General features: G+C 55.3%; 50 protein-coding genes and 1 pseudogene. 27 read left to right on the forward strand and 24 right to left on the reverse strand.

Features of this window, described 5'->3' with window-relative positions; all coding sequences use genetic code 11:
• Positions 1 to 23: 23 nt before the first annotated feature.
• From araD to AFL22_RS17385, 3 genes are all read left to right on the forward strand, one after another.
• On the forward strand, positions 24 to 722 hold the full coding sequence (gene araD / locus AFL22_RS17375) for an L-ribulose-5-phosphate 4-epimerase (RefSeq protein WP_052271809.1): 699 nt from the start codon (positions 24 to 26) through the stop codon (positions 720 to 722).
• 218 nt (positions 723 to 940) lie between these two features.
• Positions 941 to 1,924 (forward strand): 2-keto-3-deoxygluconate transporter, encoded by a 984-nt coding sequence (gene kdgT / locus AFL22_RS17380; protein WP_010244511.1) that lies wholly within the window; start codon positions 941 to 943, stop codon positions 1,922 to 1,924.
• 144 nt (positions 1,925 to 2,068) lie between these two features.
• Complete coding sequence (locus AFL22_RS17385; RefSeq protein WP_003853843.1) at positions 2,069 to 2,935, forward strand: crotonase/enoyl-CoA hydratase family protein; 867 nt, start codon at positions 2,069 to 2,071, stop codon at positions 2,933 to 2,935.
• 12 nt (positions 2,936 to 2,947) lie between these two features.
• Here AFL22_RS17385 and pdeR read toward each other — a convergent pair whose 3' ends face one another.
• From pdeR to AFL22_RS17410, 5 genes are all read right to left on the reverse strand, one after another.
• On the reverse strand, positions 2,948 to 4,933 hold the full coding sequence (gene pdeR / locus AFL22_RS17390; protein ID WP_010244518.1) for a cyclic di-GMP phosphodiesterase: 1,986 nt from the start codon (positions 4,931 to 4,933) through the stop codon (positions 2,948 to 2,950).
• A gap of 159 nt (positions 4,934 to 5,092) precedes the next feature.
• Positions 5,093 to 5,383 carry a CstA-like transporter-associated (seleno)protein gene (locus AFL22_RS17395; RefSeq protein ID WP_010670244.1) on the reverse strand — a complete coding sequence of 97 codons (291 nt, stop codon included), beginning with the start codon at positions 5,381 to 5,383 and terminating at the stop codon, positions 5,093 to 5,095.
• A complete protein-coding gene (locus tag AFL22_RS17400) occupies positions 5,376 to 7,445 on the reverse strand; it encodes a carbon starvation CstA family protein (RefSeq protein ID WP_010244523.1) in 2,070 nt (689 codons plus the stop codon). The genes AFL22_RS17395 and AFL22_RS17400 overlap by 8 nt, the downstream gene beginning before the upstream one ends.
• A 201-nt stretch (positions 7,446 to 7,646) precedes the next feature.
• The gene (locus AFL22_RS17405) at positions 7,647 to 9,581 is read right to left on the reverse strand and encodes an exoribonuclease II (RefSeq protein ID WP_052271810.1); all 1,935 of its coding nucleotides are present in this window, start codon (positions 9,579 to 9,581) and stop codon (positions 7,647 to 7,649) included.
• Positions 9,582 to 9,693: 112 nt separating this feature from the next.
• On the reverse strand, positions 9,694 to 11,997 hold the full coding sequence (locus AFL22_RS17410) for an FdhF/YdeP family oxidoreductase (protein WP_033757827.1): 2,304 nt from the start codon (positions 11,995 to 11,997) through the stop codon (positions 9,694 to 9,696).
• Positions 11,998 to 12,258: 261 nt separating this feature from the next.
• Here AFL22_RS17410 and AFL22_RS17415 point away from each other — a divergent pair, with 261 nt between their 5' ends.
• The 4 genes from AFL22_RS17415 (at position 12,259) to AFL22_RS17430 (ending at position 17,547) form a co-directional block, all read left to right on the forward strand.
• Positions 12,259 to 13,845 carry a PTS transporter subunit EIIC gene (locus AFL22_RS17415; protein ID WP_052271811.1) on the forward strand — a complete coding sequence of 529 codons (1,587 nt, stop codon included), beginning with the start codon at positions 12,259 to 12,261 and terminating at the stop codon, positions 13,843 to 13,845.
• 186 nt (positions 13,846 to 14,031) lie between these two features.
• Positions 14,032 to 15,576 (forward strand): methyl-accepting chemotaxis protein, encoded by a 1,545-nt coding sequence (locus AFL22_RS17420; protein WP_033757823.1) that lies wholly within the window; start codon positions 14,032 to 14,034, stop codon positions 15,574 to 15,576.
• A 151-nt stretch (positions 15,577 to 15,727) separates the two neighbouring features.
• On the forward strand, positions 15,728 to 16,459 hold the full coding sequence (locus AFL22_RS17425) for a YoaK family protein (protein WP_052271812.1): 732 nt from the start codon (positions 15,728 to 15,730) through the stop codon (positions 16,457 to 16,459).
• 191 nt (positions 16,460 to 16,650) lie between these two features.
• The gene (locus AFL22_RS17430) at positions 16,651 to 17,547 is read left to right on the forward strand and encodes a LysR family transcriptional regulator (RefSeq protein WP_031591567.1); all 897 of its coding nucleotides are present in this window, start codon (positions 16,651 to 16,653) and stop codon (positions 17,545 to 17,547) included.
• 4 nt (positions 17,548 to 17,551) lie between these two features.
• On the opposite strand, the gene AFL22_RS17435 is transcribed toward AFL22_RS17430, so the two are convergent.
• The 5 genes from AFL22_RS17435 to sapC form a co-directional block, all read right to left on the reverse strand.
• Positions 17,552 to 18,664, reverse strand: a complete 1,113-nt coding sequence (locus tag AFL22_RS17435) for an oxidoreductase (protein ID WP_052271813.1) — start codon at positions 18,662 to 18,664, stop codon at positions 17,552 to 17,554.
• Positions 18,665 to 18,881: 217 nt separating this feature from the next.
• Positions 18,882 to 19,670, reverse strand: coding sequence for an enoyl-ACP reductase FabI (gene fabI / locus AFL22_RS17440; protein ID WP_010244547.1), 789 nt, complete (start codon positions 19,668 to 19,670; stop codon positions 18,882 to 18,884).
• A 141-nt stretch (positions 19,671 to 19,811) separates the two neighbouring features.
• Positions 19,812 to 20,615: a putrescine export ABC transporter ATP-binding protein SapF gene (gene sapF, locus AFL22_RS17445; protein ID WP_010244550.1), complete on the reverse strand. Its 804-nt coding sequence runs from the start codon at positions 20,613 to 20,615 to the stop codon at positions 19,812 to 19,814.
• 1 nt (position 20,616) lies between these two features.
• A complete protein-coding gene (gene sapD / locus AFL22_RS17450; protein ID WP_010244553.1) occupies positions 20,617 to 21,612 on the reverse strand; it encodes a putrescine export ABC transporter ATP-binding protein SapD in 996 nt (331 codons plus the stop codon).
• Positions 21,613 to 22,503, reverse strand: coding sequence for a putrescine export ABC transporter permease SapC (sapC, locus tag AFL22_RS17455; RefSeq protein ID WP_010670235.1), 891 nt, complete (start codon positions 22,501 to 22,503; stop codon positions 21,613 to 21,615).
• A gap of 174 nt (positions 22,504 to 22,677) precedes the next feature.
• Between sapC and AFL22_RS24545 the strand changes: the two are divergent.
• Positions 22,678 to 22,940: pseudogene (locus AFL22_RS24545) on the forward strand (Arm DNA-binding domain-containing protein); the annotation flags it as partial.
• A gap of 86 nt (positions 22,941 to 23,026) precedes the next feature.
• On the opposite strand, the gene AFL22_RS17465 reads toward AFL22_RS24545, so the two are convergent.
• A complete protein-coding gene (locus AFL22_RS17465) occupies positions 23,027 to 23,230 on the reverse strand; it encodes a hypothetical protein (protein WP_010244562.1) in 204 nt (67 codons plus the stop codon).
• 156 nt (positions 23,231 to 23,386) lie between these two features.
• On the opposite strand from AFL22_RS17465, the gene AFL22_RS24660 reads away from it, so the two are divergent.
• Both AFL22_RS24660 and AFL22_RS17470 read left to right on the forward strand, forming a co-directional pair.
• Positions 23,387 to 23,509, forward strand: a complete 123-nt coding sequence (locus tag AFL22_RS24660) for a hypothetical protein (protein WP_263293121.1) — start codon at positions 23,387 to 23,389, stop codon at positions 23,507 to 23,509.
• Positions 23,510 to 23,813: 304 nt separating this feature from the next.
• Positions 23,814 to 24,155, forward strand: a complete 342-nt coding sequence (locus tag AFL22_RS17470) for a helix-turn-helix domain-containing protein (RefSeq protein ID WP_241773194.1) — start codon at positions 23,814 to 23,816, stop codon at positions 24,153 to 24,155.
• 275 nt (positions 24,156 to 24,430) lie between these two features.
• Here the strand turns inward: AFL22_RS17470 and AFL22_RS17475 are convergent, their stop codons facing one another.
• The 4 genes from AFL22_RS17475 to sapA form a co-directional block, all read right to left on the reverse strand.
• Entirely contained in the window at positions 24,431 to 25,321 is an 891-nt protein-coding gene (locus AFL22_RS17475; RefSeq protein WP_052271815.1) for a hypothetical protein, read from the reverse strand.
• Between the two features lie 295 nt (positions 25,322 to 25,616).
• The gene (locus AFL22_RS17480; RefSeq protein WP_052271816.1) at positions 25,617 to 25,823 is read right to left on the reverse strand and encodes a hypothetical protein; all 207 of its coding nucleotides are present in this window, start codon (positions 25,821 to 25,823) and stop codon (positions 25,617 to 25,619) included.
• A 151-nt stretch (positions 25,824 to 25,974) separates the two neighbouring features.
• Entirely contained in the window at positions 25,975 to 26,940 is a 966-nt protein-coding gene (gene sapB, locus AFL22_RS17485; protein WP_010244573.1) for a putrescine export ABC transporter permease SapB, read from the reverse strand.
• On the reverse strand, positions 26,941 to 28,563 hold the full coding sequence (gene sapA, locus AFL22_RS17490; RefSeq protein WP_052271817.1) for an ABC transporter substrate-binding protein SapA: 1,623 nt from the start codon (positions 28,561 to 28,563) through the stop codon (positions 26,941 to 26,943).
• 171 nt (positions 28,564 to 28,734) lie between these two features.
• Here sapA and AFL22_RS23555 point away from each other — a divergent pair, with 171 nt between their 5' ends.
• Together AFL22_RS23555 and AFL22_RS17495 are read left to right on the forward strand one after the other, a co-directional pair.
• Entirely contained in the window at positions 28,735 to 28,926 is a 192-nt protein-coding gene (locus AFL22_RS23555; protein WP_072123941.1) for a hypothetical protein, read from the forward strand.
• Between the two features lie 145 nt (positions 28,927 to 29,071).
• The gene (locus AFL22_RS17495) at positions 29,072 to 30,307 is read left to right on the forward strand and encodes an MFS transporter (RefSeq protein ID WP_052271818.1); all 1,236 of its coding nucleotides are present in this window, start codon (positions 29,072 to 29,074) and stop codon (positions 30,305 to 30,307) included.
• A 91-nt stretch (positions 30,308 to 30,398) separates the two neighbouring features.
• On the opposite strand, the gene pspF is transcribed toward AFL22_RS17495, so the two are convergent.
• Positions 30,399 to 31,400: a phage shock protein operon transcriptional activator gene (pspF, locus tag AFL22_RS17500; RefSeq protein WP_031591551.1), complete on the reverse strand. Its 1,002-nt coding sequence runs from the start codon at positions 31,398 to 31,400 to the stop codon at positions 30,399 to 30,401.
• A gap of 164 nt (positions 31,401 to 31,564) precedes the next feature.
• Between pspF and pspA the strand changes: the two genes are divergently transcribed.
• From pspA to tyrR, 7 genes are all read left to right on the forward strand, one after another.
• A complete protein-coding gene (pspA, locus tag AFL22_RS17505; protein ID WP_052271819.1) occupies positions 31,565 to 32,230 on the forward strand; it encodes a phage shock protein PspA in 666 nt (221 codons plus the stop codon).
• Positions 32,231 to 32,265: 35 nt separating this feature from the next.
• Positions 32,266 to 32,493 carry an envelope stress response membrane protein PspB gene (pspB, locus tag AFL22_RS17510; RefSeq protein WP_010670226.1) on the forward strand — a complete coding sequence of 76 codons (228 nt, stop codon included), beginning with the start codon at positions 32,266 to 32,268 and terminating at the stop codon, positions 32,491 to 32,493.
• Positions 32,490 to 32,840, forward strand: coding sequence for an envelope stress response membrane protein PspC (gene pspC / locus AFL22_RS17515; protein WP_010244595.1), 351 nt, complete (start codon positions 32,490 to 32,492; stop codon positions 32,838 to 32,840). Before pspB ends, pspC begins: the two co-directional genes overlap by 4 nt.
• A 61-nt stretch (positions 32,841 to 32,901) precedes the next feature.
• A complete protein-coding gene (gene pspD, locus AFL22_RS17520) occupies positions 32,902 to 33,150 on the forward strand; it encodes a phage shock protein PspD (RefSeq protein WP_010670225.1) in 249 nt (82 codons plus the stop codon).
• Positions 33,131 to 34,528, forward strand: a complete 1,398-nt coding sequence (locus tag AFL22_RS17525) for a YcjX family protein (RefSeq protein ID WP_010244602.1) — start codon at positions 33,131 to 33,133, stop codon at positions 34,526 to 34,528. Before pspD ends, AFL22_RS17525 begins: the two co-directional genes overlap by 20 nt.
• The gene (locus AFL22_RS17530) at positions 34,525 to 35,586 is read left to right on the forward strand and encodes a YcjF family protein (protein WP_052271820.1); all 1,062 of its coding nucleotides are present in this window, start codon (positions 34,525 to 34,527) and stop codon (positions 35,584 to 35,586) included. The genes AFL22_RS17525 and AFL22_RS17530 overlap by 4 nt, the downstream gene beginning before the upstream one ends.
• A gap of 336 nt (positions 35,587 to 35,922) precedes the next feature.
• Complete coding sequence (gene tyrR, locus AFL22_RS17540; RefSeq protein WP_052271822.1) at positions 35,923 to 37,488, forward strand: transcriptional regulator TyrR; 1,566 nt, start codon at positions 35,923 to 35,925, stop codon at positions 37,486 to 37,488.
• 50 nt (positions 37,489 to 37,538) lie between these two features.
• Here tyrR and tpx read toward each other — a convergent pair whose 3' ends face one another.
• Positions 37,539 to 38,042 carry a thiol peroxidase gene (gene tpx, locus AFL22_RS17545; RefSeq protein ID WP_052271823.1) on the reverse strand — a complete coding sequence of 168 codons (504 nt, stop codon included), beginning with the start codon at positions 38,040 to 38,042 and terminating at the stop codon, positions 37,539 to 37,541.
• 146 nt (positions 38,043 to 38,188) lie between these two features.
• On the opposite strand from tpx, the gene ycjG reads away from it, so the two are divergent.
• Positions 38,189 to 39,172, forward strand: a complete 984-nt coding sequence (gene ycjG / locus AFL22_RS17550) for an L-Ala-D/L-Glu epimerase (RefSeq protein ID WP_052271824.1) — start codon at positions 38,189 to 38,191, stop codon at positions 39,170 to 39,172.
• Here ycjG and mpaA read toward each other — a convergent pair.
• Positions 39,147 to 39,854 (reverse strand): murein tripeptide amidase MpaA, encoded by a 708-nt coding sequence (mpaA, locus tag AFL22_RS17555; RefSeq protein ID WP_033757784.1) that lies wholly within the window; start codon positions 39,852 to 39,854, stop codon positions 39,147 to 39,149. The two genes, ycjG and mpaA, sit on opposite strands and share 26 nt — an antisense overlap.
• A 152-nt stretch (positions 39,855 to 40,006) precedes the next feature.
• Between mpaA and AFL22_RS17560 the strand changes: the two genes are divergently transcribed.
• Both AFL22_RS17560 and zntB read left to right on the forward strand, forming a co-directional pair.
• The gene (locus AFL22_RS17560) at positions 40,007 to 41,626 is read left to right on the forward strand and encodes a peptide ABC transporter substrate-binding protein (protein ID WP_010670219.1); all 1,620 of its coding nucleotides are present in this window, start codon (positions 40,007 to 40,009) and stop codon (positions 41,624 to 41,626) included.
• Positions 41,627 to 41,743: 117 nt separating this feature from the next.
• Complete coding sequence (zntB, locus tag AFL22_RS17565) at positions 41,744 to 42,727, forward strand: zinc transporter ZntB (RefSeq protein ID WP_010244630.1); 984 nt, start codon at positions 41,744 to 41,746, stop codon at positions 42,725 to 42,727.
• Positions 42,728 to 43,213: 486 nt separating this feature from the next.
• Here zntB and ttcA read toward each other — a convergent pair whose 3' ends face one another.
• The 3 genes from ttcA to AFL22_RS17580 form a co-directional block, all read right to left on the reverse strand.
• On the reverse strand, positions 43,214 to 44,149 hold the full coding sequence (ttcA, locus tag AFL22_RS17570; RefSeq protein ID WP_052271825.1) for a tRNA 2-thiocytidine(32) synthetase TtcA: 936 nt from the start codon (positions 44,147 to 44,149) through the stop codon (positions 43,214 to 43,216).
• A gap of 1,155 nt (positions 44,150 to 45,304) precedes the next feature.
• Entirely contained in the window at positions 45,305 to 45,565 is a 261-nt protein-coding gene (locus AFL22_RS17575) for a hypothetical protein (protein WP_033771847.1), read from the reverse strand.
• Positions 45,566 to 45,778: 213 nt separating this feature from the next.
• The gene (locus AFL22_RS17580) at positions 45,779 to 46,435 is read right to left on the reverse strand and encodes an MgtC/SapB family protein (RefSeq protein WP_010244641.1); all 657 of its coding nucleotides are present in this window, start codon (positions 46,433 to 46,435) and stop codon (positions 45,779 to 45,781) included.
• A gap of 184 nt (positions 46,436 to 46,619) precedes the next feature.
• Here AFL22_RS17580 and AFL22_RS17585 point away from each other — a divergent pair, with 184 nt between their 5' ends.
• Positions 46,620 to 46,895 carry a DUF333 domain-containing protein gene (locus tag AFL22_RS17585; protein ID WP_003853763.1) on the forward strand — a complete coding sequence of 92 codons (276 nt, stop codon included), beginning with the start codon at positions 46,620 to 46,622 and terminating at the stop codon, positions 46,893 to 46,895.
• Positions 46,896 to 46,926: 31 nt separating this feature from the next.
• On the opposite strand, the gene AFL22_RS17590 is transcribed toward AFL22_RS17585, so the two are convergent.
• On the reverse strand, positions 46,927 to 47,919 hold the full coding sequence (locus AFL22_RS17590) for a 2-hydroxyacid dehydrogenase (protein WP_010244644.1): 993 nt from the start codon (positions 47,917 to 47,919) through the stop codon (positions 46,927 to 46,929).
• Positions 47,920 to 48,065: 146 nt separating this feature from the next.
• On the opposite strand from AFL22_RS17590, the gene AFL22_RS17595 reads away from it, so the two are divergent.
• Genes AFL22_RS17595 through AFL22_RS17605 form a run of 3 tightly spaced genes read left to right on the forward strand, consistent with a single transcriptional unit; the run spans position 48,066 to position 51,231 of the window.
• Positions 48,066 to 50,696, forward strand: coding sequence for a YdbH family protein (locus AFL22_RS17595; RefSeq protein WP_052271826.1), 2,631 nt, complete (start codon positions 48,066 to 48,068; stop codon positions 50,694 to 50,696).
• Entirely contained in the window at positions 50,693 to 50,881 is a 189-nt protein-coding gene (locus AFL22_RS17600) for a YnbE family lipoprotein (RefSeq protein WP_009090058.1), read from the forward strand. Before AFL22_RS17595 ends, AFL22_RS17600 begins: the two co-directional genes overlap by 4 nt.
• 11 nt (positions 50,882 to 50,892) lie before the next feature.
• On the forward strand, positions 50,893 to 51,231 hold the full coding sequence (locus AFL22_RS17605) for a YdbL family protein (protein WP_010244649.1): 339 nt from the start codon (positions 50,893 to 50,895) through the stop codon (positions 51,229 to 51,231).
• Between the two features lie 64 nt (positions 51,232 to 51,295).
• Here AFL22_RS17605 and azoR read toward each other — a convergent pair whose 3' ends face one another.
• Positions 51,296 to 51,895 (reverse strand): FMN-dependent NADH-azoreductase, encoded by a 600-nt coding sequence (gene azoR, locus AFL22_RS17610; RefSeq protein WP_010244651.1) that lies wholly within the window; start codon positions 51,893 to 51,895, stop codon positions 51,296 to 51,298.
• A gap of 257 nt (positions 51,896 to 52,152) precedes the next feature.
• Between azoR and hrpA the strand changes: the two genes are divergently transcribed.
• Positions 52,153 to 56,055: an ATP-dependent RNA helicase HrpA gene (gene hrpA / locus AFL22_RS17615; RefSeq protein ID WP_052271827.1), complete on the forward strand. Its 3,903-nt coding sequence runs from the start codon at positions 52,153 to 52,155 to the stop codon at positions 56,053 to 56,055.
• 58 nt (positions 56,056 to 56,113) lie between these two features.
• Here the strand turns inward: hrpA and AFL22_RS17620 are convergent, their stop codons facing one another.
• On the reverse strand, positions 56,114 to 56,923 hold the full coding sequence (locus AFL22_RS17620) for a serine protease (RefSeq protein ID WP_010670211.1): 810 nt from the start codon (positions 56,921 to 56,923) through the stop codon (positions 56,114 to 56,116).
• Positions 56,924 to 57,294 lie beyond the last annotated feature (371 nt).

Below are 57,294 nucleotides of genomic sequence, written 5' to 3' on the forward strand. Positions count from 1 at the left end.
CGATTGTCAGCAGGAGAAAATAGATGCTGGAACACCTGAAACAACAGGTTCTGGAAGCGAATCTGGATCTACCAAAATACAACCTGGTGACCTTCACCTGGGGCAATGTCAGCGCTGTTGATCGCGAACAGGGTTTGCTGGTGATTAAACCTTCCGGCGTGCGCTATGAAGTGATGAAGCGCGACGATATGGTCGTGGTCGATCTGGCGAGTGGCGACGTGGTGGAAGGGGATAAACGCCCCTCCTCGGACACGGCGACGCACCGCGCGCTTTACCTCGCCTGGCCGGAGGTGGGTGGCATTGTCCATACCCATTCGCGGCATGCAACCATCTGGGCCCAGGCAGGACGACCGATTCCTGCCTGGGGAACCACCCACGCCGATGACTTCTATGGTGAGATCCCCTGTACCCGGTCGATGCGCAATGAAGAGATTCATCACGACTACGAGTGGAACACCGGTGAGGTGATTATCGAGACTTTTGCGCAACGTGGGTTGTCTCCTTCGGCAATCCCGGCGGTACTGGTCAACTCTCATGGCCCGTTTGCCTGGGGGAAAGACGCTCATGCTGCGGTACACAGCGCGGTTGTGCTGGAGGAGGTGGCGTATATGGGCCTGTTCAGCCAGCAGCTGACCGCTAATCTGCCGCCGATTAACCAGACGCTGCTTGACCTGCACTACCTGCGAAAGCATGGCGAGAACGCCTGGTACGGGCAAAAATAGCGAGCGGGACGCCACGGCGTCCCGTTTTTTTTAGTCTCATCTGAGACTGGTATGGCGATCTCCATCATAGTTATCAAAACAACAGGTCATTAAAAATAAAACAGCGTTTCATTTTATCGAGGCGATCACTGTTTTGATTACCTCAAGTCACTACTTTGCTTGCATCGCCTTCGGGCACTTCCTGCTCCACCCTCTGGCATAGCAAAGGTGACATCCATATGCATATCAAACGTGCAATAGACAAAATTCCGGGCGGTATGATGCTCATTCCGCTCTTTATCGGCGCACTCTGTCATACGTTTTCTCCAGGCGCCGGGAAATATTTCGGTTCTTTCACCAACGGCCTGATGACCGGCACGGTACCCATTCTGGCCGTCTGGTTTTTCTGTATGGGCGCGTCGATTAAACTCAGCGCCACCGGGACGGTACTGCGTAAATCGGGCACGCTGGTGCTTACCAAGATTGCCGTCGCCTGGGTTGTAGCTGCCATCGCCTCTCGGGTGATGCCGGAGAATGGCGTAGAAGTAGGGATGTTTGCCGGGTTATCGACGCTGGCGTTGGTGGCTGCCATGGATATGACCAATGGCGGCCTTTATGCCTCGATCATGCAGCAATATGGTTCCAAAGAGGAGGCCGGTGCGTTTGTGCTGATGTCTCTGGAGTCCGGGCCATTAATGACCATGGTTATCCTGGGCACCGCCGGCATCGCCTCATTCGAGCCGCACGTGTTTGTGGGGGCGGTCCTGCCGTTTATTGTGGGGTTTGCATTAGGGAATCTTGATCCGGAGCTGCGCGACTTCTTCGGAAAAGCGGTCCATACGCTGATTCCTTTCTTCGCCTTTGCTCTGGGTAACACCATTAACCTGGGTGTCATTGCGGAAACCGGACTGCTGGGCATCATGCTGGGCGTGTCGGTGATCATCATTACCGGTATCCCACTCATTCTGACTGATCGGCTGATTGGGGGCGGGGATGGCACGGCTGGCATAGCTGCATCCAGTACGGCAGGCGCAGCGGTGGCGACACCGGTGCTGATTGCCGAGATGCTGCCGCAGTTTAAACCGATTGCCCCTGCTGCCACGGCGCTGGTGGCAACGTCCGTGATTGTGACCTCCGTGCTGGTGCCGATCATCACGGCCATCTATTCAAAACGTGTTAAGCGTCTTCATGTTGCCGTGGAGCAGCGTGCCGCTATTAAGTAACCCGCCTAATCAATCCCCGACGCGCGAGTCGGGGATCTCTCTGGATTTTGTGTTGTAAATCAATCTCTCATTTGGTCTGGCCTCACTCTGCATTACGCTGATGTGGCGTATTTAACGCATCAAATATAAACAGAGGATGAGACAATGACAGTTATTAACCAAGCAACGTGCAGATTATTTACCGAAGTCGGCAACACCACGCAGTTAGTCGCCTATTACGAAGAAGGGCGTCGTACTATGTGGATGATGTTGCGTGCACAGCCCCGTCCGAGCTTCAACCATGAACTGATTGAGGAGATCATGAATCTGAGCTACGCCGCTCAGCGTTCCGGTCTGCCGATCGACTTCTGGGTTACCGGCTCTCTGGTGCCACAGATGTTCAACGCCGGTGGCGATCTGCGCTTCTTTGTCGAGTGCATTCGCAATAACCGCCGTGAGGCGCTGCGGGCCTATGCCCGTGCCTGCGTTGACTGCATCCATTCGGCAGCACGGGGATTTGATACCGGCGCGGTGACGCTGGCGATGATTGAGGGCAGTGCGTTAGGCGGCGGATTCGAAGCGGCGCTGGCGCATCACTTCATTCTGGCGCAGAACAACGCGCGGATGGGCTTTCCGGAAATTGCTTTTAACCTCTTTCCCGGCATGGGCGGCTACTCACTGGTCGCGCGTCGTTCCGGCATGAAACTGGCAGAGGAGTTGATTTGTGAAGGGGAGTCCCACAGCGCAGAGTGGTATGAAACGCGCGGACTGGTGGATAAAGTCTTCCAGCCTGGCGACAGTTACCGCGCCACCCGCACCTTTATCGATACGTTACGTCCTAAACTCAATGGCGTGCGGGCTATGCTGAAAGCGCGTCAGCGCGTGCTGCAATTGTCACGCGCTGAGCTGATGGATATTACCGAAGATTGGGTCGATTACGCCTTTACCATCGAACCTAAAGACATTGCTTACATGGAACGCCTGGTTCAGTTACAAAACCGCCACAGCGCATCACTGCGTAAAGCGGGTTAATCTGAATTAGCGTTAAACGCGGGCAGGATGCTTAGCCAGCCAATGCCCAAACTGTTCCGCGGGCATTGGTTTTGCGTAGTAGTAGCCCTGACGCCCATCGACACCACTGTTAAGGACAAACTTCTCTTCATCCGGGGTCTCAATACCCTCTGCAATCACCTGCAAATCGAGCGCCTTGGCGACGGCGACAATAGCTCGTACCAGCGATTGTGAGACGGGCTGTTTATTAATATCGCGGATAAAGCTTTGGTCGAGCTTGATGGCATTGATCGGCACTCGTGCGAGCTGAGAAAGCGATGAGTAACCCGTGCCGAAGTCATCCAGATGAACCTGTGCGCCCAGCTCCTGAAACTGCTTCATCAGCCGCAGGGCTTCAGCTTCATTCTCAATCAGGCAGCTTTCTGTGAGCTCAATATCGATAGGACAGTCGGTGATATTCGCCTCATGCAGCGCCTGTTTCAGGTCAGTATAGATGCTTTGATCAATCAGCTGACGTGCCGACACGTTGACGGCGACGCGCAGAAAAATGCCCTGCTGGCGCCAGACGATAATCTGTTTCAGCACATTGAGCATGACCCAGCGTCCCAGCGGCACAATCAGTCCCGACTCTTCGGCATAGGGAATGAAATCAGCAGGGGAGACCAGGCCGCGCTCGGGTGAGTTCCAGCGTACCAGCGCTTCGGCGCTGCGGACTTCACCATCACTGTCGATTTTCGGCTGGTAATGCACCAGCAGGTGATCCAGCTCCAGCGCTTTACGCAGATTGGTGTCCAGCCACAGGTACTCAAAGACCCGCTGGTTCATCTCTGCCGCGAAGACACAGAACTTGCCACGACCGTTCTCTTTGGCGTGATACATCGCGGTGTCAGCATTGCGAATAAGGCTCTCGCGATCTTCACCATGCAGCGGCGCGAAAGCGATCCCGATAGAGCAGCCGCTGTACACTTCGATTAGTCCGATACGGAAAGGCTGACGCAGGCGCTCAAGAATGCGGGAGGACATCGCCTCCAGCGCAGCCTGGCTGGTGTGCTCAGCCAGCACCACAAACTCATCGCCACCCAGCCGGCCCAGAGTCTGGTCTTTACCCAGACAGCTAAGAATCGCCAGTGAAACCGCCTGCAGTAACTGATCGCCGAACATATGACCGTAGGCGTCGTTCACTTTTTTGAAATTATCGAGATCGAGGTAGACCACGCCGGTCTCATCGCGCTCAGATCGCTCCAGCGCCAGGCTAATCTGTTGATGAATTGCGTTGCGATTAGGCAAACCGGTCACCGTATCGGTGTTTGCCAGCACCCGGAGGCGTTCCTGGGCGCGTCGCTCCTCGGTTATGTCGGTGCCAGAACAGATGAGGAAAATTTCATTTTTGCCACTGCCGCTGTGAACAAACTTATTACGAAACAGAAACAGTCGCTGACCTTTTTTGGTTTTAACCCAGCGCTCCACCTCATAGGAGTTGCCGTCACGGAAGAAGCCCGCGATGTTGCGTCGTGACTGAGAGGCCTCCTGTTTGGTCATAAAGAGCTGAAAGACGTTACGGCCAATAACCTCATGCTCATTCAGACCGGTATATTCTTCACTAAGACGGTTAAAACGCTGAATATTGCCGCGCTGATCGAGGATCACAATCACCGAGTTGGCTTCAGAAACCACCTGTTCGGCGAATGAAAGACCCAGGGTTAAGTCGCGGGCGACCGCTGAGGTATCGCCCCAGGCAGAAGCGGTTCCTGCCCAGGTCGCCTGGTTCACTTTGCGTCCGACAAAATGCATCGGAACATCAATGCCCTGCAGCGTCATGGTCAGATTGATGCTTGAAGTGATGACCGGCATCGCGCGTATCATGGCTGCCTGGCCGGGGGTTAACGGCAGGGCGATATTAGTTTGTGACGACTCATCTTCGGCAAAATGCAACGCATCGCTGTCCGCGGTCAGACGCCAATGAGGGCTGGTTGTACCGAAAAGGGTGTACAACAACGTTTGCCCTTGTTCATCGGTCATGGAAACTTCCTCCGGGAAGTGCTCTGCAGGCGTTATCTCATTATTTTAGCAACAGTATTCATCATCTGACGCCAGTACAAGATGCAAACCGAATATATTTTCCCATCCAGATAAGAATGGCACAAAAAAGCCCCGACAGTGCGGGGCTGTTTAGTGCGGTCAGCAGGGACATTTACCCAGTTTGCCTGCCTGGCTGGGGAAGCGGGCATCCAGACAGTAACGGTGGAAATCGCGCTCATTCATCGGCGGCTGATCGGGATGATGGAGTCGCATATGCTGCAGATATTTTTGATAATCCTGCACCCCGACCATTAAGCGAAAACACTGTTGCAGGCCGCGCCAGAATCCCCGCCAGCTGAATGTCTGTGGCTGTGGGGCGGCGGCAGGCTGGCAGCGGATAATCTGCCACTCTCCCTGCGGACGCCGGGACTGATGAATAGCATCAGACATGACGCACCTCCTTGTTGCGCAGCGTCACAACGGACTCATGCGTAGTAGGAAGATCGCTGCGCAGCGCCCGGCGAATGACAAAGAACGCAGAGATGAGCATCGTGACCGCCACCAGCATAAAGAAGGCGCACAGGGCCGCGTTAATCTGATTGCTGAAGACGATGGTCTGCATATCCGCCACGCTTTTTGCCGGGGCGATGATCACGCCTTCATCCAGCCCTTTGCGGAACTTATTCGCCTGCGCCAGGAAGCCAATCGACGGTTTTTCATGGAAGATTTTCTGCCAGCCTGCAGTCATCGAGGTGATAAACAGCCAGACAGTTGGCAGGATAGTCACCCAGGCGTAACGCTGCTTTTTCATTTTAAACAGCACCACGGTGCCGAGGATCAGCGCCATGGACGCCAGCATCTGATTGCCGATACCAAACAGCGGCCACAGAGTGTTAATGCCGCCGAGCGGATCGACCACGCCCTGATAGACAAAGAAGCCCCAGCCCGCGACCGCCACGGTCGTGCCGGCCATATTGCCCAGCCAGGAGCGGTTATTCGCCATAGAAGGCACCACGGTGCCTGCCAGATCCTGCACCATAAAGCGGCAGGCGCGGGTACCGGCATCGACCGCCGTCAGAATGAACAGCGCTTCAAACAGAATGGCGAAGTGATACCAGAACGCCATCATCGCCCGGCTGTTAAAGATCTCGGTAATGATGTGGGCCATTCCCACCGCGAAGGTTGGCGCGCCGCCTGCGCGGGACAGGATCGAGCCTTCACCCACGTCACGGGCGATGCCGCTCAGCATTTCCGGCGTGACGACAAAGCCCCAGCCGTTGATCACCTGAGAGGCGCTTTCAACGGTGGTACCAATCAGCGCAGCCGGGGAGTTCATGGCAAAGTAGACGCCCGGATCGAGCACCGAGGCACAAATCAGCGCCATGATCGCCACAAAGGATTCCATCAGCATCGCGCCATAGCCAATAAAGCGGATATGACTTTCCCGCTCCACCAGTTTTGGCGTGGTGCCGCTGGAGACCAGCGCATGGAAGCCGGAGATGGCGCCGCAGGCAATAGTAATAAACAGGAACGGGAACATCGCGCCGGAGAAGACCGGGCCGGTGCCGTCGATAAATTTGGTGACCGCCGGCATTTTCATCTCTGGCATGGCAAAGACAATCCCCACCGCCAGCCCGACAATCACGCCGATTTTAAGAAAGGTCGAAAGGTAGTCACGCGGAGCCAGCAGCAGCCAGACCGGCAGCACGGAGGCAATAAAGCCGTAGATCACCAGCACCCAGGTCAGTGAGGTGCCTTTCAGGGTAAAGAAGGGCCCCCAGTAAGGATGCTGGGCTACGTCACCGCCATAGATAATCGCCGCCATCATCAGCACAAAGCCAATTAACGACACTTCGGCGATTTTACCGGGCCGGATAAAGCGCATGTAGACGCCCATAAACAGCGCAATCGGAATGGTGGCCGCGATGGTAAATAGTCCCCACGGGCTGTTCGCCAGCGCCTTGACCACCACCAGCGCCAGCGCCGACAGGATAATGATCATGACGCCCAGCGCGCCGAGCATGGTCACCACACCGGCAAACGCACCCAGCTCCTGCCGCGCCATCTCGCCCAGTGAACGGCCATCACGACGGGTTGAGATAAACAGGATCAGGAAATCCTGTACCGCACCCGCCAGCATCACCCCGACCAGGATCCAGATGGTGCCCGGCAGAAAGCCCATCTGCGCCGCCAGAATCGGACCCACCAGCGGGCCGGCACCGGCAATAGCCGCAAAGTGGTGACCAAACAGCACCCATTTATTGGTCGGGACATAATCGAGCCCGTCGCTCAGCCGCTCGGCAGGCGTCATCCGGCGGTCGTCCAGTTCGAAAATATTGCGGGCGATAAACAGGCTGTAGAAGCGATAAGCGATGCTGTAACAGGCGACAGCGGCTATCACCAGCCAGACTGCGTTGACGTGTTCGCCGCGGCTGAGGGCCAGCATGGCGAAAGCGCCCGCGCCGATTAACGCCACCACTAACCAGATCGCACTGGTTTTGACGTTTTTCATGACTAACTCCTTGTGAGGACCGAGAGGAAAGCGATCGAAAACAACGAGTCAAACTTAATGTAATGGAATGTAAGTGAAAGTTAATCAGTGGAGAAGTGTGAAGCGGGGTACAAATTTAACTTTTTTGCAATGCGGGCGGGGTGGAAACAGACGGGATAACCGGAGTTATCCCGCCCGATTGACTGCTCAGAACATCACTACTCAGACGGCGGGACGCGCCACGACGCTGCGGGTTTCCATGCGGACTTCGGCGATGGTGACATCAATCACATCGGTCACACGGTAAACCACTTCGCCTTTAATCTGAACGCTGCCATTTTCCTGGCTGCAGACCAGCTCATCACGCACCGCGTGAATGAACGGCGCCGGGATAAAGGCGACCGCGCCAAACTCCAGCAGGCGAACACGCATGCCACCACGTGACACATCGATAATCTCGGCGCTGAAGCGACGGTCGGTTGCTGCAAACGGTGCCAGATAACGGGCGTAGAGCCAGTCGCCAACATCACGTTCCGCCATGCGGTTCAGGCGGCGGCGCTCACTCATCGTCACCGTCAGCGCATCATCCGGACGAGCGATCTGCTCACCGCGAATAATCGCTTTCAGCAGACGATGGTTGACCATGTCGCCGAACTTACGAATCGGTGAGGTCCATGTGGCGTAAGCCTCAAGTCCCAGGCCAAAGTGCGGGCCAGGCTCGGTGCTGATCTCAGCGAAGGTCTGGAAGCGACGGATCCGGCTGTCGAGGAACTGGGTCGGCTGGGCATCAAGCTCACGACGCAGCACGCGGAAACCTTCCAGCGTAGTGATCGCCTGCGCATCCACGGTAATACCATGGTTGGCCAGCACGGCCGCGGCCTGTTCAGCATTGGTGGCATCGAAACCGGCATGGACGTTGTAGATACCAAAACCGAGACGGTCACGCAGCACTTTCGCCGCGCAGACGTTGGCCAGAATCATAGACTCTTCAACAATGCGGTTAGCGATGCGGCGCGGTTCAGCCACGATCTCCAGCACTTCACCTTTTTCACCCAGCAGGAAGCGGTAATCCGGGCGATCTTTAAACACCAGCGCGTGGGTCTGACGCCATTCGCTGCGCGCCAGGCAGAGGCGATGCAGCAGGCGAATCTGTTCAGCAATCTCCTCACTTTCCGGCTGCCATGAGCCGCTGTTTTCCAGCCAGTCAGAGACGTCGTCATACGCCAGCTTGGCTTTGGATTCGATCCAGGCGGCAAAGAACTCAACGTCATCACCTAAGCTGCCATCGGCTGCCACGGTTACGCGGCAGGCCAGGGCCGGACGGCGCACATTCGGACGCAGCGAGCAGACATCATCAGAGAGTTCGCGCGGCAGCATCGGGATGTTAAAGCCCGGCAGGTAGTTGGTAAACGCACGCTGCGCCGCCAGCTTATCGAGCTGACTGCCTTCCGGCACATAGGCAGTAGGGTCGGCGATAGCGATGGTCAGACGCAGGGCGCCATCGTCCAGTGCTTCCGCAAAGAGCGCATCATCCATATCCTGGGTGCTGGCGCTGTCGATGGTAACGAAATCCAGCGCGGTCAGATCTTCACGCGTCAGATTTTCATCCATCATCTCGCCAAAACTGACATCGGGCGCTTCACGCTCAAGGTTATGACGCGACAGCGTCACCCACCACGGCGCCAGATGGTCATCAGCTTTGACAATAAAATCGGTAAGTTCGGCATAAAAGCCGCGATCGCCTTTCAGCGGATGGCGACGCATCTCCGCCACGGCCCAGTCACCATTTTCAAACTCATGGCTGACATCGCGCGCAGGGCGACACTGGATCGCATCCTTCAGCAGGGGATGATCCGGCACAATCGACAGGCGATCGTCTTTCTTCTGTACCCGGCCAACAAAGCGGCTCAGGAACGGCTCAACCAGGGTTTCCGGCTCAGCGCTTTCGCGATCTTTATCGCTGTGGATCACGGCGGTGATGCGATCGCCGTGCATCACTTTCTTCATCTGCGGTGGCGGAATGAAGTAACTTTTTTGCGCATCGACTTCCAGAAAGCCGAAGCCTTTTTCAGTGCCTTTTACGACGCCTTCAGCACGAGGCGTTTGCGAATGGAGCTTCTCTTTCAGCTGCGCGAGCAGCGGGTTATCCTGGAACATAATTTTTACGTTTCGTTGGCTGATTGCGGCTGACAGTTTTACGCGAATCGACGTCGCGCGGCAAGGCAAAAAGCCGGACGAGCCGGCTTTTTAGGGGGGAGTGAAAGGGCTGTCAGGCGATGCGCTGATCGGCCAGTGCCTCAGAAAGTTCCAGCTTCACCGGCACCGATTTTGAGGTCGGTGTACCACTGTCATCACCAAAGCTGTTCAGCGGCACCAGCGGGTTGGTTTCCGGATAATAGGCCGCCAGGTTACCGCGCGGAATATTGTAGGGAACCAGTTTGAATCCGCTGACGCGACGGGTAATGCCATCATTCCACAGCGTTTCGATATCGACATTCTGGCCTTCGGTAAAGCCCAGGTCTGCCATATCGTCCGGGTTGATGAACACCACTTCACGCTGACCAAACACGCCACGGTAACGGTCATCGAGGCCGTAAATGGTGGTGTTGTACTGGTCGTGCGAACGCAGTGTCTGCAGGGTAAAAGGCACGTCCTGATCAAGATTCGGGAACAGTGAGGTCGGCAGCGCTGAGGCGTTAAATTCCGCTTTCTGGCTCGGGGTATTGAAGCGCAACTCGGCTGCTGCGTTGCCCAGATAGAAACCGCCCGGGATGTCACATTTGGCGTTAAAGTCGGCAAAGCCCGGGATCGTCGCGGCGATATGCTCACGGATCAGGTTATAATCACCCGCCAGCTCGCGCCATTTCACTTTTTCATCACCCAGCACCGCCTCAGCGATACCGGCAACAATCCAGGTCTCTGAACGCTGTGTTTCCGCCAGCGGAATACCGATCCCTTCAGAGGCGTGCACCATGCTGAAAGAGTCTTCCACGGTAATAAACTGATTGCCGGTGGCCTGCAGATCGCGCTCGGTGCGGCCCAGCGTCGGCAGAATCAGCCCATCGTGACCCGGCACCAGATGGCTGCGGTTCAGTTTGGTGCTGATATGCACGGTCAGACCACAGCGTGACATCGCCTCTTCGGTGCGCGGTGAGTCGGGTGCGGCCGCCGCCAGGTTGCCACCCAGCGCGATCAGCACTTTCACTTCATCACGCAGCATGGCGTTCAGCGCTTCCACGGTGTTGTGGCCTGCCGCACGCGGGGGCTCGAAATTGAAATGATTCCCCAGCGCATCCAGGAAGGCTTTCGCCGGTTTCTCATCGATGCCCATGGTGCGGTTGCCCTGCACATTACTGTGACCACGAACCGGGCAGAGGCCTGCGCCTTTTTTACCCAACTGGCCAAACAGCAACTGCAGGTTGGTGATCTCGCGCACCGTGTCGACAGAGTGTTTGTGCTGGGTGATACCCATCGCCCAGGTACAGATCACCCGGTCAGCGCTCTGGTAGATCGCCGCGGCTTCACGGATCTGCGCCTGCGTCAGGCCCGACTGCGCCACAATCTGCATCCAGCTGGTGTTATCCACGGCGTCGAGATACGCCTCAATGCCGTTGGTTTTAGCATTGATAAAGGTTTGATCGAACAGGCCGCTTTCACCAGCCGCCAGACGCGCGCGGTGGGTTTCCAGCAGGGATTTCACCATGCCGCGCACCGCTGCCATATCACCGCCCAGGTTCGGCTGGTAATAGGAGGAGCTGATGTTGCCCGCTTTCGAAGTCACCACTTCCAGCGGTTTCTGCGGATCGGCAAAACGTTCCAGACCGCGTTCACGCAGGGTATTAAAGGTGACGATTTTCGCACCGTGATCGGCAGCGTGACGCAGGCTGTGCAGCATACGCGGATGGTTAGTGCCGGGATTCTGACCGAAGACAAAAATGGCATCTGCGTGGTCGAAATCATCCAGACGAATGGTGCCTTTACCGACGCCAATGCTGCGCTTCAGGCCGGTGCCGCTGGCTTCGTGGCACATATTGGAGCAGTCAGGGAAGTTATTGGTCCCCATCAGGCGACCAAACAGCTGATAGAGCCAGGAGGCTTCATTGCTGGCGCGACCGGAGGTGTAAAGCTCCATCTGATCCGGATGATCCATCGCCTTGATGTGCTGCGCGATCAGCGCAAACGCATCATCCCAGCTGATGGGCTCGTAGTGATCGGTTTCCGCGTTGTAGCGCAGCGGATGAGTCAGGCGTCCCTGATACTCCAGGAAGTAGTCACTCTGGGTATAGAGCGTGGTCACGCTGTGTTTAGCGAAAAAGTCGGTGTCGACCATCCGGCGTGTCGCTTCCCAGGTCACCGCTTTGGCGCCATTCTCGCAGAAGCTGAAGGTACTTTTATTGTCATCACCCCAGGCGCAGCCTGGACAGTCAAAACCGCGTGCTTTGTTCATGCGCATCAGGTTGCGCATATTTTTCAGGGCCGCTTTGCTGTCAAGAACGAAACGCGTGGTGGCTTCCAGTGAACCCCAGCCGCCCGCTGCCGCGCGATAGGGTTTGATTTGGCGTTTAAATTTCATATTGAGTGCAGGCTTTTTATAGTAGGAATTATTGTTTGGTGTTTGTTATCAGGTTATATCCTGATGGTGAAAGGAAGTCTGCAGCTATCCTCATACCTTGTCTAATTGATTGACTTAATGGTGCGATAGCTGGCGTTTATCGTGCATAAGCCAGAAATGTGATGCTGGTCAGATTTTACCCGCCTTTAACCTGCTGATAACGGGAGTTCTCCCGACAACAGGCTAATACTTGCTGTTCACAATCAGAGAGGGCACGACTCCATGAAACAGCTGACCAGCCAGATTCATGCATTTGGCAAAGCGTTGATGATGCCAATCTCGGTCATCGCTGCCGCAGGTATCTTCCTTGGGCTGGCGGCGGCCATGCAGAACCCGGCGGTCACCGGCGATGCCTTTGCGCAGATGCAGGTGCCGCAGTTAATTATCGGCTTTATTCGCAAGGTTGCCGGAGCGCTATTCGCTAATCTGCCGGTCTTCTTTGCGGTAGCGAGTGCCATCGGACTGGCGAAAGCGGAAAAACCTACCGCCGCCTTTGCCGCGGTGATTGGCTATATCGTGATGAACGTTGGTATCAGCGCGACGCTGGCGGCCAAGGGGATCACCGCCGCCACCACTACACCTGCAGCCCTGCAGCAGGCGGGGATGGATCAGACCACCGCCATGATGACCTCGGCGGAATATATCAACATGCTGGGCGTCTTTACCTACAACATGAGCGTACTGGGCGGGGTGATTGCCGGACTGGTAACGGTGGCGCTGCACAATCGCTTTTATACCCAGCAATTGCCTACCGCGATCAGCTTCTTTGGCGGACGGCGTTTTGTGCCGATTGTGACCGTGGTCTGTCTGCCACTGATTGGAGTATTGCTGGCGCTGATCTGGCCTACCATTGGTGACGGTATCGCCTGGATTGGACAGATGATTGGCAAAAGCGGGCAGTATGGCGCTTTTCTGCTGGGGGCCTTTGAGCGCATCCTGATCCCCACCGGCCTGCATCACATCCTTAACGAGACCGTGCGTTTCACGCCTATTGGCGGCATGGCGGTGGTCGATGGCCAGACCGTGGTTGGTGCACTGAACATTTTCAACGCGTCGCTGACTCATCCGGGATCGATCCCCGATGAGACGCTGCGCACCGCCACGCAGTTCCTGGCGCAGGGCAAGATTCCGGTGATGATGTTCGGCCTGCCCGCCGCGGCGCTGGCGATCTATCACACCGCCCGACCCGAGCATAAACAGCGGGTCAAAGCACTGGTCATGGCGGGGGCGCTGACCTCCTTCACCACCGGCATCACCGAACCGCTGGAGTTCTGCTTTATCTTTGTCTCGCCGGTGCTCTATCTGCTGCACGCTTTCCTGACCGGCCTGTCGTTTATGCTGATGTCGATGCTGCATCTGATGATTGGCAACGTGCAGGGCGGTGTTATCGACCTGGTGGTGTTCGGCATGCTGGGCGGGGCAAAAACCCACTGGTGGTGGACGCTGGCGCTGGGCGTGATCTATGCGCCGATCTACTACTACGCTTTCCGGCTGGTGATAACCCGGATGAATGTTGAAACGCCGGGCCGTGAATCGGAGGATGAGAAACCGCAACAGGTCGCCGCGGATGAACGAACTCAGGTGATTATCAGCGGGCTGGGCGGGCAGGCCAATATCGAGGATGTCGATTGCTGCTTTACCCGGCTGCGCGTGCGGGTCAGGGAGATGAATCAGGTGGTCGATCAGACGCTGATGAGCACCGGTGCCAACGGGGTCAATCGCGTCAGCGAGCACGACATTCAGGTGATCTACGGCCCGCAGGTCGAGAAGATCGCCAACGAGGTAAAAATGGCGCTGGGCGTCGCTTAACGGCAGCCTGTTTCACTCTTCGTCACAACGCTAACCGTCCGACGCCCGTGGGCGGTTAGCGCCTGTTCGCCAGGGCACTCTCGCCGCTGCCGTCCCGCTTATTGTAACTAAAAAAAGCCCAGCCCTAATGGGCCGTACCTTTCTGCCGATATAGCGACTAATCCTCTTACTTTTCGGAACACCGCGATGTCGTTAAAAAAATCCTCCCTGATTATCTTCTCCTTCCTGCTGGCGCTGTTTCTTACCAGCGTGGCAATCAGTACCTGGCTGCTGATTCAGAGCAATCACTCGCTGAATGCGGTTAATAAAGAGATCCGTGTGGTGCTCTCGGTGATTGACCCAATCAACCACAGCCGCACGCTGCGTGTGCGTCTGATGGAGTACATGAAGGAGATTGAGGGCAGTGACGCAAATAATCCCGCCACGCTGGACAGCGTTCGGACCGTGGCCAGCAAAGCGGATGCTGCATTTCAGGCCTATATGAACGCGCCGCGTCTGCCGGGCGAAGAGGCGGAAGCCGACGCCTATAGCCAGGCTTATCAGGCCTATCGTCAGCAGGGTTTACAGCCGTTGATTGAGGCGGCAGAGGCGCACGATCAGGTGCGCTTTAAAAATCAGATTGCCACCGTGGTTCGCCTTGATCGTCAATATGAAATCATTCTGGACCGGGTGCTGGCCCAGCATGAAACCTATGCCAAAAAACTTAACAGCGATGCACAGAGTCACTTCACCTCCGGCATTACCCTGCTGGGGCTGTTTGGGGTGCTGTTTTTCGCCATCATCGTCGCCATTTACATCTTCATGAAGCGCTATGTGCTTTCGCCGATCAATGATGCGCAGGAACACTGCAAGCTGATTGCGGCGGGCGTCCTGGATACCACGGTGCCGGTCAAAGCCGGTTCGCGCAGTGAAATTCAGTTGCTGATGGGCTCGCTGGAGCAGATGCGCAGCGCGCTGACCGCCATTATTCTCCAGGTGCGCGATTCAACCCGCTCAGTCTCCACCGCCTCTCAGGAGATTGCGGCGGGCAACATCGATCTCGCCTCGCGAACAGAACAGCAGGCTGCCGCGCTGACGGAAACCGCTGCCAGCATGGAGCAGCTGGGCGCAACGGTGAAACAGAACACTGAAAACGTCTTTGAAGCCTGCCGCCTGACCAGTGAAGCGGTGAAAAACGCGGAAAGCGGCGAAAAGGTCTCGCAGGAAGTGGTGACATCGATGGCGCTGATTAATGCCAGCTCGAAGAAGATCGAGGAGATCACCACCGTGATCGACAGCATCGCCTTCCAGACCAATATTCTGGCGCTGAACGCGGCAGTGGAAGCCGCCAGGGCGGGTGAACAGGGTCGCGGTTTTGCGGTGGTGGCAGGGGAAGTCCGTAATCTGGCCCAGCGCAGCGCTACCGCAGCCAAAGAGATTGAGGGGCTGATTGCGGAATCTGTTTCGATCATCCACGCCGGTTCCGATCAGGTCAGCCGGACCGGTGAGGCGATGAGCGCCATTATCTCCTCTGTCAGCCGCGTGAATCTGCTGATGGAGCACATCTCAACCGCTTCTGATGAACAGAGTCGCGGTATCGGTCAGATTGAGCAGGCGGTTACCGAGATGGACAGCGTCACACAGCAGAACTCGGCGCTGGTGCAGGAGTCTGCCGCGGCATCTGCCTCGCTGGAAGAGCAGGTGCAGTATCTGACGCAGTCGGTCTCCACCTTCCGTCTGGCAAACAGTTAATCAGGGCTCTCCGCGCTGAGTTTATGCAGCGCGGAGTCCGGAGCCCCGATGCTGAGTAATGCCCGGCAGAGAAGGGAGAGTTTGATTCAGTGCCTTGTGGCGCAGGGCTAATCGGCGGATTATAAGGCTTTCCAGTAAATATGGGGTGGTCATGCTAATCAGCACGGAAAGTGCCCGCAGCAACAGCGCGGATACCCGACTGGCCTGCACGCTTGCCGCTGCCGCAGGCGCACTGAATACCGCAGCCTTTGAGATCGTCGGTTTTTTTTCAGCCAACATGACCGGGAATGTCTCGCTGCTGTCCGATCACCTGGCAAAAGCGAATCTGGGGCCTGGCCTGTTTTTTCTGTCGATTGTTCTTCTGTTTATTGCGGGTTCCCTGTTTTCAACGCTGATCATTAATGCCGGGCACCGCAGAAATATCCGCACCATCTATGCCTTTGTCATCCTGATTGAGGGCAGCGCGCTGATTGCACTGGGGGTGATTGAAAATCACTTTCCGCCGCAGTCGCCCGGTGTAGTGTTGATCATGAGCCTGAGCTTTTTAATGGGGCTGCAGAATGCGGTGGTGACGCGGATCTCCAATGCCCGCGTTCGCACCACCCATATCTCCGGCACGGCGACCGATATCGGGATTGAGCTGGCAATGCTGTTTGAGGTGCTGCGGCGCACAGCGTCACCGAAAGAGGCGCCGCTCTATCTGAGCCGGCTGCGACTGCACTGTCTGACCCTGCTTTCTTTCCTTGCAGGAGGGATAGCCGGAATCGGGCTTTACCGGCTGCTTAGCTACGATTTCCTGCTGCCAGTAGGGTTTGGTTTAATCTGTCTGGCGCTGAATGCCATCTTTACTAAGCCAGCAAAACAACAGGGCGCGATGATTTAAGTGCGCAACCCTCACTGATGCGTAAACCAGGGCGGCGCGGAGTCCTGATTTCATCGATCCGCCTGCGCAAATGAACCGTGCGGTTAAAACATCCTAGCCTGCGCGGGGTAACATTCAGCCTTATACTCTGGTTGATCCTGCGAACGAGACAGTAATGCGAACAGCCTTCAACCTGCTGATGGATAATTAACATCGACATTAAACAACTCATTTACTTGTGTAACCTGGAGCGTGAACGCCATTTCGGGCGGGCCGCGGAAGCCAGTTTTGTTACACAGCCAACCCTCTCTATGCGCCTGAAAAATCTTGAGCGCGAGCTGGGCCTGCCGCTGATTAACCGCAGCAATAACTTTGCCGGATTTACCCCAGAGGGCGACCGTGTGCTGGCGTGGGCGCGGGAAATTGTTTCGGTCTATCAGGGGCTGAAGCTTGAAGTGGAATCGCTGAAGCATGGGGTGAACGGTACGCTGCGGGTTGGCGTGGTGCCGCAGTGCAGTATGGCACTGCCGCTGCTGCTGAAAGCGGTGCAGGCGCGTTATCCTCAGCTCGACTATCGCATTGCGGTACTCAGTGCTGACCAGTTGCTGGAAGCACTCAACAGCCACACCGTGGATGTCGGGATCGGTTTTTTCGAGATGGCAACCCTGCGTGAACTCCATTTTCAGACCGAGATGCTGGCAGATCGGGGCGTTGAAGCCATATTCCATCCCGACCATTTTCCTGAGCTGGTGGGGGAAACCGCGCTGACGCTTGATGAAGTGGCACAACAGCCGCTCTGCCTGGCGGAGCCGACGCGTTATTTCCGGCGTTATCTCGATATGGCGTTTCGTGAAGCGGCGCTGGTGCCCCGGGTGATCGTGGAGAGCGCCTCTGTCATGCAGCTGATGCAGTGCGCGCAGGTCGGCCTGGGGCTGCTGGTGTCGCCGGTCGGTCATCTGCTGGCCGCTTCATTACAGGGGCTGCAGCAGCGCGCCATCACGCTGCCGCCGATGGCGCGCCAGGCGGCGCTGGTCATCGCTGAGCCTGGCCGTGCCACACCGCTGGCACAGCACTTTTTCGACGAAGCGCGCGGTCTGCTGCCGGTTTAGCCGGCTACTGCGATTCGCCCAGTGCGTAAAACAGGCGGCTGTTCCAGTTGCCTATGGCAACACTCTGCATCAGCGCGAACAGTGCATCAGCCTCCCAACCCGCCTCCATTAGCGGTTGCAGATGGGCCGCGCTGAAACGCTCTGGCGAACGGGTCAGCTGCGCCGCCAGCGCAATAATCTGCTGCTCCTGGTCTTTTGCCCCAGCATCATCCACGCCCTCTATTAACATCTCATTTCCGGCCAGCAGCCGGAACGCCCAGCGACTGCCCAGAATCCGGGCGGCCGTCGCTTCTGCCAGGGTATTGTCCTGAGTGAGATGCTGACGCAGTTGCGCCCAGCCATAGAGCACCGAGGGATCGTGGGCCAGCAGCCATACCGCGTCCTGCATTCCCGGCAGTGACTGACAGCGGGTAATAGCAGCGAGCTGCTCAGCACTGGCATAACGCAACTCCAGTGGTTTCAGCACCGGCTGCCAGCGGGCAGGCTGATCAAAACCTGCGGCCTCAGCATCGGGTGGTGCAGTGCTGCCGGGCAGCCAGCGTACCGGCTGGGCCTGCAGCGCCTGTAAACCGGCGACCACCCGCGCCTGATAACTGACAAAGCCGATCACCTGATTCAGCGTCACAATATCAGGCTCTGTCAGGCCGACCGCATCCAGGGCGGTGATTGCGCTGGCGCTGATCAGCTCAGGCTGCATCGCCAGCTGGCGTGCATACTGCGTAATCTGGGTCAGGCGATTATTACTTTCACGTGAGGAGTCGGGCCCGGGCAACGGATTGAGGCGGGCAGAGTAGTGATTACACAGCCGCTGTACACCCGCCACCTGCGCCACAGTCAGCGCCGTGCTGAGGCGATCGTAAAGCGTTAAGGTGTGTGTGAGAGTGGTGACGACGCGATCGGGGAACAGCAGCTGTGCCAGATCGCGCGCCGCCAGCAGGGCCGGCTGATTGGTGCGCAGCAGTGACTGCACCACGTTGTCATCGGCGTAACATCCCAGCAAAAAGCGGTCATCGATATGGGCGGCCTCTGGCACCAGCGGTGCGGCCTGTGAGGTACGTGGACTGGTCTGGCTCTCGTAAAACCAGTGGTTATGGCCCGGATAGCGGCGTTGTTCCATGATCAATCCTTTTGCAAATTCGGGTTCGGTATGCAGGCGGCAGAATCTGAAAATGTGCATAAACCGAAGGGCAGGCTTATCGTCGCTGATGGCCAGTCCAAGGCAAAAGATTGATCGGTGATAATTAATAGCGTTACGGTATAACGGCAGAGAAATCAGGCAGGAAGGGCGAGGCGGGAGCAAAGAGAAGGGCGAGCCAGGCTCGCCCTTGCAGAACTTATTTCAGTTCCAGTTCGTTCATTGCGGCGATGCTGAAGCCGCCATCAACGTGTACCACTTCACCGGTGATGCCGCCAGCCAGGTCAGAGCAGAGGAATGCTGCTGAGTTGCCGACATCTTCGATGGTAACGGTACGGCGAATCGGGGTGACCGCTTCGCAGTGTGCCAGCATCTTACGGAAATCTTTGATGCCTGATGCTGCCAGGGTGCGGATTGGACCGGCAGAAACGGCGTTAACACGCACGCCTTCCGGGCCCATGGCGTTTGCCATGTAGCGCACGTTGGCTTCCAGCGACGCTTTCGCCAGACCCATCACGTTGTAGTTCGGGATCGCGCGCTCAGCACCCAGGTAAGAGAGGGTCAGCAGCGCAGAGTGTGGATTCAGCATCTCGCGGCACTCTTTGGCCATCGCGACGAAGCTGTAAGCACTGATGTCATGCGCGATTTTAAAGCCTTCGCGGGTAACGGCGTTCACGTAGTCGCCAACCAGCTGTTCGCCAGGGGCGAAACCGATAGAGTGAACGAAACCGTCAAATTTCGGCCAGGTTTTTGCCAGTTCAGTGAACAGAGATTTGATGCTCTCATCTTCGGCTACGTCACATGGCAGCACGATGTCTGAACCCAAATCTTTGGCAAACTCTTCCACACGACCTTTTAATTTGTCGTTCTGGTAGGTGAAAGCCAGTTCTGCGCCCTGTTTGTGCATCGCCTGTGCAATACCGTAGGCGATGGAAAGTTTACTGGCAACGCCAGTAATCAGAATGCGCTTACCGGAAAGAAAACCCATAGCTGTAATCCTTATGGTCATTGTAGTTGGCGGCCGCATGGTTAAAAAGTAAGCGACCGACGTTAATCGACGTGCGGATTCTAGCACGTCTCTCATAAATCAGGTAAATCGGCCCGCAATTTCCGCGATATGCAGCAAAAATCAACGCTCGCGCCGCCAGGCTTCGGCACTCAATGCTTCGCCAAAGTGGCTGCTGATCAGTCGTCGGGTCAGATCGTGTAGCGGGGAGGCCAGTACATCAGCGGTGCCGCCCCGCTCGACCACTTCGCCCTGATGCATCACCAGCACCTTATCGCTGATGTGCTTCATCATTCCCAGATGCTGGGTAACATAAATGTAAGCGATCCCATGCTTCTCCTGCAGTTCCAGCATCAGATTCACCAGTTGGGAACGCATCGTCATATCCAGCGAGGCCAGCGCTTCATCAGCCACGATCACTTTGGGTTGCAAAATCAACGCGCGGGCCAGACCCAGTCGCTGCTTCTGACCGGGTGCCAGCATGTGCGGATAATAGCCGGCGTGATCGCGCAGTAATCCCACCTGACGCAGGGTGGCGATAATGCGCTTTTCGCGATCCTCCGCGCTGAGATCGGTATTAAGCCGCAGCGGGAACTCCAGGATCTGACTGATACGCTGACGCGGATTCAGTGAGGTTGAGGGATCCTGGAAAATCATGCGGATGCGCTGACTGCGATAGCCATAATCGCCAAAGGTCAGCGGATGATCGTCTATCAGAATCTCACCTTCGGTAGGGGCGACCATGCCGCTGAGCATCTTCGCCAGCGTGGACTTGCCGGAGCCATTTTCGCCGATTATCGCCAGCGTCTGCCTCTCGCGTAGGGTAAAACTGACCGACTTCACCGCCTCAACGTGCTGACGGCGGAACAGGCCCGTGCGATAGCGAAAGGTTTTACTCAGGTTGCGCACTTCCAGCAGGGTCTCCATGCTACTGGCCCTCCATATTCAGCGGGAAATGACAGGCATAAAGATGCGTTTTGCTGCCGGTGAGCCGTGGCGTTTCAATACATTTGCGCTGCGCATAAGGGCAACGTGGCCCCAGACGACAGCCAATCGGCAGGCTCTCCAGCGACGGGATCGCCCCTGACAGGGTATTGAGACGGCTTTTGTGCGGCAGGGATCGTCCAAAATCGGGCATCGCCCGAATCAGCGCCTGAGTATAAGGATGGTGCGGCGTACTCATTAAATCTTCGCTCTGGGCGGTTTCTACCGTCTGACCACAGTACATCACGTTGATACGGTCCGCCCACTGGCTCATGGTGCGCAGGTCATGACTGATCAACAGAATGGTGGTGTTGTTATTCTGGTTGAGACGGCTCAGCAGGCGGAAAATCTGCGCCTGCGTAGTGGGTTCCATGGCATTCGTCGGCTCATCGGCAATCAGCAGACGCGGCTGATTAGCCAGCGCAATCGCGATCATGACTTTCTGGCATTCGCCTTCGGTCAGCTCATAGGGGAAGCTGCGCATTATATCTTTGTGATCTTTAATGCCGACGCGATGCAGCAGTTCGATGGCGCGGGTTTTGCGCCAGAACCAGAAGCGTTTCAGCCACGGACCTTTATACGTCCAGCGCGGGATCACCTGCATCAGCTGACGACCGATGCTTTCAGAGGGATCCAGACAGGATTGCGGCTCCTGAAAAATCATCGAGACGTTATGTCCGATAATGCGGCGGCGCTCGCGCGACGACAGGCGCAGCAGGTCGACATCATCAAATACCATGCGATCGGCGGTGACACGCCAGTTATCGTTAGTTACGCCGCAGATCGCCTTGGCAACCAGACTCTTACCGGAGCCGGACTCACCGACCAGGCCACGGATTTCACCTTCGCCCAGCGTCAGATTGACGCGATCGACCGCTTTGACCGGTCCGTCAGCGGTCATAAATTCAATGGTCAGATTACGGATATCGAGTAACGGCATTTATTCCACTCCCGCTTCGACGGCGCGACGGATGCCGTCACCGAGCAGGTTAACAATTAATACGCTGACCATCAGCGCCACACCCGGCAGCATAACGGTCCAGGGGGCGACGTAGATCAGCTCCAGCGAATCACCCAGCATCGCTCCCCATTCGGGCGAAGGCAGCTGCGCGCCCAGATCGAGAAATCCGAGTGCGGCAATATCCAGAATCGCCATCGATAGCGCGCGGGTAATTTCGGTGATCAGCAACGGTAAAATGTTAGGCAAAATGGCGTAGCGCAGGATGTTGCGGCCTCTGGCACCGTCAAGACGTGCCGCCACCACATACTCTTTTTCCAGCTCATCATGCACGGCACTGTAAATCTCGCGCACCAGACGTGGAATCAGCGCCAGCCAGACTGCCAGCAATGCATGCTCGAGTCGCGGTCCGAGAAACGCCACCACGATAATCGCCAGTAACAGCGACGGAATAGAGAGCAGGGTGTCCAGCACGTGGTTCATCACCGCCGAGCGTATGCCATGCGTCATGCCCGCCAGTACGCCCAGCACCAGCGCGCCAAGCGTGGCGAACAGCGTCACCAGAATCGCCGAACCCACCGTCGGGCCCGCACCGCTCAGCAGGCGGCTCAGCACATCCCGGCCCAGATCGTCAGTGCCGAGAAAGAAGGAGACATCGCCGTAGTGTGACCAGGACGGCGGCAGCAACTGATAACCCAGGAACTGCTGATCGATATCGTATGGCGCTATCAGCCCGCCAAACAGACAGAGCAGCAGCAGTGCGCCAAAGCCATACAGCCCGACCATCGAAATCGGGTTGCCATAGAAATGGTGCCAGCTCTGACGAAACGCGCTGGGCAGGCGTTTCTCGGCGTAGATATTATCGGAGGGCATACGCTTTCACTTTATTGTGCTTGAGTTCGGACAACGTTTCTTTATAAAAATCATTCATATCAGAGGGTTATCCTAAGGACATGCTTTATGTTTCTTTATCATGGCTGACTCTGAGTAGCGTTAATTTATGTGTTTAGTGTGCTTCTCTGCGTAGACGCAAAAAAGATGTACACATTGCAGACAGACACTAAGCTCAGGAAAGCGCTGGGTAAGCGCCGCGACAAAGCAGAGGTTATCTTCGACTCGTACGGACTGAATATCAGGCTCTCCATTTGAGGCAACGTGCCATTTTTCTACCGTTAGCGCTGGGAGGCTTAGCCCGTCAACTGACTACAGGGGATTATCCGTCGATATCCCTGTTACAGGCAAGGAAACGGCGTCAGCAATTTCGGCTCTGGATTGCAAAGGGTTATGATCCGCGTCGGCATATCATCCTGAACAGCCTGATAAAAGTCATATTCACCTCCGGATAACAGGCAATAAAAACCGCCCTGTTGGGCGGCGGAGTAGATCTTAGCGGAGGCTACGCTGGCCGGACCCTGGCCTTTGTCGGGTGTCCGTCAGGCCCATCGTCATGGGTGTGGTCAGGATCCGGCTCAATGATAACGATATAATCTTTACCTATCCCATCGCGCGTTAATGTTACTAAATCTCCGGCAACAGGTTTGGTGTCAAACTCATGTTCCTCTTCAACGCCGGTATCTTCAAAAATTACAGCGAATTTCATTTTTCGTCCTCTTTCTGATAAACCGCGTCGTTACCGCGAGGTTTGTTGCTGACTCTTACATAAAGAATTTTAGCCTATCCTGAAAATATCAGGCATCTCAGTGAATTACCTGATTCCGATATTACGCGCGATTACCGGCTGGCTTCAGGTGTCCCGGTGTTCAGACCGCTGTGGAAGCATGCCCGCCTGGCGATTTCAGGTGCAGATGCTATGCGCGAATGGCTCACTACTGAAACCCTGCCGGAACCCGCACAGGAAATCGTTCATGATGCTGCATGAGTAATACACCGTAAATCTTCCACGGAAGACGGATAATCCAACACCTAAGACGTTCGCCTCAACAGAGATCACTTTTTGTGCAACATTGACAGATTCTTCATCATTTCCTGATTGTTCATTGATGACTTTGAGGGATAGTCGCGTCCTGAGAGTGAACTCTTTACTAAAGGAGATAAATCGGTGGCGAGAATAAAATGAAAGGAGCTTAGACAAGGGAATTGCAAACGATCAATATAGAATTAAATTTTGTGTGACAATGGATTTGAATTAAAAGAGACCGCAAAAAACGCAAAAGGGGGATGGCATGACAGATAAAAACTTCTTTAATGCATTAATAAAATGGATTGATGATCATACGGATGAAAAAATAAGCCTGGATAAAGTGGCTAAAAAAAGTGGATATTCAAAATGGTACCTTAACAGAATGTTCACAAAGCATTGCGGAGTCAGCCTCGGGAAATATATTAATAACACCAGAATGCAGGCGGCCTCGCTGAGTTTAAGGTTTACTGAAGCCACTATTGCAGAGGTGGCTGATCAGTTCAACTACGACTCACAGCAAACGTTCACTCGCGCCTTCTCACGACATTTTGGTATGCCTCCCGGCATCTGGCGAATCACTGATGCTGCAAAAAAAATCAGATAAAAACTCTCTCTGCTTTCCCAGCGATGACGCCATTTTCAGGCAGCGATTGAGAGCTTACATAATGCCGTAGGTTTACCTGATTGCATCCGCAGCAAATTATTATCTACAGGACGGCGGGGAAGGACCGCGATGCATAAAAAATTAAAATCGGCCCTGAGATTAAACGTTTTCTCGTTAAACACCCTTCATGGGTGCCTGGCAATTCAGGAACGCGCGGTTTTGTGCTAATTTTCAGCCGCTCTGTTGCAGAAAATAAGCCTGATTCCTAAGAAAGATTAAAAAATTGTTTTCCCCGTGGAGTGCACATCCGCCCAGCGAAGCTTATACGTCCATTCTTTATCAAGTGAACCGATTGAAAGCCTCATCTCCTTGCCCATCTGCTTACAGTAGTCCCTTGCCGCACCAATGTTTTTCCACATAAGTAAACTACCCGGACTAAGGTCTGAATATTTCTTGTTAACGCCGCCGTTTGGCACATCAAAATAGATAATGTGTTCACTCTCAGCCATGAAGAGCAGATCCATCGCGCACGGCTCGTTCCCTACAAAAAGAATATAGCCGAAGAGCATCCTTTTCATGGCAATGATAAGCGTGATCAGGTTCTCTCTGGAATAACAGGTTATGTTGTCAGGAAAACGGGATTTAAAAAGGAAGATATAATAGTCTGCCAGCTCTTCAGGGCTGAATTGATTCATATCACAGCAGCGGCCACCCGCACGTATGAACCGGTTGTATTCGTTGCGGCGATTCTTTTCTGTTTTAACTGAATAGCTCTCTTTTACAAAGCACACTTTATTTTTTCGGGCAAAAGAAAAGTTAAAATTTATGAAGTTGTGCTTGTTGAAATGTGACATTTTATTGGTTCTTTCAGGGAAACACATAGAAGCATTTTTAGCCGCTGGCACCATGATCTCATCATAAGATAGCGGGAATTTTTTCCATTGATCGACACCTATCCGAGTGTGACCCAGCAGGGCATACGCGGCAATATAGCCACCTTGCTTTTCTTTATGAAAATACGTTGCCTCATGACCTGTGTGAGATGAGAAAAACCTGATCACGTCAGGATGCATATTAACACTCCCGCCAAAACGGTTAAAACAGTGCTCATAAATGCCAGCGTCGGATTTTTCCCAGCCGTAAAGTATTCTTTTGAAGTGGCTCATATAAAATGTTAAACCTGATAGTTGTTCTGATAAAGCGAGTTAAAAAGATGGCTCCTGAATGTCAGCCACCCTATGCTATCTTTTCCTGTCACTAATTCCGGACAGATGGTCTCTGCTGTGACATTTTAATCAGGGCATTATGTATTTTTTTTATCAACGTAAAGGCAAGGAAATATCAAGAATCTATCAAGCGATGTCGTTTTATTGCTTTATATTTGTGAGGGCTGCCTGACATTTATATCAAGTTTATCTGAGTCACCCGCGTAATAGCCTGACCGGGTGACTTTATTCTCTCTTAAACAATCCGCTGGCTCTGCTCCCGGCGATGCTTGTGATAATCCTCATCACACTCGCTTGAACAGAAAGCAGTTTCAGCCACTACGGGCTCATCTTTACACCAGATGCATAAGCCGTTCGGGCTTCTAAGTTTGGCCTTACGAGCTGCCAGAGAGGCTGCGAGATGCGCTTCTTCACGCTCCTGTGCCAGATCAATTTCATCCATAAATGTTCATCTCCTCATTAATTTTTACGCTTCGAACTTAAATCGGTTTCTGCAGGAACAATATTCGTGTACATCAATGCCTGCTTGCAGCACGACTTCTGAAAGACAAAAGTCATATGTTTATTCTATGTTTGCCTTAGCGCCCTGAGCGTTAGCGCAGGGCATACCATTCCTTATGTTTCAGCGGATTCATGGCCGCACCAATCACGTCAGAAATCACATTGACCAGAATCACCAGCCCGCCAATCACCATCACGCCAGCGGAGATCGCCGCGTAATCCTGCTGTCGAATCGCGTTTATCAACCAGCGGCCCAGACCCGGCCAGTTAAAGACCATCTCGGTGATCATCGCCAGCGTCAGCATGGTGGAAAATTGCAGACCCAGACGCGGGATCACCGGCGGCAGCGCATTGTGCAGCACGTGGCGGCGGATCACGGTAAACGGCGAAAGACCCCGCGTGGCCGCCGCTTTGACATAATTTTTATCCATCACGTCGCTGGTGCTGTTGCGCAGCAGGCGGATCACTTCCGTCGTCGGCGCCATCGCCAGCACCAGCACCGGTAAAATCAGGTGGTTCAGGACGCTGATTATCATCTCATGTCGCCAGGGCGAAGGACTCATCCAGGCATCAATCAGCGCAAAGCCAGTGACACTCTGCACCGGATAGAGCAGGTCGTGACGACCGGACACCGGCAGCCAGCCCAGCGTCAGCGAGAAGAACAGCGTCAGCAGTAGCGCCAGCCAGAAAATTGGCGCAGAGAAGCCAATCAGCGCCAGCGCACTGATGGTTTTGTCCTGCCATTTATTGCGCATCACGCCGGCACAGATCCCCAGCGGGATCCCGACCAGCAGCGCGAACAGAAACGCCAGGATGCACAACTCCATGGTGGCCGGGAAAACCTCACGCAGTTGCAGGCCAATCTCCTGACCGTTGGTGCTGGAGACGCCGAAATCAAACTGCAGCATCCCTTTAAACCAGAACCACCAGGCGTCCGAGAGCGCCGCGCCTTCCAGCGGGGCGTCAGGCGTAAAGTAGCTCAGGCTGAAGCTCACCAGCGACAGCAGAAACAGGGTAATGATCAGTAGCAGCAGGCGCCGCAAAATATAGATAATCACTTACTTTTCCTTATCGCTTTCACGATAAACCCCGGCAAACGAGGCGTTGCCAAACGGACTAAGGACCAGCCCTTTAATATCATGACGAAACGCCTGCAGTCGAAGAGAGGATGCCAGTGGCAGCACCGGCAACTCCTGCGCCAGAATCTGCTGCGCTTTGTCATAACTGTCGATGCGACCAGAGAGTTGTTGTGATAACAGCGCATTCTGCAGCGTTTCGTCAAAGGCCGGCGAGCACCAGTGCGCGTAATTGGTCTGCGAGCGAATCGCTGCACAACTGAGCAGCGGCCGGAAGAAACTGTCGGGATCGTTACTGTCGGTGGCCCAGCCTGACAGTGTCAGATCATGATTCATCGCCATCAGCTGCGCCTCCTGAAAACGGCCCTCTACCGGCACTATGGTCAGCCGGACGCCGACCTGCGCCAGATCCGCCTGCAACAGTTCGGCGGTTTTCAGCGGGCTGGGATTCCACGACTGCGATGCGGCAGGCACCACCAGCCGCAGATGCAGATCGCTGATGCCCAGAGCCGCCAGCGCGGCACGGGACTTCGCCGGATCATAGCTGGTAATGCGGGCATCATTATCATATGCCCATGAGGCGCGAGGTAATATCGAGGCGGCGGTTTCGGCGGTGCCGTAATAGATGGACTCCATCAACCGCTCATTGTTGATCGCCAGCGCCAGCGCGTGCCGTACCTCAGGGCGGTCGAGCGGGGGCTTGCGGGTATTAAAGGCCAGATAGGCGATGTTCATGCCGGGACGCAGCGTCATCCGCAGGCGCGGGTCATCGCGCAGGATGGTGAGCTGGCTGGCCGCGGGATAGGCAAGCACGTCACATTCACCGGTCAGAAGCTTGGAAAGCCGCCCGGTGCCGCCCGAGCCGAGATCGATCACCGCCTGTTGCAGACGCGGCACCCCTTTCCAGTAGTGAGGATTGCGCGCCAGGCGGATGTACTGACCGGTGCGGTATTCGCTGAGCTGATAAGGACCGGTGCCAACCGGTTGTCTGTCCATCTCTTCCTGCCGGCCCTGCGCGGTAAGCTGGTCGGCATACTCTTTCGACAGCACTGGTGCATAGTGGGTCGCCATGTGCCACAGGAACGACGCATCCGGGCTGTTTAACCTGAACTCAACCGTCCTGTTATCGATTTTCTTCACGCTCTGCACGGAGTCTGAAAATTGCAGACTGTCAAAGTAGGGATAGTTGCCGCCGTTGACGTTGTGCCAGGGGTGATTGCGGTCAAACATCCGGGCGAAGCTGAACACGACATCGTCGGCGTTCAGCGCCCGGGTGGGGCGGAACTGATTCGTCTGCTGAAACTGCACGCCGCTGCGCAGATGAAAGCGATACGTTGCGCCGTTATCGCGCACTTCCCAGCTGGACGCCAGATCGGGCTTGAGACGATAGGTGTAAGGATCGACATCCAGCAGGCGGTCATAGAGTTGTGCCGCCAGCGTATCGACAGTCAGCCCGCTGCTGGCCATCTGCGGATTAAAGGTGTTCAGCGTGCCGCTGACGCAATAGACGAAGCCGGTCTGGCGGATATCACCCGCAGGCGCTGACCACGCAGGGGCACTCAACACGCTGAGGCTTAGCAACAGCGAACATATTAGTTTTGACATAGAACTCAACGATTTTGAGGCATTAAACAGAGTGTATCGCAAAGCGGGCATTGTCCCAAAACCTGCAACCGCTGCCAGACTGATTTTCATCATCGCGGCGGTAAAAAGAGCGTACAGAAGGTATGGTAATGAGAAAAATTCTCAATAACTTGTTTACAGATGATAATAAGAATGATTATTATTCATCTGCGCTTCGACGGTAGCTCTGCCGTAGAAGAGCACGACATTGCTCACATTGCTTCCAGTATCGTTGCCCGCCTGTTGGCGGGCTTTTTTTTGGTTTTTATAGAGTGGCATGCCTGCCTGGACGGGGAAGGGAAAGCTGCTGAAAGAACCGGCGCTTTAAATGCGGTGTGGCGATGAAAAAAGGGAGAGAAAAGTCAGTTAATGCTGATGTTATCTCTGCTGGCCTCCCGTTTAGCTAAGCGGGTCCTGAATTAAACCGCACTTAACTATTACAAAAACGCAGGTACTATAAGCTCATCTTCTGGTCACCCACTTCCTGGCAATGAATAAATTCCAAAAAAACGTTCAGGCTTTTCAGCATACATCCTTTCGCTATCTCTTTTTTGGACGCCTGTTCACCGTGCTGGGCAATGGGATTGCACCCATTGCGCTGGCCTTTGCGGTACTGGATATTGGCGGCTCTGCCTCTGATTTAGGGATAGTGGTTGCGTCCCGTTCACTGTGTAACGTGCTTTTCCTGCTTGTGGGCGGTGTTGTCGCCGATCGCTACTCACGCAGTCGGGTATTAGTTTCATCGGCAGTGGTTGCCGCTGTTTCACAGGCTATCGTCGCCTGGTCTGTACTCGATGGCTCAGCAACTGTCATTAGCCTGACTTTGCTGGGTGCCCTGAATGGTGCGGCGGCAGGCATCGCACTGCCTGCATCGTCTGCGCTGGTTCCGCAGGTGGTTCCTGCAACGGATTTGCGTCAGGCTAACGCATTAATTCAGCTGGGGATTTATGGCGGTACGGTAATGGGGGCATCGCTGGGGGGGATTATCACCAGCGCTGTCGGGCCGGGCTGGGGGCTGGCAATTGATGCGCTGGGTTTTGCTGTTTCCGCGCCGCTCTATTTCCTGATCCGTGTGAAATCGAGTAAAGCCGCGGCTTCGCAAGGCAATATCCTGCGCGATATCAAAGAGGGATGGGCAGAGTTCGCCGGACGAAGCTGGATTTGGTCGATAGTCCTTCAGTTCGCCATTATCAACGTCGCGTTCAATGGCATTGTGGTGGTACTTGGCCCGATGATTGCCGACGTCTCTTTCGGACGGGCGCGATGGGGGATTATTGTGGCCGCCCATAGCGCGGGTCTAATTGCAGGTTCGTTTCTGGCTATGAAATGGCATCCACGTCGTGATCTCTTTATTGGCGCGATGCTGGCAGGTCTTTACGCACTCCCAATATTTATGCTGAGCCAGGATGCGTCAGCAGCACTGCTAATAGTGGGGTTCTTCATTGCTGGCATGTCATTGGGCCTGTTCGGCGTAACCTGGGCGCATTCATTACAGACACATATCCCACCGGATAAGCTGGCTCGCGTGTACGCTTATGATGCAATGGGTTCCTTTATCGCCATTCCCTTTGGACAACTGGTCGCGGGTCCGCTGGCAACACACTTTGGTATGAGTGCTGTATTGCTGATGTCAGCATTGGCCGTGGTGATGGCTACTGCTGGCGTCGGTCTGGTTCCTGCTATCCGGCAACCTGAAAAAATGGGGACTAAGTCGCACAATGCGTAATGGACAGGCGGCTCAACGTGAAAACAGCCCGGTTTATACCGGGTTGTTAATTCACAAGGCCGGGAAAAATCATAGGTTGGGGTGGCGTTAATTAACTCTCTGCTTTTATATCGTGCTTCTTCATCATTGCGCGCAACTGATGATAGGTGACACCTAATAAGCCAGCCGCACGGCGTTGGTTATAACGTGCCTGCTGCAGGCTGGCTTCCACCAGATCCCGCTCCTGCTGATTCTGCCATTGACGCAGATCCAGCGGCAGGGCAGGCAACGTGCTGCTATCCGCGTCATGACTGGTCCGGATGACAGCAATCGGTTCAGGGCGTGAAGCAAACGGGTTGATAATGACATTATCCAGCGGCTGCTCGCTGCTGTTATGACGATAGACCGAGCGCTCCACCACGTTTTTAAGTTCGCGAACGTTGCCTGGCCAGTGGTAATCAAGCAGAGCCTGCTGCGCCCGTGGGGTAAAGCCGGGAAACAGTAACAGACCAAGCTCGCGACACATCTGGATAGCGAAATGCTCGGCCATCACCAGTATATCGCTGCGTCGTTCGCGCAGTGGCGGTAACTGCACCACATCAAAGGCCAGACGATCCAGCAAATCGGCGCGGAATTTTCCCGCCGCCGCCAGCGCGGGCAGGTCTTCGTTGGTCGCACAGACCAGTCGCACATTTACCTGCAGGGAGTGATTGCCGCCGACCCGCTCCAGCTGTCCATATTCAATTACCCTGAGCAGCTTTTCCTGAACCAGCATCGGTGCCGTTGCCAGCTCATCCAGGAACAGCGTGCCGCCGTCAGCACGTTCAAAACGGCCAAGATGGCGCTTCTGCGCGCCGGTAAAGGCGCCAGCCTCATGACCAAACAGTTCAGAATCGAGCAGATTTTCATTCAGCGCGGCACAGTTCAGCGAGATAAACGGCCCCTGCCAGCGGTCAGAGAGATAGTGCAGTCGGCTGGCGATCAGCTCTTTGCCCGTTCCACGCTCGCCAATCACCAGTACCGGTTTTTCAAGGGGAGCCAGTTTGGAAACCTGTTCCAGCACCTCAAGAAAATTGTTCGACTCCCCCAGGAGATTATCGCTAGTGCCTGTCATGATGAATTTCGCCACCCCTTAATCATTTTGACTATCTTAAAACAAGCGGGAAAGGCTGTAAAATTTAAAATATGATAAAAATCAATAAATTATAAAATTGGCACGCATTTTGTATTAACTCAGCAGGACTTCACGTTTTAAAACATTAAAAGAGGAACATCATTATGGGTATTTTTTCTCGTTTCGCCGACATCGTTAATGCCAACATTAATTCCCTGCTGGAGCGTGCGGAAGATCCGCAGAAACTGGTCCGGCTGATGATTCAGGAAATGGAAGACACCTTAGTTGAAGTGCGCTCCACCTCTGCACGCGCACTGGCTGAAAAGAAACAGTTGTCACGCCGTATTGAGCAAGCGGAGATTCAGCAGGCTGAGTGGCAGGAAAAAGCGGAGCTGGCGCTGCGCAAAGATAAAGATGATCTGGCCCGATCAGCGCTGATTGAAAAACAGAAACTCACCGATCTTATCGCCTCCCTGAAACAGGAAGTGGGTCATGTTGAAGAGACGCTGGAGCGCATGAAAGGCGAAATCAGCGAGCTGGAGAAAAAACTGAGTGAGACACGCGCCCGCCAGCAGGCGTTGACGCTGCGTCATCAGGCGGCCTCTTCATCACGCGATGTTCGTCGTCAGCTGGACAGCGGTAAGATCGATGAAGCAATGGCACGGTTTGAATCTTTTGAACGTCGCATCGACCATATGGAAGCGGAAGCAGAAAGCCACGGTTTTGGTAAACCAAAGACGCTGAACCAGGAGTTTACTGACCTGAAAGCGGACGATGAAATCAGCGAGCAGCTTAATGCGCTGAAAGCCAAAATGAACCGCAGTGAGTAATCATCGACGTTGCGATAAGTGATTAAGGAGAGTCAATGAGCGCACTTTTTTTCGCCATACCGTTAACGATCTTCGTGTTGTTTGTCGCACCGATCTGGTTATGGCTGCATTACAACAACAAACGCAACGGCGGTTCGGAACTGTCGCAAAACGAAATCCAGCGCCTGCAGCGCGTGACCCAGGACGCGCAGCGGATGCGCGAACGTATTGACGCGCTGGAAGCGATTCTGGACGCCGAACATCCCAACTGGAGGCAGCCATGATTAAAGGACGCAAGTTGTGGCGCAAGCCAGATGAAGGGAAATTTATGGGTGTCTGCGCAGGCCTGGCAGAGTATCTCGATATTCCGGTTCGTCTGCTGCGTGTCATCGTGGTGTTATCACTGTTCTTTGGCCTGTTTCTCTTTACGGTGATCGCCTACTTTGTGCTGGGTTTTGTGCTGGATGTCAAACCCGCCTCTGCCTCCCAGACTGAGCGCCAGCCCAGTGCCAGTGAACTGCTGGATCAGCTGGAGAGCACCCTGCAACGGGATGAGCGCAGCGTGCGCGACCTGGAACGCTATGTGACGTCTGAAACCTTCAGCGTGCGCAGCCGCTTCCGCCAGATTTGATTCTGCTACTGTTATTGCCGGGCCTGTCTCAGGCCCGTTCGCTTACTCAATGGAGGTGTTGATGTCTTTTTCGCGATCCACTGCTTTTCGTCACCGCGCGGCACCTGCATTGAAGTCGGCCGCTAAATTCATCATTATTAATGCTGTTACCTACGGTCCCGCCGGTGTCACTGGCTGGGCAGTGAAATCGGTAGCGCGACGCCCGTTACGTCTGCTGCTGGCTGTGGCGCTTGAGCCATTGCTGAAACGCGTGATGAACCGGGTGGCATCGCGCTTCATCAGGGAGAAAGATGAAAAGACTGCAAACTGAATTGATGGCGTTGATGAACCGTGGCGTTGATCGCCACCTGCGGCTGGCGGTAACCGGATTAAGCCGCAGCGGCAAAACCGCCTTCATCACCTCACTGGTTAATCAGCTTTTAACCGTTCACAGCGGCGCGCGTTTGCCGCTGTTTTCCGTGGTGCGGGATGAGCGCCTGTTAGGCGTAAAGCGGGTACCCCAGCGTGACATGGGCACGGCCCGTTTCACCTATGACGAAGGGCTGGCACAGCTCTACAGCACGCCGCCTGCCTGGCCCACACCCACCCGCGGCGTCAGCGAAATGCGACTGGCGCTGCGTTATCGTCCCAATGATTCGCTGCTGCGTCACCTGAAAGAGACTGCGACACTCTATCTGGAGATTGTCGACTATCCCGGCGAATGGTTGCTGGATCTGCCGATGCTGGCGCAGGATTATCTCGCCTGGTCCCGGCAGATGAACGGTCTGCTGCAGGGCGATCGGGCTGAGTGGGCAAAGCCCTGGCGAACCCTCTGCGAAAAACTCGACCCGCTTGCACCCGCCGATGAAACCCAGCTGGCAGAGATTGCCGCTGCCTGGACCGACTATCTGCATCGCTGTAAATCTGAAGGCTTACACTTTATTCAGCCCGGTCGCTTCGTGCTGCCTGGCGATATGGCAGGCGCCCCCGCGCTGCAGTTCTTCCCCTGGCCGACGGCTGATGAAGCGCAACTCACTAAGCTGGCGCAGGCGGACAAGGGCAGTAACTTCAGCATGCTGCAGCAGCGGTTTAACTACTACTGTCAGCATGTGGTGAAAGGTTTCTATAAAAATCATTTCCTGCGCTTTGACCGCCAGATTGTGCTGGTTGACTGCCTGCAACCGCTTAACAGCGGACCCCAGGCGTTTAACGATATGCGGCTGGCACTGACGCAGCTGATGCAGAGTTTTCATTACGGTCAGCGAACCCTGTTTCGTCGGCTCTTTTCACCGGTAATCGACAAATTGCTGTTTGCCGCCACCAAGGCTGATCACATCACCAGCGATCAGCACGGCAATATGGTGTCACTGTTGCAGCAGCTGGTGCAGGATGCCTGGCAGAACGCGGCGTTTGAGGGGATTAGCATGGATTGCATCGGGCTGGCGTCGGTGCAGGCGACGCAGAGCGGGCTGGTCGATCACCGGGGCGAGAAGATCCCGGCCCTGCGCGGAAACCGGCTGGATGATGGTGAGCCGCTCACCGTCTATCCGGGTGAAGTCCCGCCGCGTCTGCCCGGTAATGCCTTCTGGCAGCAGCAGGGGTTTCAGTTTGAACAGTTCCGGCCGCAGCAGCTTGACGTCGATCGCCCGCTGCCACATATCCGCATGGATGCCGCGCTGGAATTTTTATTGGGAGATAAATTGCGATGAGTGATCCGCTGAAGCCGCGTATCGATTTTGCCCGTCCGCTGGATGAGAGCAGCGCCACGCCGCTGCGCCCGGCACAGACTTTTGAAGCGGAAGCGCAGGCGGCGTTTCTGGCGGTGCAGGATGAAGAGGTCGCTGTCGAAGAGGAAGGCGCAGGTGAACGGGCGGTGGAGGCTGCGCTGAAACCTAAGCGCAGCCTGTGGCGCAAACTGGTGACCGCTGGCGCGCTGCTGTTTGGCGTCAGCGTGATTGCGCAGGGTGTCCAGTGGACACATGACGCCTGGCTGACCCGCGACTGGTTTTCACTGGGCAGCGGCGTGGCGGGTGGTCTGATCATCCTGGCGGGTGTGGGTGCGCTGACCACCGAGTGGCGTCGTCTCTATCAGCTGCGTCAGCGCGCCGAGGAGCGGGATGTGGGCCGTGAGCTGCTGCACAGTCATGGCATCGGCAAAGGCCGGGCCTTCTGCGAAAAACTGGCGCAGCAGGCAGAGCTGGATCAGGCGCATCCGGCCCTGCAGCGCTGGCATGCTTCGCTGCACGAAACCCACAATGACAGTGAAATTGTCCGCTTATATGCGCAACTGGTGCAGCCGGTGCTGGATCGGCAGGCGCGGCGCGAAATCAGCCGTCATGCTGCGGAAGCCACGCTGATGATTGCGGTCAGCCCGCTGGCGCTGGTGGATATGGCGTTTATCGCCTGGCGTAATCTGCGGCTGGTCAATCGCATCGCGGCTATTTACGGCATTGAGCTGGGCTACTTCAGCCGCATCCGGCTGTTCCGTCTGGTGCTGCTCAACATGGCCTTTGCCGGGGCTTCCGAACTGGTGCGGGAAGTGGGTATGGACTGGATGTCGCAGGATATTGCCGCCCGTCTTTCCACGCGCGCCGCGCAGGGCATTGGCGCGGGTTTGCTGACTGCAAGACTGGGCATCAAAGCGATGGAGCTGTGCCGTCCACTGCCGTGGCTGGAGCAGGATAAACCACGGCTCGGCGATTTCCGTCGTGAGCTGCTGGGCCAGTTGAAAGAGGCGTTGCAGAAGGGTGGCAATAAGTCAGCCTGACGCTCTCGTGACAAATTAAAGGCGGCATTGCCGCCTTTATTCTTTAGTGTGGCTGGCGCAGCACCTGTCGGGAGTCGATGACCAGACACTCACCCGGACAGCCCGACTCATCAGTGATCACCGGATCCGCTGGCAGCGTGTAGGCCATTCCATTTTTCTCCCTGATAAAATGCGCCATCCCGGCAAACATTTGTGACCACTCATCAGGATTTTCTCGGGCAGTACAAAAGTCCGCCATACGCGCCGGAGCTGTCAACTTTTCCTGACAGATCCCTTTCTGCAGGTGCGCGACTTAGCGTATTATTGTCTTATCTGAACCTGATTAAGGCGAACGCAATGCGTCTGGAAGTGTTCTGTCAGGACCGACTCGGTCTGACGCGTGAACTGCTCGATCTGCTGGTGGCACGCAACATTGATTTACGCGGTATCGAAATCACGGCGCTGGGCCGCATCTATCTGAACTTTTCTGCACTGGAATTTGACGCCTTCAGCAATCTGATGGCGGAAATCCGGCGTACACCGGGCGTAACAGATGTGCGCACGGTAGCGTACATGCCCTCTGAACGCGAGCATCGTGCGCTGAGCGCCCTGCTGGTGGCGATGCCGGATCCGGTTTTCTCCATCGATCTGAAAAGCAAGGTTGAACTGGCTAATCCGGCCGCACAGAACCTGTTTAATCTCGATGAAGAGAAGATGCGCAACTTTAGCGCCGGTAACCTGATTAACGGCTTCAACTTCATGCGCTGGCTGGAGAGCGATCGGGTTGAAGCGCAGGCGCAGCATGTGGTCATTGAGGGCCGCGATTTTCTGATGGAAGCGCGTCCTATTTATCTGCCGGGCGAAGAGGGCCAGATCAACAGGCCAGTGGGGGCGATGGTGATGCTGAAGTCGACAGCCCGCATGGGTCGTCAGTTGCAGAATCTGGTGGTCACCGATGAATCGGAGTTTAACCATATCATTGCTGTCACGCCGAAGATGCGTCAGGTGGTGGATCAGGCGCGTAAACTGGCGATGCTCGATGCGCCTTTACTGATTGTTGGCGACACCGGCACCGGGAAAGATATGCTGGCACGCGCCTGCCATCTGCGCAGTGCCCGCGGTAAGAATCCCTTCCTGGCGCTGAACTGTGCCTCACTTCCAGATGACGTCGCTGAAAGCGAGCTGTTTGGTCATGCCGCCGGAGCCTATCCGAATGCGCTGGAAGGTAAGAAGGGATTTTTTGAGCAGGCTAACGGCGGCTCTGTGCTGCTGGATGAGATTGGTGAGATGTCGCCGAGAATGCAGACCAAGCTGCTGCGTTTTCTCAATGATGGCACCTTCCGCCGCGTCGGTGAAGAGCATGAAGTGCATGTCAATGTCCGGGTAATCTGCGCTACGCAGAAAAACCTGATTGAGCTGGTGCAGCGCGGAGAATTCCGCGAGGATCTCTTTTACCGGCTCAATGTGCTGACGCTGCAACTGCCGCCTCTGCGCGATCGTCCGCAGGATATACTGCCGCTGACCGAGATGTTTGTTGCCCGCTTTGCGGATGAGCAGGGGATGGCGCGTCCGCGACTCTCGCCGCAGCTTAACGCTTTTCTGACTCGCTACGCCTGGCCTGGTAACGTGCGTCAGCTGAAAAATGCGCTTTATCGGGCGTTAACCCAACTGGAAGGTTACGAACTGCGTCCGCAGGATATCGTGTTGCCTGAACAGGCACTGGATGTGTCACTGGGTAATGAGGCGCTGGAAGGGACGCTGGATCAGATCACCAGTCGTTTCGAACGGTCGATTCTGACGCGGCTCTATCTCTCCTATCCCAGCACCCGAAAACTGGCAAAACGGCTTGGTGTGTCGCATACGGCGATTGCGAATAAATTGCGGGAGTATGGTCTGGGGCAGAAGCGCACCGAAAGCGAGTAAACGGCAAACAGAAGATGAGAAGCGGATAACCTGGTTATCCGCTTTTTTTATTACTTCAGCGAGGTCAGCGCAGCGTCATAATCAGGCTCAGTGGTGATTTCATCAACCAGCTGGCTGTAGATCACTTTATCGTTCTCATCCAGCACAATCACGGCACGTGCGGTCAGACCTTCCAGCGCACCATCGGCAATTTCCACGCCATAATCATATTTAAACTCTGAGCCGCGCAGCGTCGACAACGTCACCACGTTGTTCAGGTTTTCTGCGCCACAGAAGCGCGACTGGGCAAACGGCAGATCGGCAGAGATGCATAACACCACGGTGTTATTCAGTTCGCTTGCAGCCTGATTGAACTTGCGCACCGATGAAGCACAGACACCGGTATCAACACTCGGGAAAATGTTCAGAATTTTGCGTTTTCCTGCATACTCAGAGAGCGCGACGTTGACCAGGTTTTTCGCTACCAGCGTGAAAGCTTTGGCTTTATCGCCAGCCTGAGGAAACTGACCAGCAACCGGTACGGCATTACCCTGAAAATGAACAGTCTGAGACATAGTGATTCCTTTTAATGATAAAAAAGATCTGACACAAAACGGCTAAAGATAGCCGTTGTTTATGACATAAATGTTAAGGGTTTACGAGTTCAATTGTGGAATTTAACGTGGCGGTCTGCCACTGCATCACACATCGTGGAGTGGAAATGAGAACGGTAAAAAGTTATCCCGAAGCCTGGCCGTTGCACACGCCGTTTGTCATTGCCCGTGGAACCCGGACTGAAGTCAAAGTGGTGGTGGTTGAAATTGAGGAAGACGGAGTAAAAGGCGTTGGCGAAGCGACGCCTTATGCGCGCTATAGTGAAAGCGAGGCGTCGGTGCTGGCGCAAATCGCCGCGCTGCTGCCCGCGCTGCAACAGGGCATGACGCGCGAGGCGTTACAACAGGCGCTGCCCGCCGGGGCGGCGCGCAACGCCATTGACAGCGCGCTGTGGGATCTCGCCGCACACCAGCAGCAGAGCAGCCTCTGGCAGCTTAGTGGTGTGACCGCACCGGAGGATGTCGTGACCGCGCAGACCGTCAGCATTGATACTCCCGAGGCGATGGCCAGCAGCGCGCTGGCGCTGTGGCAGCATGGGGCAACACTACTGAAGATTAAGCTGGATAATAATTTCATTACCGAACGGCTGATGGCGATCCGCGCCGCCGTGCCGGACGCGACCCTGATTGTGGATGCCAATGAATCCTGGCACGCCGAAGGTCTGGCGGCGCGCTGTCAGCTGCTGGCGGACATCAATGTGGCGATGCTGGAACAGCCCCTGCCAGCGGGTGAGGATGCGGCGCTGGAGAACTTTATCCATCCATTGCCCATCTGCGCCGATGAGAGCTGTCACACCCGCGAAAGTCTGGCGGTACTGCGAGGTCGTTATGAGATGGTCAACATCAAGCTGGATAAAGCGGGCGGGCTGACCGAGGCGCTGGCGCTGGCCGATGCGGCTCAGCAGCAGGGGTTTGCGGTAATGCTCGGCTGCATGCTCTGCACCTCGCGGGCGATACGCGCCGCACTGCCGCTGGTGCCGCAGACCCGCTTTGCCGATCTCGACGGGCCGACCTGGCTGGCGGTGGATGCAGAACCGGCGATTAAAGTGCGCAACGGTCAGCTGATCATTGCTGCCAGCGCAGCAGATTAACCATCATCTCCAGGTAGGTTTCAGTGGCTTCATCCACTGAAATCACCGGCATTTCAGCAGTGACGCAGGGCAGGCTGAGATCTTTACACCAGCTGCCGAATGAGCCTGGCGTGTCATAACCAACGCTGCTGACCCGCGGAAGGCCGGTGTGGCTGGCCAGCCAGCCACCAATCTCTGCCTGATGCGGGTCGTCAATACAGCCCAGCGGTTCATGCCATGAGACGATCCAGCGTGGTTTCAGCTGATGAATCAGCGCACAGAGCGCCTGGGTTTCCGGTTCAGAAGCCGGATGAGTGCCGGTCGAGAGCGCCACATCACGATCATCGGCAGCGCTGTTCCAGCGATACACCGTCTCGCCTGACTGCCAGTTCGCCGCCGGAAAGTTGCGGTTGAGATCAACGCCGTTTGCGTTCGCACGCAGCCCGAGCTGACAGCCATCAGGATTGACTGCTAACACCACGTGGTGCCGACGCATTCCATCAGGCAACGTCCGTAATGCGGCGGAGAGGGTGGCGATGGCCGCATTCTCATCACCGTGAGTGCCTGCCAGAATCAATCCGCTCTCGGGATCGCCCAGCGGTGCCGGAAACCAGAGCAGCGGCGCACCCAGCACTGAGCGGCCATACTGCTGATAGGGGACGTCCAGTTTGCCGCGCAGGGGACGTGGATGGAGTGGCGACATAGTTATTTCCTCAAAGGGTTTTACTAAAAGTAGCGGAAAAGCCGTGCGCGGAAAATAGCTATTTATCTGTCAGCCATTTGCGCTAAAGTGCCCTGCACAAGTTGCATCGGCAACAGACTGATGCAGCGCTTCTTTGGGGTAAAGGAGTGATAATGGTCAAGACCTTTCGCATGACGCTGGCAGCAATCAGCCTGAGCAGCATCATCACACCCGCCATCGCGGCGAATCCACCCGCTGGCGCGCAGCTGGCTGAACAGCAGCAGATCGTTCGCCATATTAAAGATGAACCCGCTTCGCTCGATCCGCTTAAAGCGGTAGGACTGCCTGAAATTCAGGTGATACGCGATCTGTTTGAAGGGCTGACCAATCAGGATGCGCAGGGCAAAATCGTGCCGGGCGTGGCGCAGAGCTGGAGCAGCAGCGATAACAAAACCTGGGTCTTTACGCTGCGTAATAACGCGCGCTGGTCGAACGGTGATCCGGTCACGGCTCAGGATTTTGTCTACAGCTGGCAGCGCCTGGTCGATCCAAAAAACAGTTCAGCCTTTGCCTGGTTCGCGGGCTTAAGCGGTATTCAAAATGCGGCAGCGATAACCAAAGGCGAAATGACGCCCGACAAGCTGGGTGTGGTCGCCCAGAGTAAAAACCAGCTGAAGGTGACGCTGGATCGTCCGGTGCCGTGGTTCCCGGCGCTGGTGGCTAACGTGGCGCTTTTCCCGGTGCCGCAGAAAATCATTGCGCAACAGGGTGACAGCTGGACGTCACCCGGCAAACTGGTGGGCAACGGGGCCTATCAGCTCAGCGAACGCGTAGTGAACGAAAAAATCGTACTGACACGTAATCCTCACTACTGGGATGATGCCCATTCGGTGCTGACGAAAGTGACTTTTGTGCCGATTAATGAAGAGTCGAGCGCCACTAAACGTTATCGATCCAACGATATTGATATCACCGAATCCTTCCCGAAAAACATGTATGCGCTACTGAAGAAAACTCTGCCCGGAGAGGTCTACACACCTGACCAGTTAGGCACCTATTACTACGCGTTTAACACGCAGAAAGGGCCGACGGCCGATGTGCGGGTTCGCAAAGCGCTCTCCTGGTCTATCGACCGGAAAGTGATTGCTGAAAAAGTGCTGGGAACCGGTGAGAAACCGGCGTGGCACTTTACGCCAGATGTGACAGCAGGCTTTAAGCCACTGCCCACGTTCATGCAACAGCACGATCAGAACAGCCTGAATGCACAGGCCAAATCGCTGCTCGCTGCTGCCGGTTACGGTCCCGGCAAGCCGCTGAAACTCAAACTGCTCTACAACACCTCTGAGAGCCACCAGAAGATTGCGATTGCTGTGGCCTCAATGTGGAAAAAGAACCTCGGTGTGGATGTCACGCTGGAGAACCAGGAGTGGAAAACCTATATCGACAGCCGTAACAGCGGAAACTTCGATGTGATCCGCGCCTCGTGGGTCGGTGACTACAATGAACCCTCCACTTTCCTGAATCTGCTGACGTCGGGCAACAGCAGCAACATCGCGCGCTTTAACAACGCGGATTATGATGCGGTTATCGCCAAAGCCAGCCGGGAGACCAGCGATCAGGTACGTAACAGCGATTACAACCGTGCCGAGCAGATCCTGGCTGAGCAGGCCCCGATCGCCCCCATCTATCAGTACACCAATGGCCGCCTGATTAAACCCTGGGTCAAAGGCTATCCCATCACTAACCCTGAAGATGTCGCCTACAGTCGCGAACTGTGGATTGAAAAGCACTGAGTGCAGGTGGCCGGTCAACCGGCCACCCTCTGACATCTTTCTACACAGCCCGGAGATTGCAACTCAACACCGTCACGCTAGACTGTATCGTATTGATTTTAGTAGTGAGGCGACGGTGTGGACGTAATTGAAGGAAAAGCGTTACAGGTTTCAGATGCCATAATTTCCTGCCAGCTGGATGGCAAGGGCGGGATGATCCCGATTGCTGAAGATGAAGTCATCCAGTGTGAGCAGCCCTGCTGGCTCCATCTTAACTATACCCACCGTAAAAGCGCGGAATGGCTGCAGTCGACGACACAAATCCCTGATGCCGTGCGAGACGCTTTAGCGGGCGACAGTATGCGTCCACGCGTCAGCCGGCTGGGCGACGGCTTTATGATCGTGCTGCGCAGCGTCAACCACAACAGCGATGCGCGTCGCGACCAGCTGGTGGTGATGCGGGTGTTTATCAACGATAAGCTCATCGTTTCGACCCGGCGGCGTAAAGTTTCTGCCGTCGATGAAGTCCTCACGGATTTGCAGAATGGTAACGGCCCGATTGACTGCGGTAGCTGGCTGGTCGATATCTGTGATGCCCTGACCGATCACACCAGCGAGTTTATCGAAGATTTACATGACAAAATCATTGAGCTGGAAGATGCGCTGCTTGACCAGCGGATGCCGGCACGAGGCGAACTCGGCCTGCTGCGCAAACAGCTGATTGTGATGCGGCGGTATATGGCGCCGCAGCGTGATGTCTATGCGCGGCTGGCCAGTGAAAAACTGGCCTGGATGGATGACACCGAACGCCGCCGGATGCAGGAAATCGCCGATCGGCTGGGACGCGGGCTGGATGATCTGGATGCGGGGGTGGCGCGTACCGCGATTCTGGCTGATGAGGTTGCTTCTGCGATGGCGGAGTCGATGAACCGACGTACCTACACCATGTCACTGATGGCGATGATTTTTCTGCCAGCCACCTTCCTGACCGGCCTGTTTGGCGTCAACCTGGGGGGTATTCCAGGCGGCGAATGGCGATACGGTTTCTCTATCTTCTGTCTGCTGCTGGTGGCACTGGCCGTGGGGGTAGCGGGGTACCTGCGCAAGCGGCGCTGGCTCTAGCGTTATGCGTAGCGTATCGGTTATCTGCGCTGAAAATCCAGTTAAGGACGCAAAAGCTGATCGACATCAAGAACCCATTGTCGCTGCTGACGCAAACTCTCTCCCGCAGGTGAATGCAACGTCAAGCGATGGGCGTTGCGCTCCATATTGTCTTACTTCCTAATTTAGAATTAATGCATAGCACATTTAATTCGAAACATGCCGGCCCGTGTGCCGGCTTTTTTTTTGCCCGCCTGGCTGTAACGCCGTTCCTTACCTAAGCTTAAAGTCCATTCGCAACAAAAGGAGTACGGCATGAGCGCGATTCTTAACAGCGAGCCGATCCCCACGGATCCGATCCCGATTCCTGAGCCTATTCCTCAGCCACAACCCCAGCCTGATCCGCCGACAGATCCGGAATTTCCGCCGATAATGGATCCACCACCGCACCGCAATATATAAAAAAAGGGCGTGCTGCCAGCAGCACGCCCTTAACCTTTCCAGCACTTATTTAATCTGAATCACATCCAGACGCGCGCTGGTATCCGGGGCATCCTCTTCATCAGCCCGCCAGCCAACAGGCTGCAGCGGCAGAGATTCCCGGTCAAAGGCGAGATCCCCGCCGTCAACCACCGCATCGCCATGCTTAATGCCTTTAAAATCGAACAGGTTGATATCCGCCATATGTGACGGCACCACATTCTGCATCGCGCTGAACATGGTTTCGATACGGCCAGGATAGCGCTTATCCCAGTCTCGCAGCATATCGGCCACCACCTGACGCTGCAGGTTCGGCTGAGAACCGCAGAGGTTACACGGAATAATCGGGAACTGACGCGCTTCTGAGAAGCGGATGATATCTTTCTCGCGGCAGTAAGCCAGCGGACGGATCACAATCTGCTTGCCATCGTCGCTCATCAGCTTTGGCGGCATGCCTTTCATTTTTCCGCCGTAAAACATGTTCAGGAACAGCGTCTGCAGAATGTCATCGCGATGGTGGCCCAGCGCAATTTTAGTACAGCCCAGCTCAGTTGCGACGCGATAGAGAATGCCACGGCGCAGGCGCGAGCAGAGTGAGCAGGTGGTTTTGCCTTCCGGGATCTTATCTTTGACGATGGAGTAGGTATCTTCTTCGATAATCCGATACTCAACGCCCTGCGACTCAAGATATTCCGGCAGGATATGCTCAGGGAAGCCCGGCTGTTTCTGGTCGAGGTTAACGGCAATAAGACTGAAGTTGACCGGCGCACTTTTTTGCAGACTGCGCAAAATTTCCAGCATGGTGTAGCTGTCTTTGCCGCCCGACAGGCAGACCATGATGCGGTCGCCTTCTTCAATCATATTAAAATCTGCAATGGCTTCGCCGACGTTACGACGCAGACGTTTTTGCAGTTTATTGAGGTTGTACTGTTCTTTCTTGTCAACCGTTTGATTTTCTTGCATTTTTACCTATCTCAAAATCCAGAAAGCGTAGCTGAAGGGCAAATTGCCGTGCGCGTTCAGCCAGACACTTCACTGCGGTGTCACGAATATGCAGCGTATGGTACGGATTGTTGCCGCGAATGCCAGTACTGGAGTGAAGTAATCAGCGGATAGCCGCCCGGGGAATCCGGCAGAGACTACCCGTTAAGGGGGCAGCGACATAAATCGATGCGGCGGTACTCAATGAAAAATGAGGGCGGGCCTTACCAGGTCATTACCCAAAAATTGCGGGCTGATGTGTCACGGATAGCGTTCAACTATGCGATGTCAGCTGGCTGGGACATCTTTCCACTGGCAATCGATTTCATCATTGTGCGCAGAACAGGATGCCAGTGATGCCTGGTAAGCATCAGCCCGCGCATTCTCTTTTTTTGCCGCACAACCCGCAGTCATAAAAATAATTGAGATAATTAACAGATATTTCATCAGAGCGACCCGTTAACAAAAAAAAGAGCATGCACCGCTATTAATCAATAATGCATAAACGGAGTCCTGTTTATGCTTATCTGATTTGAAATTTTCCTTCGAATTGTTGCTATAAATTCGCAGGGAGTTAAATACCCTGATGTACTGTTAATTTCATTAACGCCTGAATCTGAAAAACACTGCTGTTGAATATGCGTTGACACTGCCGGGTTATAATTGGGAATACGTAAGATGCACAGGCATCACTGTTTTTTTGTATCCCATTAAATCTGAATCGATTTTACTGGCACATATCGCCACGTCCAAAACTGTTGCTTTTCAAAGCAGACGGGTGAAATTAAAGCCATTAAAGTGAATGTGAAAGTTAAAAAGGGCGGCTTTAATTTTTACACTCATAACTGTTTTTCCTGAGAGACCAGCTGTGACTTCATCGTTCCGCACATCATGGTAATGCGGGCAGCGAAACAAATCGTTAAATTGCTGGCTATATATGTGAATAAGGACGGAGCAAACTTTAAATTCGATGAGACATCCGGTAAACACTCACGATATAAAAAATTATGGTGTCCGATTTATATTGACGCTTATACTCTTTTTACTCTGCTATGTTGCAGTCATGTATTGCGGCGTTTTGTTGCTGGTAAACCGACACGGATTGCTGCATTTCCTGCTGCACTGAATTTATTATTGCTAGCCACAGGCTTTAAAAATCCAGCGATAAGCATGATGTAAAAAATGTCTGAGCACTTCCAGCAAACTTTCAGCGCCTTCCCCCACCAGACACTGTCCGGTCTCAAGCGCATTATTTACGGAATTACGATGATCCAGGATCATCATGATGGCCATAGCGCCCGCAATCAGCGTAAAGATAAGCATGCTCAGTACCGGCCAGCTACTTTTACGTACAGAAGCGGACAGGGTTTCGTCACGATGGTCAGAGTTCTGGCGCATTTTTCACCGGATAAATGGTTACCTTAATAAACAATCACGGATTATGACATTAATTCCCGGCGGGCTCTATATCTCAGGTCAGGCTGCATGATGATGATAATAGATGAATCTGATGGAGAGGGCAGAAGGCAGTGCTTACTGATAACTCCCTTCTGCAACGTCCTGGCGCTGACCGGCCTGTGTTCAGCAGGAATGATCTTTATGTAGAGGGATTTACATCATCTCCAGCGACTGAACTCCTTTGATCTCCATGACCTTATCGTAGAGGTGAGCATCGTTTGATTTGCGGGACAGCGTCACCTGAACGCTGAGCTCACACAGACCACTCTCCTCATCCCGGTTAATCACCGTCACATTGCCGTATCGAATGCCTTCCCGCTGCATGACCAGCAGCACCAGCGGCACACTTTTGGGTTTAAGAAAAACCAGCAGCGTATGATGTTTACCGATGAGAAAATGGCTCAGGCGGCGGAAGACTTCCAGCACCACCAGCGCCAGCACCGTGCCATAAATGCCGATCTCATACATGCCGCTGCCAATCACCAGACCAATCGCCGCAGTCACCCATAATCCCGCCGCCGTGGTTAAGCCTTTCACCACCTGCTTCTGAATCATAATGGTGCCTGCGCCAAGGAAACCCATGCCGCTGACTACCTGGGCAGCAATACGGCTGGGATCCAGTGCCACATGGTCACTATTGAGCATATCGGCGAAGCCATATTTCGATACCAGCATAAACATCGCACTGCCGATACCGACCAGAATATGGGTACGCAGTCCCGCTTCTTTGGCCCGCATCTGGCGCTCCATGCCGATCAGGCCGCCGAGAATACCGGCCAGCGCTATGCGAATTAACATATCCATTAACATGGCTTTACTCCGAATTAATAAGGGCCGAAAAAGGGTGACAGTTCAGCGATAACAGGTAAACAAGATAATTCTGCTTGCAAATGACGCCGGAGAATTTTGTAAAAAGCTGTTTCACCTCTCGACCCGTTGTGCTGCCTGACATATGCTGAGCCAGCCTTTTCCCCCACTTCCCGGAGTCCGACTGATGAAAGCAGCCACTTTTTTGCTGGCCGGTGCCGCATTATTACTCTCTGCCTGCAGCAGCAACAGTGATGATAACGAGCCACCGCAACAAGCCACCGCCGCCCACATCCAGCCACGGGTGGTGATGTCTTCCCTGGCAGAAAGCACCTGTTCAAATGCGGGTGGAACGCTGGCATTTTCGCATCAGCTGGATGGCTCAAGAGTGGGGATGTGTCAGTTAGTCAATGGACGTCGGTGTGATGAGCAGGCGTTAATTGGCGGGAATTGCGCGCGCTGATGATCAGGCCGGATTGCTCCGGCCAGCACAGTCAGGCAGAGAGCCGGTTCGGGCAGTTTTCACCGCGGTCGAGCTGGCTGAGATTATTCAGTGTCGTTTCAGAAATGGCGGTCAGCGCTTCGGCGGTTAAAAACGCCTGATGGCCGGTGAACAACACGTTATGGCACGCCGACAGACGGCGGAACACATCGTCCTGAATCACATCATTCGACTTATCTTCAAAGAACAGATCACGTTCATTCTCATAAACATCCATGCCGAGCGCGCCGATTTTCTGCTGTTTCAGCGCGTCAATCGCCGCCTGTGAATCAATCAGGCCACCACGACTGGTGTTGATAACCATCACCCCATCACGCATCTGTTTAAACGCATCGGCGTTGAGCAGATGATGATTCTCCGGCGTCAGCGGGCAGTGCAGGGTAATGACGTGGGATTCAGCAAACAGCGTCTTCAGATCAACATATTCCGCGCCCAGTTCCAGCGCCTGCTCACTCGGGTAGGGATCATACGCCAGCAGCCGCATACCAAAACCTTTCAGAATCCGCATCGTCGCGATCCCGATTTTACCGGTACCGATAACACCCGCGGTTTTGTTATGCATGTTAAAACCGGTCAGGCCGTCGAGCGAAAAGTTTGCGTCACGGGTACGCTGATAAGCGCGATGAATACGGCGATTCAGGGTCATCATCAGGCCGATAGTATGTTCAGCGACCGCTTCCGGTGAGTAGGCCGGCACGCGCACCACTTCCAGACCCAGCTCTTTTGCAGCAGCCAGATCAACATTATTGAAACCGGCACAGCGCAGCGCGATATATTTCACACCCAGCCCGGCCAGCTCTTCCAGCACCGGGCGACTGCCGTCATCGTTTACAAAGATACAGACAGCATCGCAACCCACAGCGGTTTTGGCGGTGCTTTCAGAGAGTAAAAAGTCAAAAAACACCAGTTCAAAGCCGAACTGCTGATTGACCTGCTCAAGATATTTCTGATCGTAATGTTTGGTGCTGTAAACCGCGATTTTCATCGTTGTGCTCCTGCAGAGGTGATAGAGCAAGGATAACGTTTTCTGACTGACTTTGCTGAAACAGCTGACTTGTGTCCGGCGCAGACCTTCACCTCTGGCAGATTACATGCCATCATCGTTGTCAGGATACTGTAAGGAAAAGGATTATGGCTTTTATGCCACGGATGTTCCGGCGACGGCTGGCCGCCATTCTGGCGCTGATTCTGCTGCTGCTCGGCCTGATCTTGACTGTCACGCAATGGCTGCCGCGGCTGGTCGGCATCTGGCTACCTGAAGATACCCGCATTGAGCTGTCGGGCGCACCGCGCTGGCGGGAAGGTGGCCTGTGGTTGCCACAACTTCGTTATCTCGCAGGGGATTGCTCCCTGGCAACGGTAAAGGGGGTATCGCTGGGCTGGCATCAGTCGCGCTGGAAACTGAATGCGTCAGAGCTGACGCTGGATAGCACCTGCCTGCAAAAATTACCGGCCAGTGATGACAGCACGGCAGCCCCCAAAACGCTGGCCGAATGGCAGGCAATGCTGCCTGGCGCCGACGTTCATCTGGGCAAATTAATTGTTACGCCGTGGCAGACGTATGCGGGCGCGCTGGATCTGACGCTGGAAAAAGATCGCCAGCAACTCAGTTATCAGGGCGATAATCTGCAGCTGGCGGCAACGCTGACCGGTCAGCAGCTCGCTATCAGTCGCCTGACGCTCACCCATCCTGCACTTCCTGAACCCGTCACGCTGAGTGGTCATCTGGCGTTACCCACCTTTGCCACTGATCTGCCGGTGAACGGCGAGGTGACCGGACAGCTGGCGCTGGACGCGCTGCCGCATCACCTGAAGCTGACGCTTAACTGGCAGCAGCAGCAGGGCGAGCTACGCGTGGCAATGGCCGAAGTGACCCGACCGCTTCTCAGACTGCCGTGGCAGATCAGCCGCGATCAGATTCGGATTGAAAAGGGCGAATACTTCTGGCCGCTGGAGGCTCAGCCGCTATCAGGGTTTGTTAACCTGACGCTGGATAACTGGCAGTCTGGCCTTGAAAGTAGCCAGATTAGCGGTCGCGTTAACCTGCTGACCCAGGGACGCGGCGGCAAGGGCAACGTGGTGCTCGGCGTCGGGCCCGGCAACCTCAGCCTGACCAACAGCAACCTGCCGTTTCAGCTAACCGGCGAAAGCAAGCTGGCCGACCTGCAACTTTACGGCTCCATTCCGGGCGTGCTCAGCGGCTCGCTGCTCGATCCTCAACTGGTGCTGCAACCTAAATCGCTGCTGCGCCTGCGGGGCCGGTTGCTGTCAACGCTGGAAGTGGACGAAGCGCGCTGGCCGCTGGCGGGCGTACGACTCTCCTCGCAGGGTATTGATGGCCGCCTGCAGGCCATTCTGAATGCGCACGATGCCAGTTTTGGCCGCTTCCGGTTGCATCTCGATGGCCGCGCCAATGATTTCTGGCCCGATAAGGGCGAATGGAACTGGCGCTACTGGGGAGGTGGCGAGATGCTGCCGCTGCAGGCGCGCTGGGATGTTAAAGGCACGGGCGGCTGGCACGACACCCTGATCCATCTGGATACCTTGTCCACCGGTTTTAATCAGCTGGCGTATGGCAGTGTCAACGTTGCAAAACCGCGTCTGACACTGACTAAACCGGTAAACTGGCAGCGTGATGCGGCGCATCCGGCGTTCAATGGGCATTTCCGCCTGCAGGCAGGAGAGACCCGCTTCAGCTATGGCGGACATCTGGCAGATTCCACGCTCGACTTTGAGGCTAAAGGTCGTGATCCCGGCTATTTTATCTGGCGAGGCAGTTTACAAGCGGGCAAGGTTGGCCCGCTGCGGGTTAACGGCCGCTGGGATGGCGAACGGCTGCGCGGCCAGGCCTGGTGGCCGGCACAGTCGCTGACGGTGTTTCAGCCGTTGCTCAGCCCCGACATGAAAATGCAGATCCAGGGCGGCCGTTTGCAGGCACAGGTCGCTTTTTCCGCCGCAAGTGAACAGGGTTTCCAGGCGGGAGGCCACTGGACGGTAAAACAGGGCAGCATCTGGACGCCTGACAGCCAGGTTAACGGTATCGACTTCTCGCTGCCGTTCAGATTCCATGAGCAGCAATGGCAGTTTGGTCAGCATGGCCCGGTATCACTGCGCATTGCCGAGGTTAAGAACCAGTTTGCGATGCAGAATATTCGCGCTGACCTGCAGGGTAACTGGCCGTGGTCCGAACAGGCGCCGCTGACGTTGCAGGATGTCAGCCTTGATCTGCTGGGCGGACAAATTACGCTGCCCGCTTTGCGCATGCCGCAGCATGAGCCAGCCCGGGTGTCGCTGCGCAATATCAGCCTCAGCGAGCTGGTGACGGCGCTGAAACCTAAACAGTTTGCCATGTCGGGCAAGGTCAACGGTGAGCTGCCGCTGTGGCTCAATAATCCACACTGGCTGGTGGAGAAAGGGTGGATTGCCAACAGCGGTCCGCTGACCTTCCGGCTGGATAAAGATATGGCGGATGCGATTACCCGCAATAACGTGGCGACGGGCGCCGCGCTGGACTGGTTACGCTATATGGAAGTCTCCCGCAGCTGGGCCACGATCAATCTGGATAATCTTGGCGACCTCACCATGGAGGCGCAGGTGCAGGGCGTCAGCCAGTTCAGTAACCGTCGTCAGACAGTCAATCTCAACTATCATCATCAGGAAAACCTGTTTCAGCTCTGGCGCAGCCTGCGCTTTGGCGATAATTTGCAATCCTGGTTAGAGCAACATGCGAATTTGCCATCCAACAAGGACACTTCACCATGAGCCTGAGGGCACTACTGGTTCTGGCGGCCGGACTGCTGAGCATCGGCTGCGTGCCGCGCATTGAAGTCACGGCACCTAAAGATCCCATCACCATCAACATGAACGTGAAAATCGAACATGAGATCCACATCAAAGTCGATAAAGACGTGGAAGCGCTACTGAAAAACCAGAGCGGTCTGTTCTGAGGAGAGCAACGATGAAACGCATAAGCGCGGTGTTGTTCCTCGCCCTGACGATGGCGCAGCCTGCCTGGGCACTGACGCTGGATCAGGCGCGGCAATCGGGGCGGGCAGGTGAAACGCTCTCCGGCTATCTGGCGGCACGTGCGCAGGATAGTGAAACGCTGGCACTGGTGCAGCGTATTAATGCCGGACGTCAGCAGGAGTATCAGCGACTGGCAGAACAGAATAATCTCTCCACGGCCGATGTCGCCAGTATTGCCGGACAGAAGCTGGTGAGCCGTGCGGCAGCGGGGGAATATGTGCGCGGCATTAACGGTCAGTGGCTGAGAAAAACGGCAGAGAGCAGTCAGTAACCGGCGAAAAAAAACCGGGCGCATGGCCCGGTCTTTTACAGCGTCATCCTGAGATGAGTGAGACTTATGCCGTCACGATCTGCTTGATAGCGTCTTTCGCTTCAGCGGTCGCTTTGCTGGCCACTTCCGGACCGTAAGCGATGCCTTCAGCAAACACGAACTCAACGTCAGTGATGCCGATGAAGCCCAGGAACAGCTTGACGTAAGGGGTCAGCAGGTCAGTAGGGGTATCTTTGTGGATGCCGCCACGGCTGGAGATAACGACTGCCGTTTTGCCTTTAACCAGACCTTCCGGGCCTGCTTCTGTGTAGCGGAACGTCACGCCAGCACGGGCAATCAGGTCGAAATAGTTTTTCAGCTGCGTAGGGATGTTGAAGTTGTACATTGGCGCGGCAATCACCACTTCATCATGAGCCTGCAGTTCTGCAATCAGTTCATCAGACAGGTCCAGAGCCTCCTGCTGACGAGGTGACAGCGGGGTATCAGAGGGACGCATTGCACCCACTAACTCGCCATCCAGTACCGGGATCGGGTTAGCCGCCAGGTCACGTACGGTAACCTCTTTACCCTGGGCCTTTGCCTGTTCGATGTAGAAGTCAGCGAGCTGGCTTGATTGTGAGTAGCCTGCAAGAATGCTTGATTTCAGAACTAAAACTTTGCTCATGGTGGTTTCCTGTCTGTTACGCGGAAGACTTTCCGCTCAATGGTTTACACTCTACGGTTATCGATGGCGCGGTGAAAGCGCAATATTTCGAGACCCATGTTCGAATTTATTGAATAAGCGTAACCGGGGCCAGCCGCCGGAACAGTTCAGAATGTGCTATGATGCGCGCAATTATTTTTATTGAATCAGCTGGTTATCCCGGCTTGCAGGGCGCTGCTTCAGGCAGCGACACCGTCTGAGTAAGGTACGTCACTATTATGTCATCTCCCGATACTTCCCCACTGGCAGCGCTCTGGTCACGCCTCGACGGCGTAATGCTGCGCGATCGCCAGCGGTTACAGCGCCGTTTACAGGGTGCCAGAAAAGCTAAAAATCCTGAGGCACAGCAGGGCATTGTCAGCGAGCTTGAGCAGGACTTTATCGCAGCCGAGCAGCGCGTGGCCCAGCGCCGTGCGGCCACGCCAGCCATTACCTTCCCGGACAATCTGCCGGTCAGTCAGAAGCAGCAGGATATTGCTGAGGCGATTCGCGATCACCAGGTAGTGATTGTCGCCGGTGAAACCGGCTCGGGTAAAACCACGCAGCTGCCGAAAATCTGTCTGGCGCTGGGGCGTGGTGTGACGGGTCTGATTGGTCATACGCAGCCGCGCCGTCTGGCCGCACGTACCGTGGCGAATCGCATTGCCGATGAGCTCAGCACTTCGCTGGGCGGCTGCGTCGGCTATAAAGTACGGTTTAACGACCAGGTCAGTGACCTGACGCAGATTAAACTGATGACCGACGGGATTCTGCTGGCGGAGATCCAGCAGGATCGTCTGCTGATGCAATATGACACCATCATTATTGATGAAGCGCACGAACGCAGCCTGAATATCGATTTCCTGCTCGGTTATCTGCGTGAGCTGCTGCCGCGTCGCCCCGATCTGAAAGTGATTATCACTTCCGCCACCATCGATCCACAGCGTTTCTCGCGTCATTTCAATAATGCGCCGGTGATTGAGGTCTCAGGCCGGACCTATCCGGTTGAAGTGCGCTATCGGCCGGTGGTTGAAGAGGCGGATGATGGCGATCGTGACCAGCTGCAGGCGATTTTTGATGCCGTAGATGAGCTGGGCCGGGAAAGTCGGGGCGATATCCTGATCTTCATGAGTGGTGAGCGTGAAATACGTGATACCGCCGACGCGCTGAACAAACGCGATCTGCCACACACCGAAGTGCTGCCGCTCTATGCACGGCTGTCGAACGCTGAACAGAACCGGGTGTTTCAGTCGCACAATGGTCGTCGTATCGTGCTGGCGACCAACGTCGCGGAAACCTCACTGACGGTGCCTGGGATTAAATATGTGATCGATCCCGGTACGGCGCGTATCAGTCGTTACAGTTTCCGTACCAAAGTGCAGCGCCTGCCGATTGAACCGATATCACAGGCGTCTGCCAACCAGCGTAAAGGGCGTTGCGGCCGCGTTTCAGACGGTATCTGTATCCGCCTTTACGCGGAAGATGACTTCCTGAGTCGTCCGGCCTTTACCGATCCTGAAATCCTGCGCACCAACCTGGCGTCAGTCATCCTGCAGATGACCTCGCTGGGCCTCGGCGATATCGCCGCCTTCCCGTTTGTGGAAGCGCCCGATAAGCGCAATATCCAGGATGGCGTCCGCCTGCTGGAAGAGCTGGGCGCGCTGACCCTGAACGAAGAGACCGGTCACTACAAGCTCACCGGTTCCGGGCGTCAGCTGGCGCAGCTGCCGGTGGATCCCCGCCTGGCGCGGATGGTGCTGGAAGCGCAGAAATTTGGCTGCGTGCGCGAAGTGATGATTATCACCGCTGGCCTGTCGATTCAGGACCCGCGTGAGCGTCCGGCAGATAAAAAGCAGGCGTCCGACGAGAAGCACCGGCGCTTTGCCGACAAAGACTCCGACTTCCTCGCCTATGTGAATCTCTGGAACTACCTGGCGGAGCAGCAGAAAGCGCTGTCCGGGAATGTTTTCCGCCGCCAGTGCAAAAGCGATTTCCTTAACTATCTGCGCGTGCGGGAATGGCAGGATATCTACACCCAGTTGCGGCAGGTGGTGCGTGAACTGGGCATTCCGGTTAACAGTGAACCGGCTGAGCTGCAGCCCGTCCACTGCGCGCTGTTAAGCGGTCTGCTGTCGCATATCGGGCAGAAAGACACCGATAAGCAGGAGTATACCGGCGCGCGCAATACCCGCTTCGCGATCTTCCCTGGCTCCGGGCTGTTTAAAAAGCCGCCGAAGTGGACCATGGTGGCGGAACTGGTCGAGACCAGCCGCCTGTGGGGCCGCACGGCGGGCCGTATTGAACCAGAGTGGATTGAGCCGCTGGCACAGCATCTGATCAAGCGCAGCTACAGTGAACCGCACTGGGAGAAATCGCAGGGCGCGGTGATGGCCACCGAAAAAGTCACGCTCTATGGCCTGCCGATTGTCGCCGCCCGTAAAGTTAACTATGGCAGCATCGATCCCACCCTGAGCCGTGAACTGTTTATTCGTCACGCGCTGGTGGAGGGCGACTGGCAGACCCGACACGCCTTCTTCCGCGCAAACCAGAAGCTGCGCAGCGAAGTGGAAGATCTGGAACACAAATCCCGTCGCCGCGACATTCTGGTTGATGACGAAACGCTGTTTGCTTTTTATGACCAGCGCATTGGCAAAGAGGTGGTCTCGGCGAAGCATTTCGACAGCTGGTGGAAACAGGCCAGTCGCGAAAACGCAGAACTGCTGAATTTCGACAAGCAGATGCTGATCAAAGAGGGCGCGGATAAAGTCAGTCAGCTCGACTACCCCAACTTCTGGCATCAGGGCAACCTCAAACTGAAGCTGAGTTATCAGTTTGAGCCTGGCGCAGATGCGGATGGCGTGACGGTACATATTCCGCTGCCGCTGCTGAACCAGGTAGAGGATAGCGGTTTTGAGTGGCAGATCCCCGGTGTACGCCGTGAACTAATCATCGCACTGATTAAGTCGCTGCCAAAGCCGCTGCGCCGTAACCTGGTGCCTGCGCCCAACTACGCCGAGGCGTTCTTAGGAAGAGTGAAAGCGATGGAGATGCCGCTGCCTGATGCGCTGGCGCGGGAATTTCGCCGCATGACCGGCGTCACGCTGGAGCGGGAAAACTGGCAGTGGGAACAGGTGCCCGATCATCTGAAAATGACGTTCCGGGTAGTCGACGAGCACAACCGTAAACTGCTGGAAGGTAAAGATCTCACTGCGCTTAAGGCACAGCTGAAAGACAAAGTGCAGGAAACGCTGTCGAAAGTGGCGGATGACGGGCTGGAGCAGAGCGGGCTGCATATCTGGAGTTTTGGCGATCTGCCACGCAGTTATGAACAGAAGCGCGGCAGCTACCAGGTTAAAGCCTGGCCTGCGCTGGTGGACGAGAAAGAGAGCGTCGCCATTCGCCTGTTTGACAGCGAGCAGGAGCAGCAAAAAATGATGTGGCGCGGTCAGCGTCGCCTGCTGCTGCTGAATGTGCCGTCACCGGTTAAGTATCTGCACGAGAAGTTGCCGAACAAAGCCAAGCTCGGACTCTACTTTAACCCTTATGGCAAAGTGCTGGAGCTGATTGACGACTGCATCGCCTGTGGCATCGACAAGCTGATGGGGGAAGCGGGCGGTCCGGCCTGGGATCAAACCTCGTTTGAGCAGTTGCGTGACAAAGTGCGCGGCGAACTCAATGAAACCGTGGTGACCATCGCGAAGCAGGTCGAGCAGATCCTGACGGCAGTCTTCAACATTAATAAGCGTCTGAAGGGCCGGGTCGATATGACCATGGCGCTGGCGTTATCTGACATCAAAGCGCAGTTAAGTGGCCTGGTTTATCGCGGTTTTGTCACCGGCAACGGCTGGCAGCGACTGGCCGATACGCTGCGTTATCTGCATGGGATTGAGCGCCGACTGGAAAAACTGCCTGCCGATCCGCACAGCGATCGTGCGCGGATGTTAAAAGTGCAGGCAGTGGAGCAGGCTTATCAGGCGTGGCGCAACAAGTTGCCGCCGCAGCGTCAGGATGATGAAGAGGTGCAAAATATCCGCTGGATGATCGAAGAGCTGCGAATCAGTTACTTTGCTCAGCAGCTGGGTACGCCTTATCCCATCTCAGATAAGCGTATTCTGCAGATGATGGAGCAGATAGCGGGTTAAGTGCCGGGATGCGCGCCGTAACCGGCGCGCATCCGATGATGGCGAGTGAGAGTGCGGACTACTGCGCGAGGGATTCCAGCTTATCTTTAAACGAGGTGACCGAAATCGCGCGGTTATCAGCCAGGTAGCGATCTTTCGCTGCCGGTGCTGAGCTTTGTACCGCGATTAACTGCCAGCCTTTATCGCTATTGAGCAGCAGTGGCGAACCACTGTCACCTGGCAGGGTGTCACACTGATGCGACAACACGGCGCGCTGCGCCCAGCCGGTAATCAGGCAATCGCTGTGGGAGTAAAGCGTGTCCAGATGATCAGCCGGATAGCCTGCCTGCGTCACTTTGCGTCCGGTCAGCTTCAGCGCCGCAGTGAGATCGCTGCGTGAGCCATCGAACAGCGGAATAGGCGTAATCGCTGAGGGCGGATTGCGTAAAATCACGATGCCGTAATCATAGGGGGCTGCACTGCTCGGCACGATCCAGCCTTCACCGTCCGCTTTTAACTTTGATGCCAGCGAGGGTTCAACCCGCGCATCAATATCATGAAGCTCGTAGCGCCAGCCTTTATCGCTGGCCATAAATCGCAGCGCAACCGGCTTATCGAAATTACCCGGCGGGGCAAGCAGGCAGTGTCCGGCGGTCAGCGCCAGATGCGGAGAGATGAGTGTGGCAGTACAGAGGTTGCCGCTTTCGGTTTCCAGCTGACCAATGGCATCCCAGGGGGCAGCGGTAATATCGGTGATTGCCTGGCGATGATCCTTACCGAAAAACAGCATCTTAATTTCAGCAGGAGTAGGCGAGTCATCGTCATCATCGGCATGAACCGTGGTGGCAAAGCTGAAGAGTCCAACCATTAACAGGGTAGCCAGGCGCATAGAAATCTCAATGGCGAGAAAAAATTAACGTTATTGTTATTACGTAAGTACGGTAACTATAGTCGGTGAGCGTTGAAAAAGGGAGTTTTATTGGTTAATCAGTACGCTACAGCGGTTAAACAAAAAAGCTTGCTGCAACAATGCCACACAGGATCATCACCAGCAGAATAATTTCGAAGCGATAGCGACGCACCATATCATCCACTCCAGTAAAGAAACACCCGGCAGAACCGGGTGTTTTTAATCATCATCTCGTGGCCGTGCGCTGAAGGCGACCTTAGTTTTTAGCTGCTGGTTTCACAACTTTTTTGTGGTGAACTTTTTTAGCAGCCTGAGCTTTCTGTGCAGCTGGTTTAGCTACTTTTTTGTGG

It is taken from the genome of Pantoea sp. CFSAN033090 (genome assembly GCF_001264395.1).
Lineage (GTDB): Bacteria > Pseudomonadota > Gammaproteobacteria > Enterobacterales > Enterobacteriaceae > Pantoea > Pantoea agglomerans.

What these genes read in the sequence shown, in the direction of transcription:
- AFL22_RS17480 (WP_052271816.1), bottom strand. Translation starts at nt 25,823, where the DNA reads ATGGATGAAATTGATCTGGCACAGGAGCGTGAAGAAGCGCATCTCGCA.
- ycjG (WP_052271824.1), top strand. Translation starts at nt 38,189, where the DNA reads ATGAGAACGGTAAAAAGTTATCCCGAAGCCTGGCCGTTGCACACGCCG.
- AFL22_RS17525 (WP_010244602.1), top strand. Translation starts at nt 33,131, where the DNA reads ATGAAAAGACTGCAAACTGAATTGATGGCGTTGATGAACCGTGGCGTT.
- azoR (WP_010244651.1), bottom strand. Translation starts at nt 51,895, where the DNA reads ATGAGCAAAGTTTTAGTTCTGAAATCAAGCATTCTTGCAGGCTACTCA.
- mpaA (WP_033757784.1), bottom strand. Translation starts at nt 39,854, where the DNA reads ATGTCGCCACTCCATCCACGTCCCCTGCGCGGCAAACTGGACGTCCCC.
- pspA (WP_052271819.1), top strand. Translation starts at nt 31,565, where the DNA reads ATGGGTATTTTTTCTCGTTTCGCCGACATCGTTAATGCCAACATTAAT.
- hrpA (WP_052271827.1), top strand. Translation starts at nt 52,153, where the DNA reads ATGTCATCTCCCGATACTTCCCCACTGGCAGCGCTCTGGTCACGCCTC.
- AFL22_RS17585 (WP_003853763.1), top strand. Translation starts at nt 46,620, where the DNA reads ATGAAAGCAGCCACTTTTTTGCTGGCCGGTGCCGCATTATTACTCTCT.
- AFL22_RS17420 (WP_033757823.1), top strand. Translation starts at nt 14,032, where the DNA reads ATGTCGTTAAAAAAATCCTCCCTGATTATCTTCTCCTTCCTGCTGGCG.
- AFL22_RS17385 (WP_003853843.1), top strand. Translation starts at nt 2,069, where the DNA reads ATGACAGTTATTAACCAAGCAACGTGCAGATTATTTACCGAAGTCGGC.
- ttcA (WP_052271825.1), bottom strand. Translation starts at nt 44,149, where the DNA reads ATGCAAGAAAATCAAACGGTTGACAAGAAAGAACAGTACAACCTCAAT.
- tyrR (WP_052271822.1), top strand. Translation starts at nt 35,923, where the DNA reads ATGCGTCTGGAAGTGTTCTGTCAGGACCGACTCGGTCTGACGCGTGAA.
- fabI (WP_010244547.1), bottom strand. Translation starts at nt 19,670, where the DNA reads ATGGGTTTTCTTTCCGGTAAGCGCATTCTGATTACTGGCGTTGCCAGT.
- AFL22_RS17400 (WP_010244523.1), bottom strand. Translation starts at nt 7,445, where the DNA reads ATGAAAAACGTCAAAACCAGTGCGATCTGGTTAGTGGTGGCGTTAATC.
- AFL22_RS17410 (WP_033757827.1), bottom strand. Translation starts at nt 11,997, where the DNA reads ATGAAATTTAAACGCCAAATCAAACCCTATCGCGCGGCAGCGGGCGGC.
- AFL22_RS17395 (WP_010670244.1), bottom strand. Translation starts at nt 5,383, where the DNA reads ATGTCTGATGCTATTCATCAGTCCCGGCGTCCGCAGGGAGAGTGGCAG.
- pspD (WP_010670225.1), top strand. Translation starts at nt 32,902, where the DNA reads ATGTCTTTTTCGCGATCCACTGCTTTTCGTCACCGCGCGGCACCTGCA.
- AFL22_RS17605 (WP_010244649.1), top strand. Translation starts at nt 50,893, where the DNA reads ATGAAACGCATAAGCGCGGTGTTGTTCCTCGCCCTGACGATGGCGCAG.
- sapD (WP_010244553.1), bottom strand. Translation starts at nt 21,612, where the DNA reads ATGCCGTTACTCGATATCCGTAATCTGACCATTGAATTTATGACCGCT.
- AFL22_RS23555 (WP_072123941.1), top strand. Translation starts at nt 28,735, where the DNA reads ATGATTATTATTCATCTGCGCTTCGACGGTAGCTCTGCCGTAGAAGAG.
- AFL22_RS17405 (WP_052271810.1), bottom strand. Translation starts at nt 9,581, where the DNA reads ATGTTCCAGGATAACCCGCTGCTCGCGCAGCTGAAAGAGAAGCTCCAT.
- AFL22_RS17470 (WP_241773194.1), top strand. Translation starts at nt 23,814, where the DNA reads ATGACAGATAAAAACTTCTTTAATGCATTAATAAAATGGATTGATGAT.
- AFL22_RS17590 (WP_010244644.1), bottom strand. Translation starts at nt 47,919, where the DNA reads ATGAAAATCGCGGTTTACAGCACCAAACATTACGATCAGAAATATCTT.
- AFL22_RS17435 (WP_052271813.1), bottom strand. Translation starts at nt 18,664, where the DNA reads ATGGAACAACGCCGCTATCCGGGCCATAACCACTGGTTTTACGAGAGC.
- AFL22_RS17595 (WP_052271826.1), top strand. Translation starts at nt 48,066, where the DNA reads ATGGCTTTTATGCCACGGATGTTCCGGCGACGGCTGGCCGCCATTCTG.
- AFL22_RS17560 (WP_010670219.1), top strand. Translation starts at nt 40,007, where the DNA reads ATGGTCAAGACCTTTCGCATGACGCTGGCAGCAATCAGCCTGAGCAGC.
- sapF (WP_010244550.1), bottom strand. Translation starts at nt 20,615, where the DNA reads ATGGAGACCCTGCTGGAAGTGCGCAACCTGAGTAAAACCTTTCGCTAT.
- AFL22_RS17495 (WP_052271818.1), top strand. Translation starts at nt 29,072, where the DNA reads ATGAATAAATTCCAAAAAAACGTTCAGGCTTTTCAGCATACATCCTTT.
- sapC (WP_010670235.1), bottom strand. Translation starts at nt 22,503, where the DNA reads ATGCCCTCCGATAATATCTACGCCGAGAAACGCCTGCCCAGCGCGTTT.
- pdeR (WP_010244518.1), bottom strand. Translation starts at nt 4,933, where the DNA reads ATGACCGATGAACAAGGGCAAACGTTGTTGTACACCCTTTTCGGTACA.
- AFL22_RS17415 (WP_052271811.1), top strand. Translation starts at nt 12,259, where the DNA reads ATGAAACAGCTGACCAGCCAGATTCATGCATTTGGCAAAGCGTTGATG.
- AFL22_RS17465 (WP_010244562.1), bottom strand. Translation starts at nt 23,230, where the DNA reads ATGAAATTCGCTGTAATTTTTGAAGATACCGGCGTTGAAGAGGAACAT.
- AFL22_RS17475 (WP_052271815.1), bottom strand. Translation starts at nt 25,321, where the DNA reads ATGAGCCACTTCAAAAGAATACTTTACGGCTGGGAAAAATCCGACGCT.
- pspC (WP_010244595.1), top strand. Translation starts at nt 32,490, where the DNA reads ATGATTAAAGGACGCAAGTTGTGGCGCAAGCCAGATGAAGGGAAATTT.
- AFL22_RS17575 (WP_033771847.1), bottom strand. Translation starts at nt 45,565, where the DNA reads ATGCGCCAGAACTCTGACCATCGTGACGAAACCCTGTCCGCTTCTGTA.
- araD (WP_052271809.1), top strand. Translation starts at nt 24, where the DNA reads ATGCTGGAACACCTGAAACAACAGGTTCTGGAAGCGAATCTGGATCTA.
- AFL22_RS17600 (WP_009090058.1), top strand. Translation starts at nt 50,693, where the DNA reads ATGAGCCTGAGGGCACTACTGGTTCTGGCGGCCGGACTGCTGAGCATC.
- pspF (WP_031591551.1), bottom strand. Translation starts at nt 31,400, where the DNA reads ATGACAGGCACTAGCGATAATCTCCTGGGGGAGTCGAACAATTTTCTT.
- tpx (WP_052271823.1), bottom strand. Translation starts at nt 38,042, where the DNA reads ATGTCTCAGACTGTTCATTTTCAGGGTAATGCCGTACCGGTTGCTGGT.
- AFL22_RS17580 (WP_010244641.1), bottom strand. Translation starts at nt 46,435, where the DNA reads ATGTTAATGGATATGTTAATTCGCATAGCGCTGGCCGGTATTCTCGGC.
- AFL22_RS17530 (WP_052271820.1), top strand. Translation starts at nt 34,525, where the DNA reads ATGAGTGATCCGCTGAAGCCGCGTATCGATTTTGCCCGTCCGCTGGAT.
- AFL22_RS17425 (WP_052271812.1), top strand. Translation starts at nt 15,728, where the DNA reads ATGCTAATCAGCACGGAAAGTGCCCGCAGCAACAGCGCGGATACCCGA.
- AFL22_RS17620 (WP_010670211.1), bottom strand. Translation starts at nt 56,923, where the DNA reads ATGCGCCTGGCTACCCTGTTAATGGTTGGACTCTTCAGCTTTGCCACC.
- sapA (WP_052271817.1), bottom strand. Translation starts at nt 28,563, where the DNA reads ATGTCAAAACTAATATGTTCGCTGTTGCTAAGCCTCAGCGTGTTGAGT.
- kdgT (WP_010244511.1), top strand. Translation starts at nt 941, where the DNA reads ATGCATATCAAACGTGCAATAGACAAAATTCCGGGCGGTATGATGCTC.
- pspB (WP_010670226.1), top strand. Translation starts at nt 32,266, where the DNA reads ATGAGCGCACTTTTTTTCGCCATACCGTTAACGATCTTCGTGTTGTTT.